At 39.7% G+C, this 57,671-nt stretch carries 57 protein-coding genes (1 of these 57 only partly in view); 34 read left to right on the top strand and 23 right to left on the bottom strand.

What is annotated here, in order from left to right:
- Positions 1-332 precede the first annotated feature (332 nt).
- Both BuS5_RS09335 and BuS5_RS09330 read left to right on the top strand, forming a co-directional pair.
- Positions 333-3,086 carry a nitric oxide reductase activation protein NorD gene (locus BuS5_RS09335; RefSeq protein WP_027353537.1) on the top strand — a complete coding sequence of 918 codons (2,754 nt, stop codon included), beginning with the start codon at positions 333-335 and terminating at the stop codon, positions 3,084-3,086.
- A gap of 158 nt (positions 3,087-3,244) precedes the next feature.
- The gene (locus BuS5_RS09330) at positions 3,245-5,104 is read left to right on the top strand and encodes an acyl-CoA dehydrogenase (RefSeq protein WP_027353536.1); all 1,860 of its coding nucleotides are present in this window, start codon (positions 3,245-3,247) and stop codon (positions 5,102-5,104) included.
- A 74-nt stretch (positions 5,105-5,178) separates the two neighbouring features.
- Here the strand turns inward: BuS5_RS09330 and BuS5_RS09325 are convergent, their stop codons facing one another.
- A complete protein-coding gene (locus BuS5_RS09325) occupies positions 5,179-5,631 on the bottom strand; it encodes an FKBP-type peptidyl-prolyl cis-trans isomerase (RefSeq protein ID WP_027353535.1) in 453 nt (150 codons plus the stop codon).
- A gap of 198 nt (positions 5,632-5,829) precedes the next feature.
- Between BuS5_RS09325 and BuS5_RS09320 the strand changes: the two genes are divergently transcribed.
- Positions 5,830-6,423, top strand: coding sequence for a DUF4125 family protein (locus BuS5_RS09320; RefSeq protein WP_027353534.1), 594 nt, complete (start codon positions 5,830-5,832; stop codon positions 6,421-6,423).
- 241 nt (positions 6,424-6,664) lie between these two features.
- Here the strand turns inward: BuS5_RS09320 and BuS5_RS09315 are convergent, their stop codons facing one another.
- The 3 genes from BuS5_RS09315 to BuS5_RS09305 form a co-directional block, all read right to left on the bottom strand.
- The gene (locus tag BuS5_RS09315) at positions 6,665-7,012 is read right to left on the bottom strand and encodes a GIY-YIG nuclease family protein (RefSeq protein ID WP_051374677.1); all 348 of its coding nucleotides are present in this window, start codon (positions 7,010-7,012) and stop codon (positions 6,665-6,667) included.
- Positions 7,013-7,128: 116 nt separating this feature from the next.
- Complete coding sequence (locus BuS5_RS09310; protein ID WP_027353533.1) at positions 7,129-7,989, bottom strand: MBL fold metallo-hydrolase; 861 nt, start codon at positions 7,987-7,989, stop codon at positions 7,129-7,131.
- A 33-nt stretch (positions 7,990-8,022) separates the two neighbouring features.
- Positions 8,023-8,205, bottom strand: a complete 183-nt coding sequence (locus tag BuS5_RS09305; RefSeq protein ID WP_157487350.1) for a hypothetical protein — start codon at positions 8,203-8,205, stop codon at positions 8,023-8,025.
- Between the two features lie 231 nt (positions 8,206-8,436).
- On the opposite strand from BuS5_RS09305, the gene BuS5_RS09300 reads away from it, so the two are divergent.
- From BuS5_RS09300 to BuS5_RS09275, 6 genes are all read left to right on the top strand, one after another.
- On the top strand, positions 8,437-10,122 hold the full coding sequence (locus tag BuS5_RS09300; RefSeq protein ID WP_027353531.1) for a DUF262 domain-containing protein: 1,686 nt from the start codon (positions 8,437-8,439) through the stop codon (positions 10,120-10,122).
- Positions 10,123-10,320: 198 nt separating this feature from the next.
- Positions 10,321-11,109: a BglII/BstYI family type II restriction endonuclease gene (locus BuS5_RS09295; RefSeq protein WP_051374676.1), complete on the top strand. Its 789-nt coding sequence runs from the start codon at positions 10,321-10,323 to the stop codon at positions 11,107-11,109.
- 14 nt (positions 11,110-11,123) lie between these two features.
- Entirely contained in the window at positions 11,124-11,774 is a 651-nt protein-coding gene (locus BuS5_RS09290) for an MT-A70 family methyltransferase (protein ID WP_027353529.1), read from the top strand.
- Between the two features lie 68 nt (positions 11,775-11,842).
- Positions 11,843-12,733 (top strand): DNA-methyltransferase, encoded by an 891-nt coding sequence (locus BuS5_RS09285; RefSeq protein ID WP_198012215.1) that lies wholly within the window; start codon positions 11,843-11,845, stop codon positions 12,731-12,733.
- 675 nt (positions 12,734-13,408) lie between these two features.
- Complete coding sequence (locus BuS5_RS09280; protein ID WP_027354950.1) at positions 13,409-13,807, top strand: type II toxin-antitoxin system VapC family toxin; 399 nt, start codon at positions 13,409-13,411, stop codon at positions 13,805-13,807.
- On the top strand, positions 13,804-14,025 hold the full coding sequence (locus BuS5_RS09275; protein ID WP_027354951.1) for a hypothetical protein: 222 nt from the start codon (positions 13,804-13,806) through the stop codon (positions 14,023-14,025). Before BuS5_RS09280 ends, BuS5_RS09275 begins: the two co-directional genes overlap by 4 nt.
- 808 nt (positions 14,026-14,833) lie before the next feature.
- Here the strand turns inward: BuS5_RS09275 and BuS5_RS09270 are convergent.
- Positions 14,834-15,109 (bottom strand): MoaD/ThiS family protein, encoded by a 276-nt coding sequence (locus tag BuS5_RS09270; protein ID WP_027354953.1) that lies wholly within the window; start codon positions 15,107-15,109, stop codon positions 14,834-14,836.
- Positions 15,110-15,495: 386 nt separating this feature from the next.
- Between BuS5_RS09270 and BuS5_RS09265 the strand changes: the two genes are divergently transcribed.
- The 7 genes from BuS5_RS09265 to BuS5_RS09235 all read left to right on the top strand — a co-directional run bounded on the left by BuS5_RS09265 (position 15,496) and on the right by BuS5_RS09235 (position 20,920).
- Positions 15,496-16,122, top strand: coding sequence for a DUF1007 family protein (locus tag BuS5_RS09265; protein ID WP_027354954.1), 627 nt, complete (start codon positions 15,496-15,498; stop codon positions 16,120-16,122).
- Positions 16,119-16,664: a HoxN/HupN/NixA family nickel/cobalt transporter gene (locus BuS5_RS09260; protein WP_027354955.1), complete on the top strand. Its 546-nt coding sequence runs from the start codon at positions 16,119-16,121 to the stop codon at positions 16,662-16,664. The genes BuS5_RS09265 and BuS5_RS09260 overlap by 4 nt, the downstream gene beginning before the upstream one ends.
- Before the next feature lie 299 nt (positions 16,665-16,963).
- On the top strand, positions 16,964-17,203 hold the full coding sequence (locus BuS5_RS09255) for a hypothetical protein (RefSeq protein ID WP_232223117.1): 240 nt from the start codon (positions 16,964-16,966) through the stop codon (positions 17,201-17,203).
- Positions 17,204-17,221: 18 nt separating this feature from the next.
- On the top strand, positions 17,222-18,136 hold the full coding sequence (era, locus tag BuS5_RS09250) for a GTPase Era (RefSeq protein ID WP_027354956.1): 915 nt from the start codon (positions 17,222-17,224) through the stop codon (positions 18,134-18,136).
- Positions 18,136-18,990, top strand: coding sequence for an ATP-grasp domain-containing protein (locus BuS5_RS09245; RefSeq protein ID WP_027354957.1), 855 nt, complete (start codon positions 18,136-18,138; stop codon positions 18,988-18,990). The genes era and BuS5_RS09245 overlap by 1 nt, the downstream gene beginning before the upstream one ends.
- 110 nt (positions 18,991-19,100) lie before the next feature.
- Positions 19,101-20,417: a transposase gene (locus BuS5_RS09240; RefSeq protein ID WP_274427662.1), complete on the top strand. Its 1,317-nt coding sequence runs from the start codon at positions 19,101-19,103 to the stop codon at positions 20,415-20,417.
- A 221-nt stretch (positions 20,418-20,638) separates the two neighbouring features.
- Positions 20,639-20,920, top strand: coding sequence for an HNH endonuclease (locus tag BuS5_RS09235; RefSeq protein ID WP_274428158.1), 282 nt, complete (start codon positions 20,639-20,641; stop codon positions 20,918-20,920).
- Positions 20,921-21,694: 774 nt separating this feature from the next.
- On the opposite strand, the gene BuS5_RS09230 is transcribed toward BuS5_RS09235, so the two are convergent.
- Positions 21,695-22,924, bottom strand: coding sequence for a molybdopterin molybdotransferase MoeA (locus BuS5_RS09230; protein ID WP_027354996.1), 1,230 nt, complete (start codon positions 22,922-22,924; stop codon positions 21,695-21,697).
- Positions 22,924-23,892 (bottom strand): RDD family protein, encoded by a 969-nt coding sequence (locus BuS5_RS09225; RefSeq protein ID WP_051375171.1) that lies wholly within the window; start codon positions 23,890-23,892, stop codon positions 22,924-22,926. The genes BuS5_RS09230 and BuS5_RS09225 overlap by 1 nt, the downstream gene beginning before the upstream one ends.
- Positions 23,893-24,329: 437 nt before the next feature.
- Between BuS5_RS09225 and BuS5_RS09220 the strand changes: the two genes are divergently transcribed.
- On the top strand, positions 24,330-24,521 hold the full coding sequence (locus BuS5_RS09220; protein WP_027354997.1) for a hypothetical protein: 192 nt from the start codon (positions 24,330-24,332) through the stop codon (positions 24,519-24,521).
- A 226-nt stretch (positions 24,522-24,747) separates the two neighbouring features.
- Here the strand turns inward: BuS5_RS09220 and BuS5_RS09215 are convergent, their stop codons facing one another.
- Complete coding sequence (locus BuS5_RS09215) at positions 24,748-24,954, bottom strand: hypothetical protein (protein ID WP_157487483.1); 207 nt, start codon at positions 24,952-24,954, stop codon at positions 24,748-24,750.
- On the bottom strand, positions 24,926-25,405 hold the full coding sequence (locus BuS5_RS09210) for a hypothetical protein (RefSeq protein ID WP_027354999.1): 480 nt from the start codon (positions 25,403-25,405) through the stop codon (positions 24,926-24,928). The genes BuS5_RS09215 and BuS5_RS09210 overlap by 29 nt, the downstream gene beginning before the upstream one ends.
- 69 nt (positions 25,406-25,474) lie before the next feature.
- On the opposite strand from BuS5_RS09210, the gene BuS5_RS09205 reads away from it, so the two are divergent.
- The 5 genes from BuS5_RS09205 to mltA all read left to right on the top strand — a co-directional run bounded on the left by BuS5_RS09205 (position 25,475) and on the right by mltA (position 30,600).
- Positions 25,475-25,861 carry a hypothetical protein gene (locus tag BuS5_RS09205; RefSeq protein ID WP_274427635.1) on the top strand — a complete coding sequence of 129 codons (387 nt, stop codon included), beginning with the start codon at positions 25,475-25,477 and terminating at the stop codon, positions 25,859-25,861.
- Positions 25,858-26,235, top strand: a complete 378-nt coding sequence (gene tnpB, locus BuS5_RS09200; RefSeq protein WP_274428157.1) for an IS66 family insertion sequence element accessory protein TnpB — start codon at positions 25,858-25,860, stop codon at positions 26,233-26,235. The genes BuS5_RS09205 and tnpB overlap by 4 nt, the downstream gene beginning before the upstream one ends.
- 120 nt (positions 26,236-26,355) lie before the next feature.
- Entirely contained in the window at positions 26,356-27,672 is a 1,317-nt protein-coding gene (locus tag BuS5_RS09195; protein ID WP_274427662.1) for a transposase, read from the top strand.
- 668 nt (positions 27,673-28,340) lie between these two features.
- The gene (gene pdxA, locus BuS5_RS09190; protein WP_274428156.1) at positions 28,341-29,360 is read left to right on the top strand and encodes a 4-hydroxythreonine-4-phosphate dehydrogenase PdxA; all 1,020 of its coding nucleotides are present in this window, start codon (positions 28,341-28,343) and stop codon (positions 29,358-29,360) included.
- On the top strand, positions 29,347-30,600 hold the full coding sequence (gene mltA, locus BuS5_RS09185; RefSeq protein WP_051375118.1) for a murein transglycosylase A: 1,254 nt from the start codon (positions 29,347-29,349) through the stop codon (positions 30,598-30,600). Before pdxA ends, mltA begins: the two co-directional genes overlap by 14 nt.
- 70 nt (positions 30,601-30,670) lie before the next feature.
- Here the strand turns inward: mltA and BuS5_RS09180 are convergent, their stop codons facing one another.
- A complete protein-coding gene (locus BuS5_RS09180; protein ID WP_027354834.1) occupies positions 30,671-31,033 on the bottom strand; it encodes a putative quinol monooxygenase in 363 nt (120 codons plus the stop codon).
- Positions 31,034-31,455: 422 nt separating this feature from the next.
- Here BuS5_RS09180 and BuS5_RS09175 point away from each other — a divergent pair, with 422 nt between their 5' ends.
- The 6 genes from BuS5_RS09175 (at position 31,456) to dsrP (ending at position 37,194) form a co-directional block, all read left to right on the top strand.
- On the top strand, positions 31,456-31,965 hold the full coding sequence (locus BuS5_RS09175) for an RsbRD N-terminal domain-containing protein (RefSeq protein WP_051375116.1): 510 nt from the start codon (positions 31,456-31,458) through the stop codon (positions 31,963-31,965).
- A 193-nt stretch (positions 31,966-32,158) separates the two neighbouring features.
- Positions 32,159-33,190 carry a sulfate reduction electron transfer complex DsrMKJOP subunit DsrM gene (dsrM, locus tag BuS5_RS09170; protein WP_027354833.1) on the top strand — a complete coding sequence of 344 codons (1,032 nt, stop codon included), beginning with the start codon at positions 32,159-32,161 and terminating at the stop codon, positions 33,188-33,190.
- Complete coding sequence (dsrK, locus tag BuS5_RS09165; RefSeq protein WP_027354832.1) at positions 33,187-34,815, top strand: sulfate reduction electron transfer complex DsrMKJOP subunit DsrK; 1,629 nt, start codon at positions 33,187-33,189, stop codon at positions 34,813-34,815. Before dsrM ends, dsrK begins: the two co-directional genes overlap by 4 nt.
- Positions 34,808-35,206, top strand: a complete 399-nt coding sequence (gene dsrJ, locus BuS5_RS09160; protein WP_027354831.1) for a sulfate reduction electron transfer complex DsrMKJOP subunit DsrJ — start codon at positions 34,808-34,810, stop codon at positions 35,204-35,206. The genes dsrK and dsrJ overlap by 8 nt, the downstream gene beginning before the upstream one ends.
- Positions 35,206-35,994: a sulfate reduction electron transfer complex DsrMKJOP subunit DsrO gene (gene dsrO, locus BuS5_RS09155; protein ID WP_027354830.1), complete on the top strand. Its 789-nt coding sequence runs from the start codon at positions 35,206-35,208 to the stop codon at positions 35,992-35,994. The genes dsrJ and dsrO overlap by 1 nt, the downstream gene beginning before the upstream one ends.
- Before the next feature lie 42 nt (positions 35,995-36,036).
- The gene (dsrP, locus tag BuS5_RS09150) at positions 36,037-37,194 is read left to right on the top strand and encodes a sulfate reduction electron transfer complex DsrMKJOP subunit DsrP (RefSeq protein WP_027354829.1); all 1,158 of its coding nucleotides are present in this window, start codon (positions 36,037-36,039) and stop codon (positions 37,192-37,194) included.
- 312 nt (positions 37,195-37,506) lie between these two features.
- Here dsrP and BuS5_RS09145 read toward each other — a convergent pair whose 3' ends face one another.
- Positions 37,507-38,361, bottom strand: a complete 855-nt coding sequence (locus BuS5_RS09145; RefSeq protein ID WP_274428155.1) for an IS1 family transposase — start codon at positions 38,359-38,361, stop codon at positions 37,507-37,509.
- A 134-nt stretch (positions 38,362-38,495) separates the two neighbouring features.
- Positions 38,496-38,801 carry a hypothetical protein gene (locus tag BuS5_RS09140; RefSeq protein ID WP_274427754.1) on the bottom strand — a complete coding sequence of 102 codons (306 nt, stop codon included), beginning with the start codon at positions 38,799-38,801 and terminating at the stop codon, positions 38,496-38,498.
- A gap of 100 nt (positions 38,802-38,901) precedes the next feature.
- Here BuS5_RS09140 and BuS5_RS09135 point away from each other — a divergent pair, with 100 nt between their 5' ends.
- From BuS5_RS09135 to BuS5_RS09120, 4 genes are all read left to right on the top strand, one after another.
- Positions 38,902-39,309 (top strand): transposase, encoded by a 408-nt coding sequence (locus tag BuS5_RS09135; RefSeq protein ID WP_274428154.1) that lies wholly within the window; start codon positions 38,902-38,904, stop codon positions 39,307-39,309.
- 52 nt (positions 39,310-39,361) lie between these two features.
- The gene (locus BuS5_RS09130) at positions 39,362-40,678 is read left to right on the top strand and encodes a transposase (RefSeq protein WP_274427662.1); all 1,317 of its coding nucleotides are present in this window, start codon (positions 39,362-39,364) and stop codon (positions 40,676-40,678) included.
- 180 nt (positions 40,679-40,858) lie between these two features.
- Positions 40,859-41,557, top strand: a complete 699-nt coding sequence (locus tag BuS5_RS09125) for a transposase (RefSeq protein ID WP_274428153.1) — start codon at positions 40,859-40,861, stop codon at positions 41,555-41,557.
- Positions 41,558-41,672: 115 nt separating this feature from the next.
- Positions 41,673-42,305: a metal-dependent hydrolase gene (locus tag BuS5_RS09120; RefSeq protein ID WP_027354786.1), complete on the top strand. Its 633-nt coding sequence runs from the start codon at positions 41,673-41,675 to the stop codon at positions 42,303-42,305.
- A 469-nt stretch (positions 42,306-42,774) separates the two neighbouring features.
- On the opposite strand, the gene BuS5_RS09115 is transcribed toward BuS5_RS09120, so the two are convergent.
- The 3 genes from BuS5_RS09115 to BuS5_RS09105 form a co-directional block, all read right to left on the bottom strand.
- On the bottom strand, positions 42,775-43,368 hold the full coding sequence (locus BuS5_RS09115) for a type I restriction enzyme HsdR N-terminal domain-containing protein (protein WP_084446230.1): 594 nt from the start codon (positions 43,366-43,368) through the stop codon (positions 42,775-42,777).
- Positions 43,369-43,531: 163 nt separating this feature from the next.
- Positions 43,532-44,839: an NAD-binding protein gene (locus BuS5_RS09110; RefSeq protein WP_027354784.1), complete on the bottom strand. Its 1,308-nt coding sequence runs from the start codon at positions 44,837-44,839 to the stop codon at positions 43,532-43,534.
- A gap of 196 nt (positions 44,840-45,035) precedes the next feature.
- A complete protein-coding gene (locus tag BuS5_RS09105) occupies positions 45,036-45,617 on the bottom strand; it encodes a Uma2 family endonuclease (RefSeq protein ID WP_027354783.1) in 582 nt (193 codons plus the stop codon).
- Positions 45,618-46,223: 606 nt separating this feature from the next.
- Here BuS5_RS09105 and BuS5_RS09100 point away from each other — a divergent pair.
- Both BuS5_RS09100 and BuS5_RS09095 read left to right on the top strand, forming a co-directional pair.
- Positions 46,224-47,321, top strand: a complete 1,098-nt coding sequence (locus BuS5_RS09100; protein ID WP_027354782.1) for an AAA family ATPase — start codon at positions 46,224-46,226, stop codon at positions 47,319-47,321.
- Positions 47,314-48,018: a DUF4276 family protein gene (locus tag BuS5_RS09095; RefSeq protein WP_035266197.1), complete on the top strand. Its 705-nt coding sequence runs from the start codon at positions 47,314-47,316 to the stop codon at positions 48,016-48,018. Before BuS5_RS09100 ends, BuS5_RS09095 begins: the two co-directional genes overlap by 8 nt.
- A 61-nt stretch (positions 48,019-48,079) precedes the next feature.
- Here the strand turns inward: BuS5_RS09095 and glyS are convergent, their stop codons facing one another.
- From glyS to BuS5_RS09055, 8 genes are all read right to left on the bottom strand, one after another.
- Positions 48,080-50,170 carry a glycine--tRNA ligase subunit beta gene (gene glyS, locus BuS5_RS09090; protein ID WP_027354780.1) on the bottom strand — a complete coding sequence of 697 codons (2,091 nt, stop codon included), beginning with the start codon at positions 50,168-50,170 and terminating at the stop codon, positions 48,080-48,082.
- Positions 50,163-51,029, bottom strand: a complete 867-nt coding sequence (locus BuS5_RS09085) for a glycine--tRNA ligase subunit alpha (RefSeq protein WP_027354779.1) — start codon at positions 51,027-51,029, stop codon at positions 50,163-50,165. The genes glyS and BuS5_RS09085 overlap by 8 nt, the downstream gene beginning before the upstream one ends.
- 11 nt (positions 51,030-51,040) lie before the next feature.
- A complete protein-coding gene (locus BuS5_RS09080) occupies positions 51,041-52,099 on the bottom strand; it encodes a GHMP family kinase ATP-binding protein (protein WP_027354778.1) in 1,059 nt (352 codons plus the stop codon).
- A 368-nt stretch (positions 52,100-52,467) separates the two neighbouring features.
- Positions 52,468-53,784 carry a transposase gene (locus BuS5_RS09075; RefSeq protein WP_274427662.1) on the bottom strand — a complete coding sequence of 439 codons (1,317 nt, stop codon included), beginning with the start codon at positions 53,782-53,784 and terminating at the stop codon, positions 52,468-52,470.
- A gap of 244 nt (positions 53,785-54,028) precedes the next feature.
- Positions 54,029-54,778, bottom strand: a complete 750-nt coding sequence (recO, locus tag BuS5_RS09070; protein WP_051374781.1) for a DNA repair protein RecO — start codon at positions 54,776-54,778, stop codon at positions 54,029-54,031.
- 16 nt (positions 54,779-54,794) lie between these two features.
- On the bottom strand, positions 54,795-56,147 hold the full coding sequence (mgtE, locus tag BuS5_RS09065) for a magnesium transporter (RefSeq protein WP_027353963.1): 1,353 nt from the start codon (positions 56,145-56,147) through the stop codon (positions 54,795-54,797).
- Positions 56,148-56,241: 94 nt separating this feature from the next.
- Complete coding sequence (locus BuS5_RS09060; protein WP_027353962.1) at positions 56,242-57,024, bottom strand: helix-turn-helix domain-containing protein; 783 nt, start codon at positions 57,022-57,024, stop codon at positions 56,242-56,244.
- A 140-nt stretch (positions 57,025-57,164) separates the two neighbouring features.
- On the bottom strand, positions 57,165-57,671 hold the end of the coding sequence (locus tag BuS5_RS09055; protein ID WP_027353961.1) for a SurA N-terminal domain-containing protein. It continues 513 nt past the right edge of the window; the window shows 507 of its 1,020 coding nt (coding positions 514-1,020); its start codon lies beyond the right edge, outside the window — the gene reads right to left on this strand; the stop codon is at positions 57,165-57,167.

Below are 57,671 nucleotides of genomic sequence, written 5' to 3'. Positions count from 1 at the left end.
CATCTATAGCCTTGTTATGAAAAACCTTGAAATATCGCTATTCCATGAACCTGCACACAGGAACCATTTCTCCTTTATGATATACAAGTAAATCTGACTTTTTGATGCAATCGCCCTGGGCCGGGCTTGGACTTGCCTTGACTTCCATAATTGAAAAGTATAGGCTCACTATTAATAACATGTGCCGTGTACGTCACACAACAAAGCAATTTCACTGCAATTTCACTCAAACGTTCCGCGCCACTGTATTGTGACCTTATTTCCTGTAACGATTTGAAAGAAATAACATATCAACTAAATCACTATTCCTGCATAAACAGGAATCAGATAATATGAAAAATGCGATTAAACAGCTTGCTTTGGTGGACCCGGAACTTGCCGATAATGTTTTGGCGCGCCTTGAAGGGAAAGAGAAGCCAGTATCTTCTGATTCAGCAGGAATACTGGTGGATGAGACTCTATGGGGGCTTTCCCGGGAGATTTATTTTGGCTATGCTGTTGCGGAAGGTTATCTAAAGCTTATAGGCGAGGTCGACCCGGGGGATATTTACCTGTACCGGGGCATGGTACGGGATGCGGGCTTGCGCGGACCTACTTTCGGCAAGATAATGGCAACATATCTTGCCCAGGTGCTATTGCGAGGCAATCGAATTATTCTGGAAAAATTTTTATGCGCCGTCAAGGTTATGCGTAACAAGGGAGAACATATATTAAACAGCCCCCTTGAATCTTTGTATAATTTGCTTGAATGCCGCGACCTTGAGGCGGCCGCTGTTTATTCTGATTTACTTTGTGATATTTTTGCCCAGGACCTTACTTATAATAGGTGCCGCCATTTTTCAGATGCCATACCAAAAGCAGTACTCTCCTTCCCTGCGCCAAGGAGGCACTGGCAGATAAAAGAACTGGGGCGGGTTGTCAGGCAAAATCCCCATTTGGCCGATAACTTCCTGGAGGGGATGGAAAGGGGCCTTTATCTTTTATCTCAAGAGGCGCTCGATAGTTTTGTATCCATAGGTCTGAAAAAAAATAGAAATAATTGGAGGCTTGGGGAAAAATTTTTATCTTTAGAATCCAGGGCAGGAATAGATGCCTGTGTTGAATTGCAGATCACCGTCTCTCTTGAAACCATAAGACATAAGTTAAACAGGTATCTAAAGGCCAGAACAGGGCTTTCTATATCCGTACATTCCATATCCGGTCTGCCTGCCCCGCTTCTGAAGGCTTCGGAAAAAGAGATTATGGTCTGTTCAGACGGGAGGTTAATTTATCTTTCGGAAGAAATTGATTTTTTTCCGAGCAGGGATGAAAACCTCAACTTATATAAAGCCTTAACAAAACTTGAAGCCGGATACTATGAATTCGACACATTCGATTTTGATCCGGACAGGTTAAGGGATCTATGCGGAATCTCTATACCTGCTTCAAAAGACGGCCATGAGAATATTTCAGAGCTTGAATTATTTTTTTCATCATTCCCTGTCAAAGACTTGGCCGCAGACCTCTTTACAATAATGGAGCATGGCCGTTTAAATGCGCTTTTAAAAAACCGTTATCCGGGTTTGATTAAACGCACTATGCCACTGATACAGGCTGAAGCAACGCGAATATTCAGAAAAGATGATCCCTTTGCTCCTGTATTTCTGCTTTATGCTTTAATAGCGCTGGATATGCCCTGCGAGCGGTTTATAAGTTCGAAAACCGTGTTAACCGGTTTTGTGACACGGGTTGCCGGGTTTTGGGGAGAGGAGTTCAATGAAAGCGATGGTGTGGAAAAATCTGCGGGGTTTGCGGCAAAGATATATGCTGAAATGGAAAATTTTTTAAAAGCCGGGCTGCCTCCAGGCAGGTTGGAGGATTTTTACAAGCCGATACAAATACCTTTTGGCCGCGGCATAAGGCCTGATCTTTTTTTTTCCAAACACCTGGATTTTGAAAAAACCGCTGCAAAGGTCAAACTTTTACTTAAGGAAAACGGATTCAATGTTTATAAATCCGAAATACGCAAACGTCTTGTCAATAATAATGGCGCTTTGTCCCCGGATGATATAGAGGATATAATCATATCATCTGATCCCGATATATTGTCGGACATAAAGCATGACCGAGTCCCTGTAGACCTTTCCGGGATAGATATTGAGGGGCTTTTAGGGAAATCAGCTATTAATCCTGTTAATGCGGATGAATTCGCCGGCCCCGTTTCAAGGTATGCGGAGTGGGATTACAGCCTGGGTGATTATCTCAAGGATCATGTCATGGTGCGCCACAAAACCGTACCCTGGGAAGAGAGTACTTTTTACGATAATATTCTAAAGCAGCATGAAGGGCTTGTAAAGATGATCCGTTATTCATTCGAACTCCTTAAGCCTGAAAGCCTAAAAATATTAAGACAGTGGATCGAGGGGGATGAATTCGATTACAGAGCGCTGCTTGATTTTGCAATTGATAAAAAAGCGGGTCTGACTCCGGACGACCGCCTTTATATAAAACGTATAAAACAGGATAGAGATGTGGCGGTTCTGCTTCTTGTCGATCTGTCGCGCTCCACCGCCAATAGGGTTGCAGGATCAAAAAAACGGGTTCTGGATGTTGAGAAAGAGGCCATTGTGCTATTTTGTGAGGCTCTTGATGTTGTTGGTGATTCATTTGCCATAGCCGGTTTTTCAGGTACGGGAAGGTTTGGTGTGGATTATTTTAATGTTAAGGGTTTTGATGAATGCATGGGACCGGAAATCAAGAATAGAATCAATGCCATGGCACCCCAGCGAAGCACCCGTATGGGAGCAGCAATCCGGCATGCTGTCAGCAGGTTGGAACAAATTTCTTCAAAAATTCGTTTGCTGCTGATTATTGGAGATGGTTTCCCGAATGATGTTGGTTACAAACAGAAATATGCAATAGCGGATACGCGCAAGGCTATGCAGGAAGCACGCTCGAAAAATATTTATGCCAAGGCGATAACCGTTAACATCCCGGGCGACCCCATGCTGGATGACCTGTACGGTGATACGCACCATAATGTTATTTCAAATGTTAATGAACTTCCGGATAAACTTTTGCGCATATACAGTTCGCTAACCATATAGGGCTACCTATAACGCAGTAAAATTATTTATATGAACATCTATATTTTATCAAAAAATTAATTGCCGCTTGATTTCAATAATTATCTATGTTAACGAAGGGTTAACAAAATTGAATGCTTTTTATAATTTGAAAAATTGGTGAAAGGAGCAATAATAACATGGCACAATTACTGAATGATCGAAGAGATGTCCAATTTGTCCTCCACGATCAGTTGAACATCGAATCATTGACCAAAGATCCCAGGTTCGCAGATCTTAACAAAAAAACCTTTGATATGGTTATTTCCGAGGCCAGGACCCTGGCTGTCAAAGAGCTGGTTCCAAGCTCCATTGAAGGCGATCAGGAGGGATGTACTTTTGAAGCCGGTGAAGTCAAGGTTCCCGAGTCATATCACCATGCTTATAAACTGATAAAAGAAGGCGAATGGATAGCCCTTGCAGACGATCTCGATGTCGGAGGCCAAGGTATGCCCCAGGTCGTTAAAATGGCTGTTGATGAACTTTTTCAGGGCGCCAACACCTGTTTGGCCCTTGCCATGGGCCTTACCCATGGAGCAGGTAAACTCATAGAAGTTTTCGGTACTGATGAACAAAAAAAATTATACCTGGGAAAAATCTATTCAGGCGAATGGGCCGGAACAATGGCCCTGACAGAGCCGGATGCCGGATCTGAGGTAGGTGCAATTACCACTACGGCTGTAAAGAATGACGACGGCACATATTATTTAACCGGCAACAAGGTATTCATCAGCCAGGCCGAGGGTAATCTCACAGAGAATATAATTAACCCGGTTCTGGCGAGAATTGAAGGCGCTGCCGAGGGCACCAGGGGTATATCAGTTTTTATAGTACCTAAATTTCTGGTTAATGAGGATGGTTCTCTGGGTGAAAGAAATGATTACGTTTGCACCGGCATTGAAGAAAAAATCGGGATTCACGGAAGTTCTACCTGCAGCCTGACCTTCGGAAGCAAAGGGAAGTGTGTCGGATTTCTGCTTGGCAAGGAACATGACGGGATCAGAACCATGTTCCATATGATGAATGAAGCACGGCTTTTTGTTGCCATCCAGGCTCTGGGCCTTTCCAGCACTTCGTTTCTTTATGCACTGAACTATGCCCGTGAAAGAGTACAGGGTAGACGCATAACTGAGCTTCGCAACCCGGATGCCAATCAGGTTGCAATTGTTGAACATCCTGACGTGAGAAGGATGCTCATGTGGATGAAAGCCAATGTTGAAGGCCTCAGAAGCCTTAATTATTATGTCGGATTGTGCATGGATCAGGTGGGAAATCCGGATATCAGCGAAGAAGAAAAAACGCGTTTGGGATATATAATCGCAATGCTCATCCCGGTATGTAAAGCCCATACAACCGAGCGCGGGTGTGAAATGTGCACAATGGGTATTCAGGTTTACGGCGGCGCAGGCGCCTGCCGCGAATATCCGGTAGAGCAGCTTCTGCGGGATGTCCAGATCGCCACTATCTATGAAGGTACAACCGGTATACAAGGCCTTGATTTTCTCGGCAGAAAACTTGGGATGAAAAAAGGAGCCGCCTTCAAGAGCTTGCTTGATGAAATCAACAAGACCATAGCAGTTGCCAAGGATATTCCGGAGATTAACGGTCTGGCAGTCAAGGTTGAAGAAGCCCTTGGCAAGTATCAGAATACCGTAATGGAGCTTGTCAAGGCTACCGCCTCTGAGAAAGTCCTTAACGCTTTTGCGCAGGCATGTCCTATTCTGGAAATAACCGGCGATCTCTGTATTGCCTGGATGTTGCTCTGGAGAGCCTCTATTGCAGCGCCAAAACTGGCCAAAATCCTCAAGAATCTGGATGAGGATAAGAAAAAAGAAAAAGTGGCAAAACACAAGGATGCACCCTTTTATCATGGTCAGGTCAAGACAGCCTCTTATTTTATAAATGACATTCTTCCGGTTGCCTGCGGTAAGATGGATGCGGTTAATACGCTTGATTCGGCTATAGCGGATATGACGGATTCAGCCTTTGGCGGGAAGTAAGCTGTTCGATATTTTGTAATTAAATAATGCGAAAAAGTTTAAAGGGTAGGCGATGGAATAGTGCCTGCCCTTTTTTATGTAACTCTTATGTTCAAATCCCCGTTATCTATGACGGATAAAATGGTTACATGATAGTGGAGTTCATAGCCTGCCCAAGGATGGTTCCCGTCAAGAAAAACCCAATCATCAAGAAATCCGTTGATTTTAAAAGGGATTTTATCGCCATTGGAGGATTCTCTCCATAATGTGCCCCCCACCTTTATATCTACTTCAGGAAGTTCACTCCGGTGAACTTTCAATACAAGATTTTCATTTACCATACCGTAACCCTTCTCAGGACCGATAATAATAGTTTTTTTATCTCCGGCTTTAAGGCCGATCAGCTCATCCTCAAAACCAGGCATAAAGAGGCCTGTGCCGCATACAAACTGGGCAGGCGGGCCGTTGTGGGTTGTTTCGAGCAATTTACCTTCACTATTTGACAGGGAATAATGTAGTATTACGATGGATTTTTTTTTAATCTTCATTGAACCACCTTATTTGTTTGATTATATAACTACTGATAATTATACCAAATTATAAAAAAACAACAAGAATTATACTTTATTTTTTAAAGTATAAACTTGATTATTATAAAGTTCAAGTTTATATTGGCTTTGAATGTAATAATAATAATATGACATTTAGCGGCTGTTTTATATGATTTTATCCTAAAGGAGGAAAGCATGGATGAGAACGAGACCTTAATCAACAGAATATTAAAGAGAGAACTTGATATGTTCCTCACAGTTCCCACTCTGCAGAAAGCATCATGCCAGGAAGACCCGGAAATGTTCAGGATTGTCAGATCTTCACAGTTTGTTTCATGGTCCATGGAGACACTGGAAAGCTACCTGCAAGATCTTAAATCTGCCGAAAAGAACAAGATCAATCTCATGACAAAAAAATACGCAAGAATGGACAATCTCATAAATAAAATAAAAGAAAATCCTGCAATGGATGAAATTGTAGACATTGAAATTGAATGGCAAAAAGAAATGTTTGAAAAATTTCCCTGCCTCATGAGCAGTGCTCGTGCTTTGAGAAGTTCTGAGGATACACCTTCGGCGACCTCATTTGAAACATACCTGAGAGGTGAGTTGGAAACTTATTCCGACACGACGCTCACGTTTCTTCTTAAAGATGTTAAAAATTATTTTGAGAAAAATGAAAATATGATGATGAAAAATTATCTGGATATGGTAAAGCAGCTTGGATATACTTCTATTGAAGATGCGGAAGAGACGAAACGTAAAGAGATGAGTGCAGCGGTGTCATGAGAAGTAGGGGTTCAAGATTTTGGCCCCCTCCCCCCTCTGGTCTTGCGCCAAATTTTAAAATCGGGTAAGGGAACTGGAAGGAAATAATCTACGTATATCGTGCAGAATTTTTGTTCGTCTTCAAGGCGTAGTAACAGTTGCATAGTGAACTATACAACTGTTACCGCAACGTAGAAGACGGACAAAAGGGCAAGCAGGATGCGTAGATTATTTTCTGTAAGTTCCCTAATTATCTGACAATTTATGCATTATTAAATGCCGTTAAAACATGCTTGAGAATTATCTTTTTTTTAGGGGAAAAAAAAAGATGGCTGCTGCATTTACAGTCACTGCACCCAAACCCCTTAATGCAATCAAGATTCTTTATCAGGATCCGGGCAATACGGCACTGATATTTTGATCCGTCGTTATTTTCGCCTGTAATAATATCAATGATGGATGAATATTTTAATAAATAATCAATATGCCAGTGGAATTTTTTTTCTTTTCGCAAATGACGGTTAATCCTGGCTGTTAACCCGCCCATTGCCGATCCTACATAAGCATAAAAACCATTGCTGAAAAAAAAAAGATCCCAGCCGGCCGACACTAATTTTCTGTTTGTTCTTTAACTCAGAAACAATTACATAACTCCCTCTTCCAAGAGGGGGCAGGTCTTCATTCTTGACAGATAAATTAATTTTATGTGTAAAATTCATAATTCCTTCAAGAATGAAGATCTGCCCCCTTCTCTTGATACAATATGTTACCTGTATTGTTAAAGAAAAATTTTTCCTTAAATTCATGCGCGAACCTAGATGATGCCTCCAGTCCCGTGCAATGGGAAACGCCGATTTTTTCAATTTCCATCTCTTTAAAAGCTTCAATGGTTCTTTCGCGCTGTTCTATTGAAGCACGAAAAAGATGAATCCCGCCTATTACAGCATAAATCCGCTCTTCCCCTGTAAGTTCACGAGCATATTGCAAAGTGTTTATTATCCCGCGATGAGCGCATCCGGCAATAACCAGCAAACCTTTTGTGGTCTTTAAGATAATAGATCTGTCATCAAGAAGTTGATCAGGCAAAAACTGATCGCCATGCTTAACAAACAAGCCCTGATCGATCTGCTCATATTCTGTTCTCATAGGGACTTCACCTGTAATAAGAATATGGTCGGTAAGCCAAACAGGTTCCTTGCTTAAAATAAAATCTGCGCCTAAACTTTCCAGTTTTTCCTTTTTGTAAGGTATGCCGATATACCTGGGGATACCCATTGCAGGGAAAAGAGCGTATTTAGGACTCCAGGCATCGGGATGAGCTAACACCTGTATCTTTTTGCCGATTTTTTTCAAAACATCAAGGAGCCCGCCGGTATGATCAAAATGACCATGGCTCAGCACAATTTTATCCGTTAAAGAAAGGTCAATCCCCAGTGCATCCGTGTTATATGCCGCTGAAATAGACTGCCCTGTGTCAAAGAGTATATTCAGGTTTTTTGTTTCAATCAGTATACTCAAACCCCATTCACTTAGCAGGCCTCCTGCCATTGCTGTGTTTTCACTGATCGTAGTTATGCGGAGCTCCATTCAATTACCTCATGATATTAAATGAATAATGAATTATGTATAGACTAATGTAGTGGGCAAGACTTTTTTTGACAGAAGACTCATGATTATATTTATGGCAAAAATCCAGATAATACCGTAACCATTTTTTATAATAAGGGCATATTTTTTGGGGATTGCTTTTTGATTTAGCTGCGTTTCATAGAGCGCATTTATCTGAGTTGGGATCTGTTTCATAATTATACTGCTTTCTGCGTAATCTTTATAATACATGTTTATGCAGTTAGATTAATCCTAATTTATATGATTTTTATTGTCAATTTTTATTTTTTGTGTGAGCTTATATATAAACCATACAACAACTTGTTCCAGGCGGCTGCGCCGCCTGGAATCGCGGTGCCGGTCAGCACCGCGATTGTGCGTAACAATAACGTTGTGATTCTATAATCAAGCTACAAGGACTTTATAATGCCAAGACTAAACATAACTGGAGCAGAATTTCCAATCGGTAAAGTATTCAGTGATGATTTTGCCTTCATGATACCTCATTATCAGCGCCCTTATGCTTGGGAAACTGAGCAGGCACAAGAGCTGCTTGACGATTTGATTGATTTTATGGGCGATGGAGACGAGGCAATAAATGAAATAAATCCTTATTTTTTGGGAAGCGTGGTCCTCATTAAAGGCGATAATCCTGACTCCCAAATTGTTGATGGTCAACAACGTTTAACGACTTTTTCTATTTTGTTAGCAGCAATCCGTTCTTTAACGTCCAAGAGTTTTTCGGCAGATTTGAATACATTTATTTATGAAAAAGGAAATGCTGTTAAAGGTACACCGGATCGTTATCGTCTTATCCTGCGAGAACGAGATAAAGATTTTTTTCAGAAATACATTCAAACGGAAGGGGGAATAGAACAGTTACGAGAGATCCAACAACAAAAGTTGCCAGATGCAAAGAAAAATATACGAGATAACGCACTCCTTTACTTACAACGGTTAAGTGCACTGCCGAAAGAAAGGCTGCAACGCCTTGCTCAATTTATCATTAATCGTTGTTACCTGATAATCGTTTCAACACCAGATCTTGATTCTGCTTATCGTATTTTTTCAGTATTGAATGATCGAGGTATGGATCTTTCTCATACCGATATTCTTAAAGCTGAAATTGTTGGTAAAATTCCGGAAAATGAGCAGGAAAAATACACAAAAGATTGGGAAGATATTGAAGATATGCTCGGGCGAGATGCTTTTCAAGATTTATTTGCTCATATTCGCATGATTTATAGAAAATCAAAACCACGAGAGAGCCTGTTAAAAGGATTTCGGGAATATGTAAATCCTACAGCCAATCCCAAGCATTTCATTGACGAGATATTATACCCACTAGCAGACGCTTATTATGACATCATTAATGCCTCTTATCAAACTACACGTGATGCTGAAGAATTAAATATTCTTTTCCGTTGGCTTAATCGTATCGATAATTTTGACTGGCTTCCTCCTGCTATTCTATTTTATTCAATTCACAACGCCAATCATGATGATCTCGTGAAATATTTTACAAAACTCGAACGTCTTGCTGCGGGTATGATGATTTATCGGGCTAATATTAATCAACGTTTGGAGCGTTATGGCCGCTTATTAACTGCTATAGAAAATGGAGATAATATATTTTCTTCTGATTCTCCTTTAGAACTTACAAAAGAAGAAAAACAAAGCATTATTAATCAGCTTAATGGTAATATTTATCAAATCCGTTACGTTCCACGCTATGTGCTACTGCGATTAGACTCCAATTTATCCGAAGGTACGTCTTATTATGATTACTCAGTTATATCGGTTGAGCATGTTCTGCCTCAAACGCCAAGAAACAACAGCATTTGGGTAAAATGGTTCCCAACCCCAGATGAAAGGGAGAAATATACGCATCGTATAGGTAATTTGGTCTTACTGTCTCATCGAAAAAATAGTCAGGCTCGTAACTACGACTTTGATAAAAAGAAAGAAAAGTATTTCAAGTCAAGAGATGGAATTTCCAATTTTGCGTTAACCACACAAGTACTCCAAGAAAAAGAATGGACAGAAGATATTATTGAAAAGAGGCAGCAAGATGCCATGCAAAGATTAACCAACTTATGGGGGCTTAAATAGGTTGAAATAACAGCAATAATCGCACAACAATCGGCTTCAAGGGACGGCAAACAGCGCGGCGGATTTTCAAAGTCAATGCCCCGCATGAAATCCGGTGGTAATCTTCAGTTGGTTGCTCCGCATGTTTGCCGCCCCTGAGCCGTGCCGTTATATGTAATAAAGTAAGCAAATATTTTAAATAAAAGGACAGCAAAGAAAATGAGATCAAAAGCAGGCAAAGAGGAGGTTGAGCTTAAACCCAATCACAATGCAGATAACATCAAAGAGGTTTCTAAAAATATAAGTTCCAAAATTTTAGAAATGTATGATGTTTATAGCTATAGGCATGCTGCCGCTATTTTAAAAAATTCATTTCCGAATGAACTGAAGGAAATTGAACAAGCTTTAACAAAATTTAGAATAACATTAAAAGATATAGCTTCTCCTGGTGGGAATGAATCTGTCATACCAAAACAATTTTCTGAATATTTACGCCCTTACAATTGGTTTGAGACTCGCATTCAAGGCGATCTGATTATTCAGGTTTCAGAACAAAGTGAAGAGGTTTTACCTTCTGGGAAACTTAAAAAACATAAATTACCTGAAAAGCCTGCTATTGTATTGAAAAACTATATTGATGGCCATAAAATTGATTATGTCAAAGATAGAGTTGCTCTTGACATGGAATGGAATAGTAAAGATCAGACATATGATCGCGATTTATATGCTTTTCGAATGTTTCATGAATGTGGTGTTATTAGCGTAGCTGTTTTAATAACTCGCAGTGAAAAGCTTAATGAAATATTTGATATTACTCCATTGTTAAAAAAGAATGGCAGTATTGACTACGATAAAGATGGAAATGAAAAATTATGTAAACAAAAATATGGAGCAAGTACTACATGGATGGGGAAATTGTTATATCGCTTAAACGCTGGTCGTAATGGAGGTTGTCCTGTTTTGGTATTTGGAATTAATCCAACTGTTGTTACAGATTGGAAGAAATAAAAGGAGATAGAAAAATGAATGCATCAGATGATTTATTAAACTTCATTGGTAAAAGAAAATTTTCAACAATACTTGCCGATCCACCGTGGCAGTTTCAAAATCGTACAGGTAAAATGGCGCCAGAGCATAAGAGATTGTCCCGTTACCCAACATTGAAATTACAAGAAATCAAAGATTTGCCTGTTGAGGCTATTGCAGAAGATAGAGCACACCTTTATCTGTGGGTTCCAAATGCACTTTTAGCAGAGGGTATGCAAGTTATGGAACATTGGGGATTCAAATATAAAACAAATCTTATTTGGTATAAGATCAGAAAAGATGGTGGCCCTGATAGAAGAGGAGTTGGTTTTTATTTTAGAAACGTGACTGAAATGATTCTCTTTGGTGTTCGTGGTAAAAATATCAGAACATTGCAACCGGGGAGAAGTCAAGAAAATATTATCTCTTCACGTAAAAGAGAGCACAGTAGAAAACCAGATGAACAATACGACTTAATAGAGTCTTGTAGTTGGGGTCCTTTTTTAGAGCTTTTTGGTAGAGGAACAAGAGAAGGGTGGACAACATGGGGTAATCAAGCAGAAGAATATTCACCTGATTGGGAAACCTATTCAAACCATTCTCAAGTAGCAAAAGTTGTTCCGTTTACGAAAGTTAAAACGGGGTGAAATCCACACAAATTTCATTATGGACAACCATACATTCGCTTTACCCATATAGATTATGGTAATATCTTATGAGATACTATATATCTGATAATATAATTGATTTTGAGCAACAAAATATGGTTGCGGAGAGTTCAGTTTCACCATTTTACTATGATGTAACAAACAAAATAAAGCTCTATAACTTAGACACATTCTCATTCTTTAATAACATACCTGATAATTGTGTGGATCTAATTTTTGCTGACCCCCCATACTTTTTATCTTCAGGCGGTATAACTTGTCATAGTGGAAAAATGCAAAATGTAAATAAAGGAGAATGGGATAAATCAAAAAAAATTAATGAAATTCATGCGTATAACAAAAAATGGTTATCCGAGTGTCAACGTATCTTGAAAAAGAATGCCACAATTTGGGTTTGTGGAACATTTCATAATATTTTTTCTGTTGGATTTGCTTTGCAAGAGTTGGGTTTTAAAATATTAAATAACATAGTTTGGGAAAAGAAAAATCCTCCGCCTAATTTAAGTAAAAAATATTTTGTTCATGCTTCTGAACATCTTATTTGGGCATCAAAAACAAAATCCTCTAAACATATATTTAATCATGATATGCTTAAAATGATTTCAAATAGAGAGCCAATGAAATCAGTATGGAGAGATATATGGAAATTGCCAGCAGTAGATCGTTCTGAAAAAGTATTCGGTAAACACCCGACACAAAAACCAGAAGAAATTATTAAGAGAGCTGTAGTTGCATCAAGTAATATTGGTGATTTGGTTTTTGATCCGTTTTGCGGCAGTGGTACAACAGGAGTTGTGTGTAAAAAATTAAGTAGAAGTTTTGTTGGTATTGATAATAATGCAGAATATTTGGATATAGCCCAGAAAAGATTATTGGCTGTAACTTGCAGAAGGAAAACAAAAAAAGTCACATATAGGGATAGGGACGCCCATTACTAAGCGCCCCTCCCACAGCACCGTACATACGGATCGCGTATACGGCGGTTCGGCTGGTAAAGATAAAATCGGGTGTGAGAAATCCCACCGATTTTACCGGGTTTTCAGAATTCGTACGTTATTGGCATTTCAGCTCCTGCTGCAGTATGCAAATAAGTAATTCATCCATACTCTCACCACAACCATTTACCCGTACCATTCGGTGCGGGCACCGTTCAGGCCTTCGCCGGGGTGAGTCCTTCGTGGTATCCACGGCTCGTTTCTCCTACGGCTACTATGCCCTCTGCTGACTTCTCACATGCGGTCAGAGCAGGTTGCCCTGTTCTCAGCCAAAATTCCGTCGCACGCGACTTCTCAAAAGGCATATGGAAGACCTCCCGGGGTAAACACATGTCTTTCAATACGTGGGCGCCGAGTATACGGACAGAGCTTATAATGGATAGAGGACTTTGCCTTGTGTTGCAGGCTCGTCCCACTCATGCACGCCTGACTCGATTTCTGTTCGTCACCCCGTACTTTCGCGGTACCCTGCCTCAGCAGGGCTACTGCCTTCCGAAGCACCGTCACCGATACCCCGTTGTAATACCGCTATACCCTTCGCCTCCATCCGGCTGGGTCTAAGACTTGTCAAACGATTTACTGCATGATACGTTTGACTCACTTTTAAGAACATGTGCCGTGCCCGGCACACAACCAAGGATAGCTGTTGAGGCTGAAGCAGTACTCGTTATTCTCGCATTGTGTGAGTCAAATCATTTGCAGTTCATCTCGTCCGACGCGTTGCTATTCGAAATTAATCGCATTCCTGATCAGGAGCGTAAGGACGATGCTTTGGCAATTATGAAAATAGCAATGGAAACTGTTGGGTTGACAACAAAAATAGAATCTCTGGCCAGACGGTTTGGCGCTTTAGGCCTGAAACCGCTGGACGCTTTGCATTTGGTATCTGCATCCGCTTCAAAAGTTGATTATTTCTGTACGTGTGATGATAAATTTTTGAAAAAAGCTAAGAGCTTCGATGGATTAAATACCAAGGTGGTATCCCCCACCGAATTAGTGATGGAGTTAGAGATATGAATACGGAAACAAGACCGATATCTGAAATTAGTCGTCAGGCTACTCATATTCTATTCAAAGAAATGGGCATAGTTGACACCATTCGGTTTCTGAATCAGTTTTCGGTAGGCCGAGGTGATTATACAAAAGAGCGTGAGAATTGGCTGGGTGGTATAACCCTTGATAATGCCATCGCTCAAATTAAAGCTGAAAAAAATAAAGCCCAACCAGGCACTTGAGAGGGACTGGGCAAAGCCGTGCCGTTTTGAAAGGCTGTTTTTAATCGACACTTTATGCATTTATCAAGTTTTTCGCTTATCGTTGCCCAGCCCCTCAGCTTTACGTTCACGGCGGCTCCGCCGCCGTGAATCGCGGTGCTGAATACGAATGAAGGAAGATATGAAAATCAAAATTTATCTTGAACCAAGCGAAGAAGGTGGATACACGGCTATCGTTCCATCTTTGCCGGGTTGCATCTCATAAGGTGAAACTAAAGAAGAAGCAATCAGAAATATCCGAGAGGCAATTGAGCTTTATTTGGAGCCTATAGAAGATGATGTACTTACGATCAACCGAAAAAAATGGGGTCATTATGTTTGACCCTTGATGATAAAAGATACACGAGTATAATAGCATCTATCTTAGTCATAATTTTTGTTCAGCCCATACTTAGCTATCTGGGTCAATTTTTTGTTTGGGTAGGTGAAATCTTATATCAAGGCTTATCAAACAGCTTCTACGAGGAAGCTGCGCGCGGTCATAGGGAAAAATATTCATTTTCGCTATTGTTGCTGTCCATCGGCATGATAACCGGATTAGCTACGATGTTCACGGTTCGACTTTTCTCGAAAGAACGTGAAGTCGAAAAAAGAAAACGGCGGATGAGATCTAAAATAGTCTTGTTCATCATGGCCATCTTTTTGCTTGTCGATTCTCTCTACCGCTCTTGGCGAGATAGTATGCGGATTATCGATCAGAATTACTCTCACTGAAGGATAATCCTTGGTATTTCGCATGGAAACTTAAGCGGTCCTACCTAATGTCCAGCTAACCCCCTGCTGCAAATGGTATTACGCTGATATCGTCTCCATCTACAATAGAGGTAGCCGGCCCTTCTAGATTCATAATATTGGTTCCGTTTTTAAATACAAGTACCTCATCTCTTAGATTACCGTTTTCATCTACAATATTTTTTTTAAACCCGTTAAACTTGTTTTCCAGAAACTCAACACACTCAAGCACCGTAGCGCCCTCGCACTCGGCTTCGGAATTATTCCCCATCCACTTTTTTAAAGAGCCGGGGAGTACCATCGTAATGCTCATTATCATTTTCCTCCTGTAAGATATTTATGAAAATTTTTTTTCAAGTTCATGGAAAGCGTGTATTTTCACCGGTTATCCCTTGCAGGTTCATCACGGCAGAGCCTTCCCCCGTTCCACCGGATATATTTTAATACCTAGTTGTAAACTTTATGTCAATTCACTTTAAACAAGGAATGACAATTTCAAATGTAATCCTTGGGTGCGAATTGGGTTGAAATAATTTTAAAAAGAACGTCCCGTACACTTTTATTGCTTTTATTAATAATTTTCTATAAAGATTATATCAGATGCCCCTCTCTTATCCAAATCATGTTACCCAGTAAAACCGTGTAAGATTTTAAGTGAAATTTTAAGGCAATGTAAATGATAAGAACTACTCTCAAACAATGAACAGCATTGTGCCAAAAAAAACAAACCTTATAATTATTTCCGTTATAAGCCTTACTATTCTATCAATATTCTGCGGTGTTTCCAGATCTCACCCGCATGTATTTATTGTTAATCGGATAAAAATTGTTTTTGATGATAAAGGGCTTGCAGGCTTTAATATTCATTGGAAATTTGATGAGATGTTTGCCGGTATGATCGCTGGTGATTATGATAAAAATCAAAATGGATTTTTAGAAAAAAATGAGATTGTGCTAATAGAAAAAGAGGCTTTTTCATATCTTGCCAACTACAACTACTTTACTTTTATAAAAATTGGCGAAAAACCTTTTAAGGTCAAATTTATTCAAAATTTTTCAGCTATTTTAAATAATAACAAGTTGAGTTACAAGTTTTTTGTGCCTTGCCATGTAACTGCCACAAATAATTTTAAAAATATTACTGTTGCCGTTTATGATCCATCTTATTATAGTGCTATTTTCTTTGCAGAAAAAAATCCGGCGGCATTAGATAATTCTGAAGCATTTGAAGTAAGAACTGCTATTAAAGAAGACGAATCAACATCAATATACTATGATATGATTAATCCTTGGGCCTTGTTTTTAAATTTTCGCATAAAGCAATGAAAAAATCTATCACCATTCTGGTTTTATTACTGCTTCCGATTGCATTACTCCCCTTTCCACCGATTCCTTTGGCAAGCGCCTCCAACCCGTTTACCGTACAACCGGAAAAACAGCATACCGCGCCCGGGCCTGCTTTTAAAAATAAACTTTTCGTCAAAATCATTACATGGCAATATCAGTTGAAAGAAAAAATAACATATCTAATTCGGCAAGCCAAAGTTACTGATAGTATCCGGCCATTATTTTTTCTTATTATGGCTGCATTTATTTATGGAGTAATCCATTCAGCCGGTCCAGGGCATGGCAAAGCCATAACCTTGTCATATGTATTATCTCAACAACCATCATATAAACATGGTATACTGTTCGGTAATTTCATAGCGCTGTTTTATGGCGTTTCAGGCATTGTTTTTGTACTTTTGATACGAGTTGTTCTAAACGCGAGTATCATAAATAATCTTGAACATGTTACACTCATAACCCAAATCATCAGTTACAGCATTATATCTTGTTTAGGTTTAGGAATTTTTATTAACACCTAAACTAAGCGGTTAGCCTTTAGCTGTTAGCTCTTAGCTTAATAATTACAAGATGTTTTGCGATTACGCATTTTCACTCATTGGATGTTATTTTTTACTGATGTAATACCTTGATTTTTCAAGGCTAACAGCTAATTACTAACAGCTAATCGCTCAACTTAGGTAACAGTCTTTACAAACTAATAAAAAATGATGGAAAAAACCAACGCAATTTTGATAATAGACAAAACAGACAGTATGTTAACCCTATCTTATCTGCTTTTGTAGTCGGATGCATCCCGTGTCCGGGCGTAGTGATGGTCATGTTATTTGCCTTATCACTCGATTTAATCGCTTTAGGGATAATACTAGGGATAATGATTTCTATGGGCATGGCTCTTACCATGTCAATTGTTGTTTTAATCGCTATATCAGGCAAACTTGCCTCATTTAACATAGCCCAAAAAAACAAGACGGCAATTCTTGTGGAGCACTCTATTGAAACATTTGCAGGAGCAGCATTGGCAACAATAGGATTGCTTCTTTTATTCGCCAACATTTAATGTGTGATTCGTAAAAATATGACAGATAAACTTGACAATTTTAAACATAAGGGTTTCAGATCCGGTTTTGCGGCAATTATCGGAGCGCCCAACGTGGGCAAATCGACTTTATTGAACAGGATACTTGGTGAAAAAATTTCCATTACTTCCAAAAAACCGCAAACAACCCGTAATCGAATTTTGGGAATTCATCACAGGTCGTCATCACAAATAATTTTTGTAGATACTCCCGGTATGCACAAGGCAAAGGGAAAACTCAACGAGATAATTGTAGAGACCGCGGTCTCGACAATTGCTGATGTTGATATTATATTGATTGTTGTGGATCTTTCCAGGCATGACAAGGAATCAGAAGAATTTGCTGTAGAGAAGCTTAAAAAAGAGAACCGGCCAGTAGTTCTAGCTCTGAACAAGACGGATCTTGTAAAAGGAGAAAAGGTCCTCAGACTTATTGATAATTGGTCAAGGGTATATCCTTTTAAATCTATACTCCCTGTTTCAGCAAAACACGGAAACCAGGTAGAGGAACTGATTGCAGTTATGGAACAACTGCTGCCGGAAGGCCCGCCTTTATTTCCTGAAGACTCTCTTACTGATCAGCCTGAACGATTTATTGTGGCTGAAATGATACGTGAGAAGGTTTTCCGTTTAACCGGCCAGGAGATACCCTATTCAACGGCAGTTACCATAGACACTTTTTCTGAAGAAAAAAAAGGCAGCCTGGTTAAAATTGAGGCTGTTATTCATGTTGAACGTAATTCCCAGAAAGGCATGATTATTGGAAAAAAAGGAAGCAAACTCAAACAGATCGGACAGGATGCCAGGAAAGAGATCGAACGTATGCTTCAAGCAAAAGTTTTTCTTAAACTCTTTGTAAGAGTCCAGAAAAACTGGAGTAGTGACACAAAAGCCTTAAGGAAATTAGGTTACTGATGATTTTGTCATTTCATCCCTGTTTTGTCGGAGATAAAAACATCATCTGCGCCGGCCGGGAACCGGACGCGGAAGATCTTAACGCCATAAAAAAGGCCGATGCCGTTATTCTGCCCCAGGGGTGCAAAGAATCCCTTTACAAAATAATCAGCGATAACACGTCGAATATATTTCCTGACTATGACGCAAGATTCAAATACCCAGGCAAAATTGGACAGATTAAACTATTCAAAAAAGCAAAAATAAAATATCCGCAAACAGAAAGTTTTAACAAAGTAAAAAACTTTACGGACAAATTCAGCCGCGCTTTTCCAAAGCTTCCGATACAACCGCCTTTTGTCTTTAAATTCGACTGGGGTGGAGATGGTGACAATGTTTTTCTTGTGAAGACAATGGAACAGCTTGATTCTATGCTGAAAAAAGCTGTTGAATATGAAAAAACCGGCCAGACGGGATTTATGATTCAGGAATTTATACCTTCTCTAAACAGGTCATTGCGTGTCGTTATTATAGGACAGAAAATCATCTCTTACTGGCGTATACAGAACAATGACGATCTGTTTTGCACATCCATTAAAAAAGGGGCTCAGATAGACCATTCCTCAGATTCTGATCTGCAGCATGCCGCGTGCACGGCGGCAAAACTTTTTTGCAAAGATACATGTATAAACCTTGCCGGTTTCGATTTCCTCTTCTCTTCAAAAAATATAAGAGACATCCCTTTTTTCCTGGAAATAAATTATTTCTTTGGGAGAAAAGGTTTGGGAGGATCAGGGAACTATTATAACATACTGGTTAAAGAGATAAAAAAATGGCTCAACAGCATCGGGCTGAAAGTAAATAGTATCTGCTGAATTTCTTTTTTATGAAAGAAATGCTTTGCTATCCATAGCAGTATATGCCATTTTTTAAATTGCAGCTAAATGGTATTTTAAGCACTCTAAAAAGGATAGGAGGTATTCTGATGATAAAAAATACTTTTGAAGAAGTTCTTTCTGATGAATGGGTGAAAGCAAATATAACCAATCCAGTTCAGGAATTGGTTATTATCCGTGGGATAATTCCATGGCAAAAAATGATTACAAAGTTGTGTAAATTTTATAACACCAGTCAGGGTGCTTTTGGAAAATCTCTCAGGATGATGACAGCGATTTTGATTTGTATAAAATACTATCAATTAAGTGATAGGCAAATGGTTAAGCATATAAAAGAAAACCACTATATTCAATATTTTTGTAACATCACAAATGAGGAATTGCAAACATGCCTGGATCCGAGTTCTATATGTGTATTTCGAAAACGTATAGGTGAAGAAGGTGTTGAAATTATAGAAAAAGAAGTTTTTGAGGTTCTACGCAAAGCTGGGATAATACAGGGTGATAATGCTATGATAGATTCAAGCGTATTGAAAAATAACGTTATCTATCCAAATGATGTACATTTAATTTTTAAAGCTTTTGACAAAATGAAACAATTTGCCGTTTTGCATCAAATCTCCTTGTGGTGGGACAATAATGAAGTAAAAAAATTATGGCGAGAATTTTTTTTGAACAAAAAACAAAACCGTTTGGAATGGTTACTCAAATTTAATATATTATTTATTCCTGCTCTAAAAATATTTGATAAAAAAGTTGAATCATTAAAGACCACAAAGAAAAAACAAATAAAAGCTGACAATATGTTTGCTATTCTTACTATTCTTGAAGCACAAACCTTAGAAAAACTCGAAGGTAAAAAACAGATAAAAAACCGGATTGTATCCATTGATGAACCGGATGCCCGCCCGATTGTAAAAGGAAAAGAGCATCCGAAGTGTGAATTCGGCACAACAATGGAAATGACTTTCAATAGGGAAGGATTCATGATTACCATTGAAAATTTTATCGGTAATCCAAATGATAAAACGCTTTTTGCTGGAACACTCGAACAGTTCAAAAAACGGATGAAAGGCGAACCGGAAAATATTATTACCGACCTTGGTTACAGAAGCAATGGTAATTTTAAAATTGCAGACAATATCAGTAACGTTTTTTTGGGGCGTAAAAAAGATGTATCCGAAGAAAAACAGAGTTTTTGCTGTAAAGCCCGTTCAGCAACAGAAGGTTTCATAGCTATTGCAAAAAATATTAGAGGTTTTGGATGCAGTCTTTATAGAGGATTTGAAGGAGACCGTATATGGTCATTGCTTTGTCAAACCGCTTATAATCTTAAAAAGTTTATTCAGCTTCTAATGGGAGAAAAGATTGAAGAAAAAAAACTGATGAAACTCGGGCTGGCATAAGCCGAACAAGGATTTTATCAAAAATAGTTGATTTTAAAAAATATGCGGATAGGAGAGGTGCGTCTATAGGTGTTAACAATTTGCCGTTTTTTACCAAAATTCAATTAAAATACCACAAATGAGCTTAAAATTTTAGATTAAAATTCTCTATGATTAATATATGAACAATGCTGATATACTATGTTATTATCGAAATTCAGCGGATACTAAATAAAAAATAAATGGATCCCTACGCACAATTTCTTGATGAAGCTGATATTAAAAGAGAGAAACGCAAAGCGCGTGAACTCAGGGCAACGCAATGGTGGAAACGACGAATTGCCAAGGGACTATGCCATTACTGCGGACGTAATACTCCGGTTAAAGAGCTGACCATGGATCATATTGTACCCCTGGCCCGTGGAGGTAAAAGCACCAAGGGCAATCTGGTCACGGCCTGCAAGGAGTGCAATAATAATAAAAAAAACCTCCTCCCCATGGAATGGGATGAGTATATAAAATAAGATCATTTTGGCATCACTCAAATTTATTTTACAATTTAGAGCTTTTCTAAATTCTGCTTTACAAATACGTTTCACTGATCGAAGAGCATCCTTAATAAATGAAATTGGCAAAAATAACATCTGGAAATTCCTCCTTGTTAGGATTTTTTCCATTGTTAACTATTGAAAATAATTGACTTTATCTACTTTTTTTTTAATTTTTTCATATATTTTTCCACACTATTCCGCAATGAACCAAAAACGAAAGAGGATTTTATCAGTGCAAATTCAAAGAAGTCTGTACAGAGTGCCGGGACAAAGCAAAAGAATTGAAATATCAGTTTGTGGACATCAATCTTGCACTTGAATTCATATCAGACCTGCCTCCCCAGTAACCCATAAACCACCCGAACAGCCTCATGTCGACCATCTTTGCCGATTCACCGGCAGATGGTCGATTCGCGTGATACCATCGCAAACCGATTATCCATCTTTGTTTTCATGATGCCGTTATAGCGTTGAAAAAGCCCTAATATTTTTCAATTTGCTATCATTCTGGAGAAATTTTGATTGCGTTACACTATTTTGAAAACTGTTCTTTTCTCCAAAATATATGTAACCTTCTATATTTATACATAAAAACTATTAATAAAATCAGAGCAAGTCAGTATATTCTCTTGCGGATCTGATTGTTCAAAATTTCTTTCCACATCTTGATGGGATGTTTTGGTGGCAGTGAATCACCCTATGTGGCTCTGACGACCTGTAACACACCCAAAATCTTTCGGTTAATGCCTATAAAATAATTACCGAAACTTCGGAACCTTTATCAAGGCCCTCGGCATTCAGTCCCAGCTCTATCAAGGCATCTGCTTTTACCATGGTATTTATAAGGGTAGATTTGCCAAGAAGCGGTTCTGCCCATAGCGCACCATCCTCCTCCACTAATCGGGCGCGGACAAATTCCGTGCGTCCCTGGGATGATGATATATTTCTCCTGAGTATTGCCGGAAGTCTCCAAGAGCGTCTGTATTCGGGTGCAAGTCCACCGATATGTTCCACAAAAGGCTTTGCAACAATGGCAAATACGATCATTGCTGAAACCACATGGCCAGGCATACCCCAAAAAGCTTTGTTTCCAATTTTTGCAAGGATCGTCGGTTTACCTGGGCTGATGGAAATACCGTGCGCAAGTATGCTGGAATCCGGCATGGAAGATAATACCTCTATGGTTAAATCCCGTACACCGACTGAACTGCCACCTGAAATCAGAACCATATCCGACCCTGCAAGGGCTTTTGTGCATACAGCAAGCAAAGAATCAAAGTCATCCTTAACAATTCCAAAAACCCGGGGAATGCCTCCGGCCTTTTCAACCATTGCAGATAAAGTATAGCTATTGATATCACGAATCTTTCCGGGCTTTGGAGTTCTGCCTGCAGGACAGAGTTCATCACCCGTAGATATTATACCGACAATCGGTTTTTTATAAACAGCGACTGCTTCATTACCGAAGGCAGCCAGCAGGCCGGCCTCCTGGGGCCTTATCTTCTGTCCGCGGCTAAGGATAATGGAGCCCCTGGCTACATCCTCTCCGGTTTCGACCATGTTGCCGCCCGGCGCTACGCTTTTGTATACCTCTATGGTAGTTTCATCAATCTGTTCGGTATACTCAACCATAATGACGCTGTCTGCACCGTCAGGCAGCATACCGCCGGTGGCAATAAGGGCTGCTTCGTCGGGTTCGATCGAAAAATCCGGACTTTCACCCATTACAACAGAACCTTTGATAGTTAAATAAGCAGGATTTCCCCCGGAAGCGCCAAAGGTAGAAGCTGCGTTTACTGCATATCCATCCATTGTAGACCTTTCGAAACCGGGCAGATCAACACCTGAAATGATATCAGCAGCAACTATTCGGTCTGTTGTGTCCGGAAGTGAAATGATTTCGGAGTCGACAACAGTAAAATCAGGTATATATTCAAAAATCCGATCAAGGTCGGTAACTTTAAAAAAATCTTTCATTACATATTCTTATGATTCAATATCTCAATCCATTCTTCAGGCGTATGCCGCACATGATGACTGGTCCAGGCTCTCGAAATCCCAATGTCATATCCATATGAGACTGTAATTATTAAAAAATCTTTTTTCATTATATCCCGGTATTTCGATAATACAATAAAGGCTACTTCTGCTGCCTCAGCATCAGGATCATCCAACCTGTTTTTCCATATTGCATGGGCCTGAAAAAAAGTATTTTCCCCGTTACCGGTAATCCGTTTTTTTCCTACAATTGTTGTAGCCGCATGAACCTGGCCGGTGGATTGGATATGTTTCTGAACTTCAAGCATTTCAAGAAATAAACCTTGATTGCTAAGTATGGGTGATAATATTGAAAAACAGATTACAAGAACTGACCATATTCCTATAACTTTTAAATGACCTCTCCATATAGACGTAAACCCAACAGGCGCCGCATTAGGAGCTTTAACGACAAAAGTACCCACTACCAGGTCATGAAGCGACTGCCTTGTCTTTCGATTAAAAATATAAAGATAAATAATGGCTCCGCCTATTCCAAAAATTATAAAACAGACAGGATATCCCATAGGCGTCAAAGCTGCAGATTGCGGTATAACAGCCTGGTTGAAGAAAAATGGCGCTCCAAGAATTACATATCTAACAAACGATCTGCCTATGGAAGTTTCCTTACCATATCTGTCGATCACCTTAATTTTAACAATCCGCTTACCGATTGTTTGGCCCTTGCCCAAGCAACTGTTCAACAACCCAAAATATAACAGGGCTATACAGAAACCTAACAGGCATCCCCAACCTCCCAGTCTCGCAAGCAAATCGAATGCTGATTTACCCAGAATCAGACCTACGAACGAAAGAATGACGCCATCAATAAGAAAGGCAAGTATTCTATTCCAGAATCCGCTTATGATCGCATATTTTTCATCACTATTAATAACTCCGCTATTCATTTTTCCTTTTTTAAAACAATTCGTTCCCCAAATCTATAGACCCAGACTTTAGACCCAGACTTTAGATCCAGACTTTAGATCCAGACTTTTCCAGGGTAATATCGACACCAAAAAGATAGGGTCGTTTCAGTATCACTTTCAGATTTTATAATGATCTTTTATTGCAAGACGAACCCCGATATCACCAAACCACGATGCTTTGTTTAATCCAGCTTTTTTTCCATTTTTCCATCTATCTTTATAGAATAACGATCACCACACAAAAAAGTCAATAGCAAATATCCAGGGTCATTAGGAAATTTCTATTCACGGCAACAAAGGACAAATTGAAAAAATAGCCATTCGTGCATCGATCTGTATACATAATCATACAACTTTTTTCATGCAAAAATGTAAAACATCTGTAGCAAAGGGCTCTTCAGTTCCTGGCAGTATTCTTGCTAATAAGAGGAAATGAAATTAGGGGAAATGAAATTAGGGGAAATGAAATTATCGGCAGGATGCCAAAAGAAAGGGGGTATTTTTGGGGATCAAGAAAACTCTATAAAAGAAAAATTAAAACTTTTAAAGGTGCTGAGTTTAAAATGGATAAATCAATATTGATATTCAATGAGGTAACGCTATGGTAAAGAACAATCCTATTCTATTTTTTTGTATTCTAAACATTTTTATTGCATTTAATAGCCAATGTGTATTTGGGCAGGATATGCTGTCCTGGGAATCTAACGCAGAAAATATTTCCGGATTCAAAATTTATTACGGTGAAAGCATAAATAATTTTACCAACAGTCTGAATGTAGGCAATGTGAACCAATACCCGCTGAGCAATCTTAATTTAAGGGAAAAGGCCACCAGTTATTTGGCTGTTACCGCATATAATAAAGAAGTAGAATCTTCCTTTTCAAATCCTGTTTCCTGGCAAGCACCGGACAAAACACCGCCTTGTCCACCGCAAAGTTTTAAAATAGAATAATTATGCAAAAAGAGCCCACCATGACACCTTTGCAATAAACCTGTTGCAAAGGTATCATGGTTAAATTGATTCATTTTCCACTTTTTCAAAAAGCTTGGTAAATTTATAAAATTTTTTAGGTGAATTCAGCTCTGATTCTTTCTGCTCGTTCGGTTGTTCTTCCTTTAAATAATCGCCAAATTTTATTTGTGCGTCGAATCGGTCTTCCATACTCTTTTTTAGCATTTTAAAGAGTTCAACAACGACAATGTCCCGGTCCTCCTTTTTTTCAGTTAAGCTTAACAGCCTTTTGTCTAAATTAACCAGCAAATTGTCAATATTATGAATTTTTTCTTCCATCAATCTCATTTTATCTGAGTAATGGCTTTCGGAGGAACTTTTCTTTATAGTTGCACAACTTTCTTTTTTCTCATCTTTAGCAAGTGCAGAAAAAATACCACCTTCAGCTCTTGACTTTATAACATCCTGAATGGTTTTTTTGCCAATAATTTTCAGTTCATCGGCGAAGCCATAAACCGTGTCCTTTCGGCAAGCGTGCATGAAAAACAAATTCAAATAAGGTAGTATCGGTCATTCAAATCACGTAATATTATATAAGGAGGATGACCGATGAATCTTATGCAGCCTTCAGGCGAGTACAGTCTGGATGAAGTACGGGAAAAATTTAAACAATGGCGTAACAGCCGGGATAGAGGTAAAGCCATTCCGGAAGCATTATGGGAAGCCGCTGCCTCGTTATACCCTGCCTATTCTCTGCACCGTATATCAAAAGCCTTGAGCCTCAACCATACCAAGCTAAAGCATTACGTCCAGAATATATCACCAAATCCGTCCGTGCCGACGGCATCTTTCATCGAACTTGATGTAGCCCAAGCCCCTTTGCCTTTCAAGGGCATTATCGAGATGCAACATCAGAACGGTGCCAGGATGACAATGCAAATTGCGGACAGTTCTGACTTGATCAATATAACCCAACAGTTTTGGAGTCAGCCATGATTCAGATAACTCCGCAAATGCGTATCCTGCTGGCCATAGACCCGGTGGATTTCAGAAAAGGTATCGACGGTCTAAATGCTGTTTGTCGGCAGGTGCTGCGCTCCGATCCATTTTCAGGGTATGTTTTTATTTTTCGTAATAAAAAGGCAACTGCCATAAAGATCATTATGTATGATGGCCAAGGATTCTGGATGTGTCAGAAAAGGCTGTCTAAGGGACGTTTCAACTGGTGGCCAAACAAATCCGGTGAGGCGGTCAGGCCTCTGGCCGTTCATGAACTGCAGCTTCTGATCTGGAACGGTAATCCTGTAAAGGCTCATGTTGCACCATTGTGGCGGCCAATTCCTGTAAAAAAAATAGAAAAAAATATTTAGTATCTGCTGAATTTCTTTTTTATGAAAGAAATGCTTTGCTATCCATAGCAGTATATGCCATTTTTTAAATTGCAGCTAAATGGTATTTTAAGCACTCTAAAAAGGATAGGAGGTATTCTGATGATAAAAAATACTTTTGAAGAAGTTCTTTCTGATGAATGGGTGAAAGCAAATATAACCAATCCAGTTCAGGAATTGGTTATTATCCGTGGGATAATTCCATGGCAAAAAATGATTACAAAGTTGTGTAAATTTTATAACACCAGTCAGGGTGCTTTTGGAAAATCTCTCAGGATGATGACAGCGATTTTGATTTGTATAAAATACTATCAATTAAGTGATAGGCAAATGGTTAAGCATATAAAAGAAAACCACTATATTCAATATTTTTGTAACATCACAAATGAGGAATTGCAAACATGCCTGGATCCGAGTTCTATATGTGTATTTCGAAAACGTATAGGTGAAGAAGGTGTTGAAATTATAGAAAAAGAAGTTTTTGAGGTTCTACGCAAAGCTGGGATAATACAGGGTGATAATGCTATGATAGATTCAAGCGTATTGAAAAATAACGTTATCTATCCAAATGATGTACATTTAATTTTTAAAGCTTTTGACAAAATGAAACAATTTGCCGTTTTGCATCAAATCTCCTTGTGGTGGGACAATAATGAAGTAAAAAAATTATGGCGAGAATTTTTTTTGAACAAAAAACAAAACCGTTTGGAATGGTTACTCAAATTTAATATATTATTTATTCCTGCTCTAAAAATATTTGATAAAAAAGTTGAATCATTAAAGACCACAAAGAAAAAACAAATAAAAGCTGACAATATGTTTGCTATTCTTACTATTCTTGAAGCACAAACCTTAGAAAAACTCGAAGGTAAAAAACAGATAAAAAACCGGATTGTATCCATTGATGAACCGGATGCCCGCCCGATTGTAAAAGGAAAAGAGCATCCGAAGTGTGAATTCGGCACAACAATGGAAATGACTTTCAATAGGGAAGGATTCATGATTACCATTGAAAATTTTATCGGTAATCCAAATGATAAAACGCTTTTTGCTGGAACACTCGAACAGTTCAAAAAACGGATGAAAGGCGAACCGGAAAATATTATTACCGACCTTGGTTACAGAAGCAATGGTAATTTTAAAATTGCAGACAATATCAGTAACGTTTTTTTGGGGCGTAAAAAAGATGTATCCGAAGAAAAACAGAGTTTTTGCTGTAAAGCCCGTTCAGCAACAGAAGGTTTCATAGCTATTGCAAAAAATATTAGAGGTTTTGGATGCAGTCTTTATAGAGGATTTGAAGGAGACCGTATATGGTCATTGCTTTGTCAAACCGCTTATAATCTTAAAAAGTTTATTCAGCTTCTAATGGGAGAAAAGATTGAAGAAAAAAAACTGATGAAACTCGGGCTGGCATAAGCCGAACAAGGATTTTATCAAAAATAGTTGATTTTAAAAAATATGCGGATAGGAGAGGTGCGTCTATAGGTGTTAACAATTTGCCGTTTTTTACCAAAATTCAATTAAAATACCACAAATGAGCTTAAAATTTTAGATTAAAATTCTCTATGATTAATATATGAACAATGCTGATATACTATGTTATTATCGAAATTCAGCGGATACTATATAGTCCACGAAAAAAAGCATTTCCAACTCAGGTCCCTTTTTTTTTATCAACACAAGATTATTATTGACTATTTGAATATAACTGTCTATCTTTTTTTTCGTAACAGTTCACGGGTTCAAAGGTTCAGTGTTCAAGATTTCATTTTCCTGCGGGCAGGCACAAGGCCTGCCCATACTATTGTTTTCACCGTGCATTTGGTTTTTCGTAGGGGCAATCCCTTGTGGTTGCCCTGAAATTATAGACCACTATGCGGTATATGTTTTTTAATCAATCTTTTTGCTTGGTTCTGTCCAATAAATCATTGTGTAATGGCCGAACGACTTGAACAGTAAGGCTTTTTGCATTTTTATTAAACCTATGATTTCCGAGGTCTGTAATCAGGACCTATATCCATCAAAAAGTCTGAAACTTGAGAAAATTATAAATGAATAAACAACGTCCTATAATAGGTATTACAATGGGAGATCCTGCAGGCATTGGACCTGAGATCATCCATTTATCGTTATGCAAGCCTTCGATTTACGAAATTTGCAGGCCGGTTGTATTTGGTGATGCAAAAATCCTTCATGCTGCAAAAGAATTTACAAATAGTAATCTGGATATTTCTGTTATTGAGGAACCTGATGCCGGGCTATTTAAATGCGGGAGAATCGATGTTATAAATTTATCCGGACTTGATCCTGCAAAAACAGCTTTAGGCAGGCCCTCTGCAGAAACAGGCCGGGCTTTGATATTCTATATTAATGAAGCCACAGATATGGCTATGCAAAAGAGGATATCTGCAATTGTAACATGTCCTGTAAATAAAACGGCAATGCAGCTATCAGGGTCAAAGTTTCACGGGCATACGGAACTTCTTGCCGAACGGACTAATTCCTTAGATTATGCGATGATGCTTGCCGGTGACAGGCTGCGTGTTGTACTTGTAACCATTCATACTCCCCTTAAGAGTGTCCCGTTAATTTTATCACCTGGGAATATACTCAAAACCATTAGAATAACATGGCAATCGCTGCAGCAAAATTTTGGAATCGATAATCCCCGTATAGCAGTAGCCGGCTTAAATCCCCATGCCGGAGAAGGGGGGATGTTTGGTGATGAGGAAAAAAACATTATCCTGCCTGCCGTTGAAGCGGCCTTAAATGAGGGGTTTAATGCAGCAGGACCTTTTCCGCCGGATACAATTTTTTATCATGCAGCAAAAGGCGATTATCATGCAGTCGTATGCATGTATCATGATCAGGGACTTATTCCATTTAAACTTATGCATTTTAACGACGGGGTTAATACGACCCTCGGTCTTCCTATTATAAGGACATCTGTTGATCACGGTACTGCGTACGACATAGCCGGAACGGGCAAGGCAGACCCGGGGAGCCTTATAGCGGCAATACAAATGGCTGTGCGGCAGGCTGAATGCCTGTCCGGACTATCGAAGAAACAGGCGGAGAAACAGGAAAAAAATGTTATTCAATAAAAAACGAAAAAAATTATTAAAAGCAGCGATTTTTTTTGGGTTTACCATGATTGTATCCTTGGTTATTTCAGGGGTTATTTCAGGATGCAGGTCCGTGGACAGGGAAAAGGATATTTCAAGAAAACCTTTCCTGCAAAAGCTTTCTTTATCAAATTACCCTGATTTTACTGATGATCTGGATTATGCGGGTTTGGAAAGCGGGATTGAACAGAGCCTGTCATATCTCAGAAGGATACCTCCGGACAGGAATTTTAGATTAGGAAACGAAAAATTCAACGCCGCCCATATGATCAAATCTTTTCAAGATTTCCTTTCATTTATAAAAACAAAACCATCTGAAAATAAACTCAGGGAGTTTATTAAGCGGCATTATTCCGTTTATAAATCCTCAGGATCTGCAGCAGAAGGAAAAATTCTGGTTACAGGCTACTATGAACCGATTTTGGATGGAAGCCTTAAGAAGAGCCGGGAATATAGATTCCCGATCTACTCCAGACCCGATGATCTTGTAACAATTAACCTCTCCCTCTTTTCTTCTAAATTTAGAGGGAAAAAAATTGTAGGCCGGTTTGCGGATGACACTGTCTTACCTTATTATAACCGTAAGAAAATAGATGGGGGAAATATGATGGAAAAAAAGGCAAAAATCATAGCCTGGGTTAATGACCGAGTCGATCTTTTTTTTCTGCATATTCAAGGTTCCGGAAAAATTCATCTTGATAACGGAGATACAATTAATGTGCATTACCATACCACTAACGGCAGACCTTATAGGAGCATAGGCAAATTACTTATCGAAAAAGGTAAAATTCCTAAATCCGAGATGTCTATGCAGAAAATCCGTGAATACCTGCATCAGCACCCGGAAGAACTCGATGAGGTTTTAACCTATAACCCTAATTATGTATTTTTTAAAACTGAAGAAACGGCTCCTATCGGCTATCTGGGAGTTAAACTGATTCCGGGCAGGTCGATTGCATCGGACCGGAACATATTTCCTTTGGGGGCTATGGCCTTTATTGAAACCGAAAAACCGTTAATAGACGATTCAGGTAAAATTCATGCCTGGGCGGATTGCAAACGATTTGTCTTAAATCATGATACCGGGGGAGCGATAAAAGGACCGGCGCGAATTGATATGTTTTGGGGGAACGGGACATATGCGGAAATTGCAGCAGGCCATATGCAGCAAGGTGGAAAACTGTTTTTTTTGGTTTTAAACAAAAACGAGACGCGCTAATTATTGCCGGTACGACAACCATGAAGTAAAATCGGAGCGCCAATTCTGCGAATTTAATTTTAAGCGGGGCCTAACGACGAAACCCATACTCCATCGTAAAAAACTGCGGCTTCAAGTCAGCCAGGGGTTCGCGGAGCTTGGCCAGTTCTTCTTCCGTGCTGTGAATTTCCAGACGGGTAATGTCGGCAATTTTAAGAACTTCTTCCAACAGAGAGCCCACATTTTCGAGATGAGTCAGCAGTCCTTCCGCATCAGCATAGCCTTCACGGCAATGAGCCTCGTATCCGTCAAAACTAAATCCATAATAAAGGCATTCAGGTTCCTTAAAGGTTTTTTGAATTAACTTTTCGCACAACTCCTTAAAAGCCTCAAGTTTGCCGTTCTGAATCTTGAAGTAGGGTACGATCGTACAGCATTTGTCTTGAGTTTCCATAGATTCCTCCTTGTTTACTCTATAGATTTCCACATAAATAATTTCACTGCGTTATCGGTCGTCGAAGTATTACAATACGCCTTCCTCCCTCCAGCCTTGTGCAATTAATTATCTAAAATCCATATAAACCGGAAACAGTCAGTCCCGGATACAATCTATCATCCTCAAACAAAAAAAACTATAAATGTCAAGCTATTTGTGCAGTAAGGGACGTTAGCAAAAACGCTGCCGTTTTTCATTTCTCCTTGACATAATTTCGCTTATTGCATATAAAAATAAATTAAATTTATTGTGCAATATTCAATTTTTATCCCCTTCCATCTCTATGGTATACAGGGGTATATAGGTTTCAAACAATTGATATAGATTGTCACATAAATAATTCCACTCAATCTATAGCTTAAGGAGTTGCTGATAAAACTATGTTAACTAATCTTTTGGAGCAGCACAAAGCTACAATTGTCGCCAAGTGGATTCAGATTGTAAAAGATTCATATTCATCCGAAACCGCTCGATTTCTTAAAGCACAAAATGATCCGTTTTCAAACCCGGTCGGCAATACCATTTCAACCGGTTTGGCCGCTTTGTTTGAACTTCTCCTCAAAGGAGCAGAACCGGATTCGGCAAGGTCACTTCTTGACCCGGTTCTGCGGATCAGAGCGATTCAAAGTTTTACACCCTCCCAGGCGACAAATTTTTTATTCTCCCTGAAAACAATTATAAAAGAGGTTTTAGGAAACGAAATTGTTAAAGATAAACAAAGCATGGATGATTGGTTCATATTAGAAACAAAAATTGATCAACTTATTCGGTTAGGCTTTGATATCTACATGGAATGTATAACAAAGCTGTATGAGATTAAAGCTACGGAAATGAAAAAAAGAACATTCAGCGCATTTGAAAGAGCTGGATTGGTGAAAGATAATACATAAAAAAGCCGGGTCCCCAATATAATTTAGATATAATTTTAGGTATAATTATTAATCGGGCTTTAAGGCACAAGATTTTTTTTACAATATTAAGTTATCCCGGCATCTTATGACAGGTCCTGAGTATGATTAGGTACTGAGGGCATTAAAAAAAATTCTTGATACTTTAAAAGCGCAGAAAGCGAGGTGTTGTTAAATGAACGGTAAATACTGGTTCTCCCTCATTGCAGTTGTCATTTTAATGCTGCTTGCATATGTGGGCGCCGAGGCCGGCGGGTTAGCGATATTTTTCGGAATCGTAATACCCTACCTGGCCGCAATAATTTTTATTGTTGGATTTATCCGGCGTATTTTGGGCTGGGCGAGCTCCGCCGTCCCTTTCCGCATTCCCACAACATGCGGTCAGCAAAAATCGCTTCCCTGGATAAAACAGAATAAAATAGACAACCCGAGTTCAACCCTGGGTGTTATTCTGCGAATGTTTTTTGAAATCTGCTGCTTTCGTTCATTATTCAGGAATACCAAAAATGAACTTTATAACGGATCAAAACTGACTTATTCTTGGGAAATATGGCTGTGGGTTGCAGCACTGGCATTTCATTATTCCTTCCTGGTTGTTATTATGAGGCATCTAAGATTTTTTCTTGACCCGGTTCCGGGCTGCGTTAAACTTATTGAATTTTTTGACGGATTTCTGCGCCTGGAATTTGTGGACACCTTTATACAGATCGGTTTGCCGGCAATAATGATCTCCGGTATAGTTCTCCTGGCAGCGGTTGTTTTCCTTTTTTTAAGACGTATTTTTATACCCCAGGTAAACTATATTTCCCTTGCCGCTGATTATTTTCCTCTTTTCCTGATTATGGGAATTGCCTGCAGCGGTATTTTTATGCGTTATTTTACCAAAGTCGATGTAATTGGAATCAAGGGATTCACAATGGGTTTAGTAAAATTTCACCCGGTAATTCCTGAAAGTGTCGGAGGTGTATTTTATATTCACCTGTTCCTGGTAAGTATTCTCCTGGCATATTTTCCCTTCAGCAAACTCATGCATGCCGGAGGAATATTCCTTAGCCCGACCAGAAACCTGGTAAATAATACCCGCGCCGTAAGACATGTAAACCCCTGGAACTATGATGTGCCCTTACACACATACGAAGAGTATGAGGATGAATTCAGGGAAAAAATGATAGAAGCCGGGCTCCCGGTAGAAAAGGAGTTAAAATGACAGATCTGAAACCTGATGAACTATTAGCAAAAATAGATCGAAATCCACCTGCTTCAGGATGGATGGATACACCGATTAATATCAAAAAGGGTATATACTGCTACGCTTCCAACCCTAAAAGTGTTGAATACGTCGGTCTTCCGAATGTCAGAAAATGGAATCCTCTCGAAGAAGACTGGAAACTGCCTGAAAATTGGCAGGAAATACTGCACAAGGGTTTTAGGGAGAGACTGGAAAGATTCCGCACATTTAAAATCTTTATGGATATATGTGTCAGGTGCGGAGCATGTGCTGATAAATGCCATTTTTTTATCGGAACCGGGGACCCAAAGAATATGCCGGTTCTGCGCGCAGAACTGCTTCGTTCCGTTTACAGGAATGACTTCACAACCTTTGGAAAGATTCTCGGCAAATTTGGAGGAGCCAGGAAGCTGACCCTGGATGTGCTGAAAGAGTGGTGGTACTATTTTTTCCAGTGTACTGAATGCCGGCGCTGCTCTGTTTTTTGTCCTTACGGCATAGACACTGCCGAAATTACTATTATGGGCCGGGAACTCCTGAACCTGATCGGCCTGAACATAGACTGGGTTGCAACTCCGGTTGCGAACTGTTACAGAACAGGCAACCATCTTGGAATTCAGCCACATGCGCTTAAGGGTATGTTCGATTTTTTTGTCGAAGATATCGAAGAGGTTACCGGTGTCCTGGTGGAGCCCCAGTTTAACAAAAAAGGGGCGGACATCCTCTTTATAACTCCCTCCGGAGATTACTTTGCCGATCCCGGAACCTATACATGTATGGGTTATATAATGCTCTTTCATTATCTGAAAGAAAAATACGGACTCGACGTTACCTGGAGCACCTATGCCTCAGAAGGCGGAAATTTCGGTTTTTTCACATCCCATGAAACCATGAAAAGACTCAACTCCAAAATGTATGCCGAAGCCAGGAGGCTGGGCGTTAAATGGATTCTTGGCGGCGAATGCGGGCATATGTGGCGGGTAGTTCATCAATATATGGACACCATGAACGGACCGGCAGACTTCATGGAAGAACCCGTTTCTCCTATTACGGGCACAAAATTCGAAAACGCAAAATCGACAAAAATGGTTCATATTGCCGAGTTTACGGCTGATTTGATCAAACACAACAAGCTCGAACTTGATAAAAACAGAAATGACCACCTGAAAGTTACTTTTCATGATTCCTGCAATCCAGCCAGGGGAATGGGGCTGCTGGATGAGCCCAGGTATGTTATTAATAATGTCTGCAATAATTTTTATGAAATGCCCCCAGGCACTATCAGGGAACAGACCTTCTGCTGCGGAAGCGGGGCAGGTCTTAATGCCGGAGAAAATATTGAATTAAGAATGGCAGGCGGTTTGCCAAGGGCTAACGCAGTTAAACATGTTCACGAAAAACATGGTGTAAACATGCTGGCCTGTATTTGTGCAATCGACAGGGCTGCATTTCCGGCGCTGATGGAGTACTGGGTGCCTGAAGTCGATGTAATCGGACTTCATGAAATGGTCGCCAATGCCTTGATCATGCCTGGAGAATCAAAGAGAACTACTGATTTACGCGGTGAACCGTTACTCGGAATGGAGGATGAAGCTGATGAATGATAAAAGTAAAATCGTCATCGGATTGATTATATTTCTTGCAATTATAACCTTCCCTTTTTGGTATAATATGGGGAAAGCTACTTCTGCGCCGGAACCCAAACTTTCGGATAAGGCCAAAGCCGCCAAAGTATGTGTGGAACCGAAGGAATATATGAAAGCCGAACATATGCATATTCTGGATAACTGGAGAAACGAAGTTGTGCGAAAAGGGAATAGAACCTACAAGAGCAGTACAGGAAAGGAGTATAATATCAGTCTTTCCAGCGGCGAAGAGTCATGCCTCGGATGCCATACCGACAAGGCTGAATTTTGCGACAAATGTCATGATTATGCTTCGGTTAACCCTTATTGCTGGGATTGTCATATTGATCCTAAGGAGGAGAAGAAGTAATGAAAAACAGCAGAAGAAGCTTCTTGAAGATAGCCGGAGTTTCAGCCTTGGGACTTGTGATTAAGCCGGTTTTTAATACATTCGCATCATCGGAAGAGCATGCTGAGCATCTCAAACCAGATTTTTCAAAAAAGAACAATGCCCTTACGGGAAAAAGATGGGGCATGGTAATAGATACACGTAAATTTCAATCAGAAGAGGATCTTAAACCGATCATAGATGCCTGCAACTCAATCCACAATATTCCTGATCTCAAAGTTAAAAACCATGAGATCAAGTGGATCTGGGAGGATGAATACGAACATGCCTTTACCGACTCGGAAAATGAATATGTTAATGAGAGGGTGAAACACCTCCCATTTCTGGTACTTTGCAACCACTGTGATGACCCTCCCTGTGTAAGGGCCTGCCCCACCAAGGCGACCTTTAAACGCGAGGACGGAATAGTGCTGATGGACTTTCACAGGTGCATAGGCTGCAGGTTCTGTATGGCGGCATGTCCCTACGGATCACGGAGCTTTAATTTTAGAGATCCACGACCCGGCATAGAACATCAAAACCCTGATTACCCAACCAGGACGAAAGGTGTTGTAGAAAAGTGTAATTTCTGTGCCGAGAGGCTGGCTGTGGGAAAAATGCCCAAGTGTGTGGAAGTATCAAACGGCGCCATTGCTTTCGGCGATCTTGATGATCCGGACTCAACCGTCAGAAAATTATTAAAAGAAAATTATACGATAAGACGCAAGCCCAGCTTGGGCACACATCCGTCTGTATTTTATATTGTATAGGATAATTAATTTAAATTTATAACTAAAGCTAAAGAGGTGGTTATGCTTGAAAATGCTTTAAAAGGAAACAAGGGGTACTGGACATTAATAATAGTGCTGCTTGTCATAATGGGCGTAGCGGGACTCTGTTATCTTAAACAGTTCACCTTCGGCCTTGGAATAACAGGCATGAGCCGTGATGTTTCATGGGGATTTTATATTGCCCAGTTTACCTTTCTCGTTGGAGTCGCAGCCGGAGGAGTTATGGTTGCTCTTCCCTATTATCTTCATAATTATAAAGCTTTCGGAAAAATTACTATTTTAGGTGAGTTTTTGGCTATTGCGTCGGTTTCCATGTGTCTTCTGTTTATTCTTGCCGATCTCGGGCAAGTTCAGAGAGCACTGAATGTTCTCCTGCACCCTACTCCCCACTCTGTTCTATTCTGGGACATGATAGTCTTAAATGGATACCTGTTTTTAAATATAATTGTGGGGTGGAACGTCCTTGAGGCTGAAAGGAATTCAGTTCCGCCCCCACAATGGATAAAACCCTTTATATACATATCCATTCCCTGGGCTTTTGGAATCCATACGGTAACGGCATATCTTTTCTGTGGTCTGCCTGGCAGGCACTATTGGTTAACCGCTATACTGGCGCCGAGATTTCTGGCCTCCGCGTTTGCAGCAGGCCCGTCGCTGCTGCTCCTATTATGCTTCATAATAAGAAAGGTAACAAATTTTGATCCTGGCAAACAGGCGATTCAAGCACTTGCCAAGATTATCACATACGCGATCATCGCCAATGTCTTCTTTTTTCTTTGCGAAGTCTTTGTTGCTTTTTACAGTAACATACCCGGCCATACCGTCCATCTGAAATATCTTTTTGTCGGTCTGCACGGACACGGAGTCCTTGTGCCATGGATGTGGGCATCGGTTATCTTCATGACTGTGGCAATTATCCTTCTTGTAAATCCTGTTACCCGCCAGAATGAGTCTATTCTGATGGTATCCTGCATCTTGATCTTTATCGGCACCTGGATTGACAAGGGACTCGGAATGATTTCCGGCGGATTTGTTCCGTCACCGTTGCATCATGTAAATGAATATGTTCCCACGATTCTTGAGATAATAATCTCCTTGGGCGTATGGGCGACGGGTTTCTTTATATTAACTATTCTTTTCAAAATCGCAATTTCCGTAGAACAGGAAGTTGAAGCCTGAGCCTGAAACCTGAACAAAAAAAAAGGATTCATCCTTTTCCGGATGAATCCTTTTATTTTGGGCTACAAACTTAAAGCGAAGGAAATTCAGGTAGTCCCTACAAAACAATGCAGGTTCGAAAAATCAGCTACTTAAAAGGTGTTGGGACTGTAATGAGATATCTCCAGTTTAGTGGAGAATTCGTAAGTCCCATCTGCATTGCCGGTGTATTATGGTTATACTTTTTTATAAATTTCTCGTTTTCATTGTTAATTCGTATTCGTAAGCTCTTATGAAATTGTATGTAATTATAGTTGAATAAGTTAATCCACATTACATTACATTACTAAAATTCAGCTTGTTCTTGCAATACCCCAGGGTTTTTCTCTGAAGATAGGAGATATGTTGCCTTAGGGTAAGGTTCAGTCTCTCAATAAATGAGGTGTTTTGGCTTTTTCCGGGGAAATCTTTTACAGTACCTTTCACAAAATATTTTTTAACTGTTACAAGCCGACGCTTTATTCGGCGCTTAACAATTTGCAGGTAAGCATAAGGAATCTCAGGCATAATGTTTTCGAGCGCATTTTTGTAAGCCGCTAATTTATCTGTAGCGACCTTTAATATATTATCTTTTCCCCATTTGCCCAACTTTTTAACGCCCTTTACTAAACGGTTTGCAGTGTAAGTTGTTCTTGAACCCAACTCGAAACCGATCCAGAATTTTGTTGTTGATTCAAGAGCGATAAAAACCCATAATTGTTGACTTTTATTTTTAAGGTAAGACCATAGTTCATCCATTTGGAGAAATACAATGGTAAGTCCGATAGTAAAACAAAGAAATAGGTGAAATTGCTGGCCTTTTTGTCCAATAGCTTTTTGCCATTGTTCAATTGTCCTTCGATCTTTTTGAAGTACATCGGCAATTGCATCAGTGCCAAGGCCGTAAGAGTTTAGCTTTGCCGTTTGATCATACTCTTTAAAGCTGCCATGCTTTCCAAAAAGATCGGAATATCCTGTTTCTGAGAATCTATGTTTGCCACCATTGCAGTAAAACATTTGTCTTGGCTCAAAATCGGATTTTGTTATGTAAACTCCATCCTTGGTGATTTTGTTCTCGGTTGATTGATAACATTTGCAGCTTTTCCTGGGACAAAAAAGTGTTAGGGCTGTATTTGCTGTATTTTGCATGATTGCGATCCTTTGAATAGAGTTTTAACCGTGCTCTACAAAATATATTGCTTTTAGTCTATAGCTGGGGTGTCCAAAAACTCAGTTTTGTGGCTACTTTTTTTGCTCAACTTTTGGCCCTATCATGAGTGCGATTAATATCTTGGCACATTGTTGGGGTCATGAAATGCAGCATTAAAATTATCTTCCCCAACCAAATCCCGGCATTCTTTGCACTCCTGCCATATCCCTGAATGGCTGTTATTGTAATGAAAATGACAGAGACTCTCGTGCTCGTGATGATATTGGCAATAATCTCCACCTTTTATAGATGCAAAAGAAGTGTCACAGCAAATCCATTGATCACAACATTTTGTTTTTATTAAAGAAACAGAATCGTTTCCACAAAAGCTACAATGTTTGCCAGGGATTATTTTTGCTTGCAATCTATCATATGTCATTCAGGCACCTTCAATATTTTCAGTAAAATTTGGGGACAAGTATAGGGACGTCTATGATATTATGCTTTACTTAGAAATAATTATATAATACATCTTAAACATGGCACGAAAAGCGAGAATAGATGCACCTGGAGCACTGCATCATATAATTGTCAGGGGGATAGAACGTAAGAAAATTTTCAGATCAGATTATGATCGGAGAAACTTTTTAAATCGGCTCAATAATTTGATTCCTGAAACACAAACCGAGTGTTTTGCATGGGTATTGATTCCAAACCACGTCCACTTATTATTAAAAACCGGATTGATTCCGGTTTCTGTGTTAATGAGTCGTTTGCTCACCGGATACGCGGTATGGTTCAATAAGAAATACTCTCGCCACGGTCAACTTTTTCAAAACAGGTACAAGTCGATTTTATGCCAGGAAGATATATATCTAGTATCTGCTGAATTTCTTTTTTATGAAAGAAATGCTTTGCTATCCATAGCAGTATATGCCATTTTTTAAATTGCAGCTAAATGGTATTTTAAGCACTCTAAAAAGGATAGGAGGTATTCTGATGATAAAAAATACTTTTGAAGAAGTTCTTTCTGATGAATGGGTGAAAGCAAATATAACCAATCCAGTTCAGGAATTGGTTATTATCCGTGGGATAATTCCATGGCAAAAAATGATTACAAAGTTGTGTAAATTTTATAACACCAGTCAGGGTGCTTTTGGAAAATCTCTCAGGATGATGACAGCGATTTTGATTTGTATAAAATACTATCAATTAAGTGATAGGCAAATGGTTAAGCATATAAAAGAAAACCACTATATTCAATATTTTTGTAACATCACAAATGAGGAATTGCAAACATGCCTGGATCCGAGTTCTATATGTGTATTTCGAAAACGTATAGGTGAAGAAGGTGTTGAAATTATAGAAAAAGAAGTTTTTGAGGTTCTACGCAAAGCTGGGATAATACAGGGTGATAATGCTATGATAGATTCAAGCGTATTGAAAAATAACGTTATCTATCCAAATGATGTACATTTAATTTTTAAAGCTTTTGACAAAATGAAACAATTTGCCGTTTTGCATCAAATCTCCTTGTGGTGGGACAATAATGAAGTAAAAAAATTATGGCGAGAATTTTTTTTGAACAAAAAACAAAACCGTTTGGAATGGTTACTCAAATTTAATATATTATTTATTCCTGCTCTAAAAATATTTGATAAAAAAGTTGAATCATTAAAGACCACAAAGAAAAAACAAATAAAAGCTGACAATATGTTTGCTATTCTTACTATTCTTGAAGCACAAACCTTAGAAAAACTCGAAGGTAAAAAACAGATAAAAAACCGGATTGTATCCATTGATGAACCGGATGCCCGCCCGATTGTAAAAGGAAAAGAGCATCCGAAGTGTGAATTCGGCACAACAATGGAAATGACTTTCAATAGGGAAGGATTCATGATTACCATTGAAAATTTTATCGGTAATCCAAATGATAAAACGCTTTTTGCTGGAACACTCGAACAGTTCAAAAAACGGATGAAAGGCGAACCGGAAAATATTATTACCGACCTTGGTTACAGAAGCAATGGTAATTTTAAAATTGCAGACAATATCAGTAACGTTTTTTTGGGGCGTAAAAAAGATGTATCCGAAGAAAAACAGAGTTTTTGCTGTAAAGCCCGTTCAGCAACAGAAGGTTTCATAGCTATTGCAAAAAATATTAGAGGTTTTGGATGCAGTCTTTATAGAGGATTTGAAGGAGACCGTATATGGTCATTGCTTTGTCAAACCGCTTATAATCTTAAAAAGTTTATTCAGCTTCTAATGGGAGAAAAGATTGAAGAAAAAAAACTGATGAAACTCGGGCTGGCATAAGCCGAACAAGGATTTTATCAAAAATAGTTGATTTTAAAAAATATGCGGATAGGAGAGGTGCGTCTATAGGTGTTAACAATTTGCCGTTTTTTACCAAAATTCAATTAAAATACCACAAATGAGCTTAAAATTTTAGATTAAAATTCTCTATGATTAATATATGAACAATGCTGATATACTATGTTATTATCGAAATTCAGCGGATACTATCTAAAGGAATTGGTGCGTTATATCCACTTAAACCCGTTGAGGGCGGGTCTTGTGGAAGATATGAAAAGCCTGGATAAATATAAGTGGTGCGGTCACAGTGTTCTGATGAATAAAGCCAGTGAGGAATGGCAGAATATCGATTATGTTTATAAACTGTTTTCCGGCAAAAAAAGATTGACAAAAAAAGGGTATCGAGCGTTTATTGAAAAAGGTATAAGCGCAGGTAAACGGCAGGATCTTACCGATGGTGGATTATTAAGGAGTATAGGCGGCTGGTCGGTTCTCAAAGATTTTCGCAAAGCAGGCATACGTGTTAAGGGAGATGAACGCATTTTAGGTGACAGTGATTTTGTTGAAAATGTTTTAAAGGCCGCCGAAGAAGAATTTGAGCAGAAATATGAATTAAGAGCCAAAGGTTATGATTTCAATCGGGTAATACAGCGGGTTGCCGAAGTGATGGGCATGGAGATTGAGCAGGTAACGGCTTTCGGGAAATCACCGCCAACAGTTAAAGCGCGAAGTCTTTTATGTTTTTGGGCTCATCGAAAACTCGGCATGACAACCATTGAAATTAGAAAAAAGCTGGATATATGCCAATCAGCGGTAAGTCGTTCATCCATAAGAGGTGAAAAAATTGAAAGAGAAAACAGATTTGAGTTGATAGGGTAAAAACGCATAATATCATAGACGTCCCCATGCCCAGGACAAATCACTTGGCCGTTTACAGGTACCGGAATTAATCGGTAGGGGTGATGTTGTTTTGACAGTATATAGGTAATTGATTATGGCACAGTTCAAGACACATCTTGCAGGCGGGATGGTTGCTGGAGCCGGCGTATCGGTACTTGGTCTTTTCACTTATGGGCTCAACCTGACCCAGGCCTGTGCCGTATTCGTTATAGGCTCTGTGGGGGGGGTATTGCCCGATCTCGACAGTGACTCCGGCAAGCCCCTATCACTGTTGTTCGAACTTATATCCGTTCTAATACCTGCTCTGCTTTTTATGAGTTTCGTACGTCAGGAATGGATTTCGCCTGAATTTTTGGTATGCTACTTCACTTTTTCCTACCTCTTTATTAATTATGTTGCCTGTACCGTAATAAAAAGGCTTACAGTACACCGTGGTATAATGCATAGCGTGCCGTTCGCGCTGTTTTGCGGCGGCATCGGATATCTCCTTTTTGCTTCGTCAGGAAAGGTAATAGCTACTATTGCGGGACTGGCTGTGCTTGCCGGGTGCCTAACACACCTCGTGCTTGACGAGCTAAATTCATTCACCTTGAAGTTTGGCTTCATACCGTGGCTGAAAAGATCCTCGGGCACGGCCCTTAAACTGAAATCCAATTCATTGGCAACAAATTTACTTGTTTATTGTTTAATTATTATCGTGGCCATCGCAATATTTTTTGTTTCTTAGGGCTCTGGAATATGGAATTGGCAGGGGTTTTCATAATAACCTTTATCGTGCTGATGCTGATCGTACTGATAATTAGAGTAACCAAATTTGTACTAAAGGTAGGAGTAGCTGCATCCTTTATTGCCCTGATTCTATTCCTTATATTTAAATTTTTCACTTGAATAATTAAGAGGTGCGCTATAAAAAAATCAGTTTGTTGACTGGCATTCTTCAGCAAGCTCAAAAAGTAGTTTATAGTTTTAGTGTTTCTCGCTTTCTCGTTTACATGTTACAGCATGGAAACCAGGCAAGAACCAAAATCTAAAAAGTGTAAACCAGGGAATCAAGGCTGCCTGTTTACTTTGCTTTTATTGATTGTCCATAGGGGACGTCCATTTGTAATTCAGTAATTATTCAATCATTTGAAGTAGTAAAACAAATATAAAACAGACACGCAATATCAAGTTATTTATTTACAAATGGACGTCCCCTATTCCCCTGTTCCTGGGGGCAGAGGCATACTGCAGGTAAAATCATCACATTCTTTTTGGGTAAGAACGTCAAAAACATAGAGGATTCTCCGCTCCTTATCCAGTCGCTCTTCGGAAATTTTATTAAATTCAGTATTGGAAATTATCTTCCGGGCATCCTCTTTGGACGGTATGACATCAACTCCCCTTGCGATTATACGGCCGGATTTTGTTTCCATTATTTCCGCGTCTTCGCCGTTTGTTATTATGGCAACAGGTACCTCATAATCTTCAACAAGCCTGGCGGCCGCAATGGTTGAACGTTCCCTGCTCACCAGGGAACCTGGGCCGAAAATGATTATGCCAAATACCCTATTAGCGATTTTCAATAAAAAATCGACCCGGGAGATTCCCATCTTACCGTCCACAACCAAATGAATATTCCGCCGGACTTCGATCTCCTCTTTGGCGTAGCCCTTATCCTCTACCAGGATACGTGCAATCTTCTGGCGAATCCGTTCATCAAGTGTATCAGCCAGAGTCTCTTCGGTTATAAAGTCTTCCAACTTCCCTAATATAAGGTGATGCGCTGCCATACCTGCAATCCTTTTCATTAACTATGCATATCTATAGATTTTAACATAAATAATTTCACTGCGTTATCGGTCGTCGAAGTAGAGACGCAAAATTTTGCGTCTCTACAACCTCTGGCCTTGTGCCCAATTTTAAAATCGGGTAATTATCTGAAAATATATACTCGAGTAGAAAGGTTTCAACTTAAACCTCAAGCACTTCTATAACTTTTTCTATAACTTCAGAGGCTTCAGCACTTTTGACAACCACAGCATCTGCCCCTGCTTCAATAGCTCTTTTTCTGGTCATGGAATCTTTGTCAGCAGTAAAAAGAACTATTTTCATATTTTTAAGTTCATCAAACCCACGAATTTTTTTACAAACCTCTATGCCGGAAAAAACAGGGAGCATAACATCTATCACTGCAACTGGTGGTTTTTCTTTAATAATCAGCTCCAGGGCATCACGTCCGTTAACTGCAGTCAGTGGATAAAAACCGGCTTTTTGAAAAAGACGATTATAAAGACTCAGTATCACAGGATTATCATCCACAATAACTATCTTTCTCTGTCCAAGGGGTTGTTGGAACAGATGGTCAACATAATCTTTTTTTCCACTAATTACTAAAATAGAATCTTCAACCTCAATGACGGTTCCATGACCAGGCAGAATAGAATCTTTACCATGCCTGCGAATACCGATAATTTCACTGCACATTTGCTTTGAAACAGCCTCTATTGTCTCGCCAGTCATCTCCGAACCTTCTACAATATCAATCCATTCAAACGAAACATCATTTTGCTTGCACAACTTATCCAATGACTTGAAATTACCTTTAATTTCAAGCATATTATTTGCAATCTGTTTTCCTGCATTTATAAAAGGAGAGATTACGCTATCAGCGCCTGCACGTAAAATTTTTTTCTCAGAAGATGAATCTTCAGCTCGTGCAATGATATGAAGGGTTGGATTAAGTTCGCGTGCACTAAGAGCTATAAAAAGATTGCCTGGATCTGAATTAAGCAAAGCGATAAGGCCTTTTGATGTCTTGATTTTAGCTGCAAGGAGAAACTTTTCCCGCGTAGCATCTCCTTCAATAAACAGATAACCCTGTTGCCTTATCTTTTCACAATGTTCACGGTCTGACTCAATTATAATAAAATCAGTAAGTGCATTTTTAAAAATCTCAGCAGCTGCCGCGCCAACTCTGCCAAAACCACAAATAATAAAATGAGACTTCAATGCCGATATCTTCTTTTTTATTTTATTTTTCTCCAACTTATCACCCCAGACTTTTTCAAGCATGGTTTCTACAAAAGTATGCCCGGCAAATGCAAAGCTTGCAAAACCTGCCAGTATCAAAAAAGAAGTGAATACGCGACCTAAATCTGATAAAGGCTTAATTTCACCATAACCAACAGTCGTAATTGTAATAATAGACATATAAATGCCGTCAAACAGGCTATAATCTTCTATCAACATATAGCCTGCCGTGCCAATGGCAATAATCATCAGGCACAACAACACCGCAATTAAAGATTTCTGTTGTAAAAATATTTTGTCATTTTTAGGCTTTCGCGAAACTGCTCCCTTTCGCCAAATTTAAAATTGCAGGCTCAAATTTTAATAGAAATAAAAAAAAAGGGGGAGGAGTGGGAGACGGGGACGAAACAACTTCCACAAGCAGGCATCATAAACGTCCTGTCCCTCACCTACGCCATACCTCGGATAAATCTATATTCAGCCCATCAAGAATCCTGCTTTCAAGGGTATCATTTTCAGTCAGATATTCCGGCTTCCAATATTTTACTCCCTCAAGGTGGTATATCATGACATACTTTGCATCAGGATTAACAATCCAATATTCTTTGACGCAATGTTTTTCATAAAGCAGCAGTTTTTCGGTCTGATCTTTATATGATGTAGAGGGGGACAATATCTCGACCGTAATATCCGGCGCGCCAAGGCATCCTCGTTTATCAAGCTTGTTTTGGTCACATACGACAATAATATCCGGCTGCACAACGGTTTCTATCTCTTCATCAAGCGCATCTTCAGTCTCTGCAAGTCGCACATCAAAAGGAGCAAAATAAACTTCACATTCCTTGCCGGATAAAAAATTATATATTTTAGCAAAAATAATTGCAGACACTCTTTGATGCTCTCTCGAAGGCGCAGGAGACATACCATAGACCACGCCTTCTATTATTTCCAACCTCTCATCATCAGGCCAGGAAAGATAATCCGCATAACTAAATTTTTCATTTAACTTTTTAGCTAATGGGGCCATTTTTTTACCTCGTTTGTGCGATGTTTCGGCCTGTTACTGCAAGACAGTGTCCCCGAGCGTGCCGTATAGATTGTCACATAAATAATTTCACTGCGTTATCGGTCGTCGGAGTATTACAATACGCCTTCCTCCCTCTGGCCTTGTGAAATTTATTATCTGACAATCTATATCATCCCTGTTGTGTTTTATTCAGATTCATACTTGAAAGTAAGAATGCCTTGTGCCATATTGCTTAGAAACGGAAACGGAATAACTCCTTGATAATAGTCTTTGTTCCCTACAAGTAATTTACCACTCTGATTTTACAAGGTCAACGAGGTTGTTTACTTTTTTTGATGGTTAATCAAGGTCTGCCACGACGTCACAGAAAAAATAATTTTTACAATTGACTAAAAGAACTACTGGGGCCTTTGCAATTTACCTTGACCGGATATTGCCTTCACTTTTCGATAACTGGTGGAAAGATAAGAACACATTAGTGCCTTGGGTTTCAAACTAACGATAGAGCCAATTCCATATCTGCCGGCCCGAATTATATAGTTTTAAATTTTATTTTTTTTATAAGGTGGATCAATTTTAGTTATAAAAAAACAAAACGGTGTGATTATGGGCAAAGCCTTGGATAAATTGACGATAAAAGGATTCAAATCAATCAAGTTTCTTGAAAACTTTGAACTGACGAATCTTAATGTTCTCATCGGCAGTAATGGAGCTGGGAAAAGCAATTTTATAGACTTTTTCCGCATGATTTCCGCCATGATGAAACTTGACGGACTTAAAGAATTCATTGCCGGGAATGCAGATGTATATCTTTTCGCCGGCCCAAAAGAAACGAAAAGAATCACTGTCAAAATGATTTTTAGTCAAAATGGATATAATTTTGAACTAGCTCCAACGGAAGAAGGATTTTTTCTGATTAACAATGAGCAAAGGCATTATTTTCCAGGGAAAACAACCAGAAATTTGGGAAGCGGCAATTTCAATCCGCAACTATTGTTCGATAAAGAGAGTACGGGGTTCAAGTCGCCCCTTAGCGCTTCATGGTATACCTACAAGGCTATATGCTCCTGGAAAATTTATCATTTTCATGACACCACTAAAGAATCGGGAATACGCCGCTACCATGATATGGGACATAAAGAAGCTCTATTCACAGATGCCTCTAATATTGCACCATTCTTATTTCGTCTGAAAAAAGACTATTTTGGAGACTATCAAAGAATCATAGAAACTGTTCAATTGGTTCTTCCTTTTTTTGACGATTTTATACTCGAATTCAATACACAGGAAATGTTACGTCTGGATTGGAGGCAAAAAGGTCTGCAGGACTATCCGATGCGGCCAGGTCAATTATCCGACGGAGCTATACGGTTTATTTGCCTGACAACCGCTTTGTTACAACCTGAGCCGCCATCAACGATCATTATTGATGAGCCGGAATTGGGCTTACACCCTTACGCAATTGAAATCCTGGCGGAGCTTTTACGGGCGGCATCAAAGCGTATGCAGGTAATAGTTTCAACCCAGTCACCGTCACTCGTCGATTGTTTTGATTCTCAGGATGTTGTTGTCGTGAATCGCAGGGATGGAGCGTCTGATTTTGAACGATTGAACCCGGATGCACTTTCTTCATGGCTGAAAGATTATACACTGGGTGACCTCTGGCGAAAAAATATTATTTCCGGAGGCCCTTCTCATGAATAATGTTGAAATTTATATCGTTGTCGAGGGGCAAACGGAGCAGACTTTTGTGCGTCATATCCTTGCACCGGATATGGCAGGTAAAGGTTTTTTTCTTCACGCGGCGTTAATCGGCAAACCAGGGCACAAGGGGGGCAATATCATCTTTGATCGGGCAACAATTGATATTGGTAATTTTTTAAAGGAACGTTCTGATATATATGTATCGACCATGTTTGATTATTTTAGAATCGATGATAATTGGCCGGGACGAGATTTCGTCATACAACAAATTAAAAGCGGGGCTACTCTTTCCGCTGCTGAAAAAGCAAATGCTTTGGAAAACGCGACACTAACCAGGATCAAAAAATTATTCCCGAACTGCAATGCTGAAGGCCGTTTTGTCCCATATATCGAAATGCATGAATTTGAGGCGTTATTATTCAGTAACCCTGATATCCTTGCACAAAAACTTGAGATCGAAGTGGACAAAGTTAACAACATCCTTGCTGAGTATAATGGACCGGAAGAAATCAATGATGATCCCTTAAAGGCGCCATCTAAACGACTTGAAGCACTTAACTCTACCTATCGAAAAGTAGCTATGGGCAAAATAATTGCCGATTCAATCGGGATTAAAAAAATGCGGAATCAATGTCCGCATTTTAATGATTGGCTAACAAGGATGGAAAAGCTGTCGCACGGGGGCGCAAATAGATAAACGAAAATGCTGTGATGCATACTTGTGGAAGTTATTTTGTCCCCGCTCCTTATTACCTGGTTTACGTTGAAATTCTGGAAAAGTCAGCAAAGTTATTAAAGAGTTCGGCAATTTTTCCTAATAACGCGAGTCTGTTGTTGCGAATCTTCAGGTCGTCAGACATTACCAGGACTTCATCAAAAAAAACATCCACAGGAACACGCATTAATGCGATTTCATGCAATGCCTTATCATAAATCCCTTTATTAATATAATCATTAATCCGGCCGGCACTCTGATTCAATGCGTTATAAAGGGATCTCTCGCATTCATCCTGGAACAGAGATTGATCCACATCGCCCAGGCCGGAATCAGCCTCCAATCCGGCCGACTTTTTAATTATATTGACTACCCTTTTGAATGCCGTTGCAATAGGCTCAAAATCGGGTTCTTTTTTAAGATCTTCCAGTGCCCGCACCCTGTCAAGAACATCCGGAACTATATCCGACGATACACTTACTATTGCAGCGACTGTGTCCTTTGAGAATCCTTCTTCAAGAAGAATATTTGTCATACGACTCGTTAAAAATGAAACAATTTTGCCGGATGTTTTTTGAAGCGGCTGTGTGCTTTTATCCTGAAAAAAGGAGAGGCTCTGATTAATAATTTTTTTCAAAGAAAAAGAGAAATTATTCTTAAGCATTATCTGGATAATACCTATTCCCTGGCGTCTCAAGGCATAAGGATCGGAAGCTCCGGTGGGGAGAAGATTGACGCAAAAACATCCACAAATTGAATCTATCTTCTCAGCTATGCCAAGTATCGATCCTGTCAGTGACTCGGGCAGTGGCCCCCCTGAATAGGCAGGCTTGTAATGTTCTTCAATGGCAGCGGCAACGTTTTCATTCTCTCCGGCCTCAAGCGCGTAAACCCGGCCCATAATCCCTTGAAGTTTGGGAAACTCAACCACAATATGGGTGACAAGGTCTGTTTTGCAGAGTTGAGCAGCCCTGGAAACATCATTTTTTGTATCTGCATCCACTTCAAGAAGATCTGCTATGAATTCAGCAACATTTTTAACCCTTTCAACCTTTTCGTATACAGAACCGAGCCTGGCCTGAAAAAGAACCCCCTTTAACTTGTCTATCCATACGTCAAAAGAAGATTCCAGATCTGCCCTGTAAAAAAACATGGCATCTTCAAGGCGGGAACGAAGCACCCTTTCATGTCCTTTCGATACCAGCTCCATATCTTTTGCTTTTGTATTGTTCACTGCAATAAAACATGGCATAAGGTTGTTGTTCTGATCCACAACGCTGAAATATTTCTGATGTTCACGCATGGACGTTATCAGAACTATGTCCGGAAGTTCGAGAAACTTTGTGTCGAATCTTCCTGCGACAACAGCCGGATATTCAACAAGATTTGTGACAATATCCACCAGTTCGGAATCACTGAAAATTGAACCGCCAAGCTCTGCGGCGGTTTCTTTAATCTCTTTTTCTATAATCGCCTTGCGCTCATCAATCTTTGCAAATACCGATGCTGTGCGTAAAGCATTGATATATTCGGCAGAATCATTAATCCTGATTTTGCCGGGATGCATAAAACGGTGTCCGAAAACATATCTGCCGCTTTTAATACCGCCCAAAGTAAAGGAAATCATATTTTCCCCGAACAGAGCCATAATCGATTGTATAGGCCTGGCAAACAGAACATCCAGATCCGCCCATTTCATCGTTTTAGGAAACGTAATCGCAAGAATTGATTCGGGGAGGATGCTTTTGAGAAGAATCCTTGTTTGAAGGCCGCTATTTTTTTTTTCAGCAGATAAGTATTCACCTTTTTTTGTCTTTTTCAGCTTAAGCTGTTCAACAGGAATTCCTGCTTTTTGCGCAAATTTTTCTGCAGCAATTGTCGGTTTGCCATTTTCATCAAAACCTATCCGTGCCGGAGGCCCTGTGATTTCGGTTACCAGTGATTCCTGTTTTTCAGCCACATCGGCTATTTCTATTGCAAGTCTTTTCGGTGTTCCGAATACCCTGACAGTACCAAATTCAATTCTGGATCCGGTTAATTTTTCCGAAAGTATTGTGGAAAGAGACTTAAGGGCAGGCTCAATATATCCGGCCGGAATTTCTTCGGTTCCTATTTCAAGTAATAAACTATTCATCTTGATCCTTTCCCCTGGCTTCCTTCCGGCCGAGATATACTTTTGCGCAGGCCCTGGCAATTTTTCGTATCCTTGCTATATAACCTGTTCTTTCGGTCACGCTGATTGCGCCGCGGGCATCTAGGATATTAAAAGTGTGAGAGCATTTAAGGCAATATTCATAAGCAGGTATAGCCAGCGACTCCTTTATGATTCTTGCAGCTTCAGCTTCATATTTATTGAAAAGTTCGAGGAGCATATTCACATCCGCCTGTTCAAAATTATAGGTGGACTGTTCGACCTCCTGCTGGTGAAACACATCCCTATAGGTTGTTGAGTCGTTCCACTGCAAATCAAAAACATTGTCTATACCCTGGAGATACATGGAAATACGTTCCAGGCCATAAGTAATCTCCACTGATATAGGGCTTAGCTCTATGCTTCCGGCTTGTTGAAAATATGTAAACTGGGTTATTTCCATTCCGTCCAGCCATACTTCCCAGCCCAGACCGGAGGCCCCCAGGGTGGGAGATTCCCAGTCATCTTCAACAAATCTTATATCATGCTCCAGTGAATCTATGCCCAGGGTTTTAAGGCTCTGCAAATATAATTTTTGAACATCCATCGGAGAAGGTTTAAGTATTACCTGGAACTGGTAATAATGCTGCAGCCTGTTCGGATTTTCACCGTATCTGCCGTCAGTCGGGCGTCGTGATGGCTGCACATAGGCCGTTTTCCACGGTTCCGGGCCCAATACCCGTAACAGGGTGGCCGGATGAAAAGTTCCGGCGCCCACCTCTATATCATAAGGCTGCAAAAGTACGCACCCCTTACGTGCCCAAAATTTCTGTAACGATAATATAACATCTTGAAAATACATATTATTCATATTTATCCAATCACTTCTAATCCTTTTGAATCTATTCCGAAATCGAGGAGGCAGGCATCTTTTAGAGTTGTCAGTATACTACTCCAGATACTGCCAAGCCTGTTTATTTTATCCGCTTCGCCCAAGGCCCAGACGCATCCTCCGCCCCCGGCGCCTGTAAATCTTGCTCCGCATCCGTTTTCCATGGCCGCATTAACAAGCCTTTTACCCATGTCATCAAGCACATCGGGTGTCATTCGGGCCCTGATTGCAGTCTCCCTGTTCATCACTTCAGCGGCTTCATTGAATTTTCTGTTTTTAAACAAGGATCCAAACCTGTCCGTACACTCTATTATTTCAGCCCAAAGATCACGATTATTTCCTGATAAAAAACCTTCCACCCACCTGCTGTTAATGTTCTTTGATTCATGCGGCATGCCGCAATAAGCAAGCAGAATATTATTCTTCAAAGATTTATGCTCCACCCCGGGCAATATGGTCTCTTTATTAAAAAGAGGCTCCTTGCATTCCCGCTGCCAGCGCCAGGTATTAATCCCGCCGTAAGCTGCTGCAAGCTGATCCTGAAGCCCGCACGGCACCCCTGCCACACTCTCCTCCAGGGCATGGGCGAGAATCGCTGTTTCATCTTTGGCAAGCGCGTCCCCTCCCCTTTTTGCAAATGCATTTGAAAAAGCCGCAACAAGAGCAACCGCCGCAGAAGATGACCCCCCAAGGGCACTGCGCGGCGGTGATGAGGAATCGATTATAATATGAACATTTTCAGCCCTGAAATATGCCGCAACCGCAAACATCAGTCCCAATGGATGATTAAAAGGCGCTTTGTCAACCGGATATTCAGCGCTTTCAAATCCACGTGAAGATATTCTTACTACATTCTTTTTTAACGGCATAAGCTTTACGCTGGTTCGCAAATTGATTGCAATATTAAATGTACATGGAGACAGGTGCCTGAGAGGGTAATAAAAAGTACTGATATCAAGGGTTCCGCCCAGATCTATCCGGCAGGGAGCCGATGCTTCCATTACCCCGAATTCCAGTATTTCCATCAAACTGCCGGTCATATTATGCCTCTATTACGAACTATTGCAAACCTATAACTGCTCATGGTTAAAATGATTTCGTCACCCTATTCGTGAAAATAATTAGCCACCCGCTCGCTATGCTCGCTCGACCCACACAAACTCACACGGACAAAACACCATATTTGCCGGTGCACTAATTAGTATCCGCTGAATTTCGATAATAACATAGTATATCAGCATTGTTCATATATTAATCATAGAGAATTTTAATCTAAAATTTTAAGCTCATTTGTGGTATTTTAATTGAATTTTGGTAAAAAACGGCAAATTGTTAACACCTATAGACGCACCTCTCCTATCCGCATATTTTTTAAAATCAACTATTTTTGATAAAATCCTTGTTCGGCTTATGCCAGCCCGAGTTTCATCAGTTTTTTTTCTTCAATCTTTTCTCCCATTAGAAGCTGAATAAACTTTTTAAGATTATAAGCGGTTTGACAAAGCAATGACCATATACGGTCTCCTTCAAATCCTCTATAAAGACTGCATCCAAAACCTCTAATATTTTTTGCAATAGCTATGAAACCTTCTGTTGCTGAACGGGCTTTACAGCAAAAACTCTGTTTTTCTTCGGATACATCTTTTTTACGCCCCAAAAAAACGTTACTGATATTGTCTGCAATTTTAAAATTACCATTGCTTCTGTAACCAAGGTCGGTAATAATATTTTCCGGTTCGCCTTTCATCCGTTTTTTGAACTGTTCGAGTGTTCCAGCAAAAAGCGTTTTATCATTTGGATTACCGATAAAATTTTCAATGGTAATCATGAATCCTTCCCTATTGAAAGTCATTTCCATTGTTGTGCCGAATTCACACTTCGGATGCTCTTTTCCTTTTACAATCGGGCGGGCATCCGGTTCATCAATGGATACAATCCGGTTTTTTATCTGTTTTTTACCTTCGAGTTTTTCTAAGGTTTGTGCTTCAAGAATAGTAAGAATAGCAAACATATTGTCAGCTTTTATTTGTTTTTTCTTTGTGGTCTTTAATGATTCAACTTTTTTATCAAATATTTTTAGAGCAGGAATAAATAATATATTAAATTTGAGTAACCATTCCAAACGGTTTTGTTTTTTGTTCAAAAAAAATTCTCGCCATAATTTTTTTACTTCATTATTGTCCCACCACAAGGAGATTTGATGCAAAACGGCAAATTGTTTCATTTTGTCAAAAGCTTTAAAAATTAAATGTACATCATTTGGATAGATAACGTTATTTTTCAATACGCTTGAATCTATCATAGCATTATCACCCTGTATTATCCCAGCTTTGCGTAGAACCTCAAAAACTTCTTTTTCTATAATTTCAACACCTTCTTCACCTATACGTTTTCGAAATACACATATAGAACTCGGATCCAGGCATGTTTGCAATTCCTCATTTGTGATGTTACAAAAATATTGAATATAGTGGTTTTCTTTTATATGCTTAACCATTTGCCTATCACTTAATTGATAGTATTTTATACAAATCAAAATCGCTGTCATCATCCTGAGAGATTTTCCAAAAGCACCCTGACTGGTGTTATAAAATTTACACAACTTTGTAATCATTTTTTGCCATGGAATTATCCCACGGATAATAACCAATTCCTGAACTGGATTGGTTATATTTGCTTTCACCCATTCATCAGAAAGAACTTCTTCAAAAGTATTTTTTATCATCAGAATACCTCCTATCCTTTTTAGAGTGCTTAAAATACCATTTAGCTGCAATTTAAAAAATGGCATATACTGCTATGGATAGCAAAGCATTTCTTTCATAAAAAAGAAATTCAGCAGATACTAATTAACCAATAAATTATCGACGACCTTTGAGCGTACTGCCACATGTCGGCAGAGCAAGATGTTTGTGTGCGTCTGTGGCTAATAGAAGTAGTTGCCTCAGGTCGGTAGCCAATGCGAACCCTCAGCGTATCTGTTTTAGAAAATTCAAACTCTTCAACTCTTTGCCAAGATGATATTGTACAAAGGATTCGAGAAACAGGAGTCCTTCTTTCATGGATCCTGATGCGATTCTGATTCTTGCTGCTGTTGCCAGATCCTTATGTTCCATCCAAAGGAGCTGTTTGATTGTACCCCTGGCAAGCTTTAAGCTTTTGCCTGATGTTTTACCGCATCGACCGCACAGAATGCCGCCACTTGCAAGATCACAAGTAAATTCATCCTCTTTGGTTTGATCTATTCCTGTATTGCAGATACTGCAGCGCGACAAATTCGGCAGCAGCCCTGATATTAACATAAACCTCAACTGAAAAAGAATCGAAAGTGCGGCATCAGGAATAATCCCGGCATCAAGTTCGCACAAAACATACTGGAAAAGGAAAAAGATTTCTTTCTGAACAGCGCCTTCCTCAATCCATTTATTGATCAATTCCGCCCAGTAACTTGCATAAGCCGTCTTTGTTATATCCTTTCTTATTTCACTGAACGGCTTTATAAGTGAGGCTTCCTGCAGAACGGGGAGGCTTTTTTTGCGCCCCCTGCTATAGACTATATCCAGAACAGAAAATAATTCCAGCATACCGCCGAATCTTTTGACGCTTTTTTTTGCTGATTTTGCGATTAAAGAAATCTTACCGCTTTTTAGAGAGAAAAAAGTAATAATAAGATCATAATCGCCAAAATCAATTCGGCGCAGCAAAATAGCTGATGTCATCAAACTCGGCATCCCTTCAAATACCAAGAAGACGGGTTGCGATATAAAGATAAAAAAAAACACTTATGAAATCAATTGAGGATGTTACAAAAGGACCTGTTGCAACGGCAGGATCTATGTTGATCCTTACGAACAACATAGGCATTATGGAACCCATAAGAGAGGCTATGGACATGGAACTTAGGGTTCCCAGTCCAGCGGATAAGGCTACCGCTGCCGTGTTATATCTGAATTGGGCAACAGTGCCTATAAGGACCCCGTAACCTGTACCGAGAATCAATCCTATAACCAATTCCTTGGAAACTACGGCCCAAACATCTCTTACATTGAAACGGCCTGTCGCGAGACCGCGAACCACAATAGTTGATGACTGGATGCCGACGTTGCCTCCCATACCCATGATAACCGGAATAAAAGCCGCAAGATATGCCACCTGGCTTAAACTGGCCTCAAAACTACCGATAACGATGGAGGCTATTACTCCGCCCAGGCAGCTTGCAAAGAGCCACGGCAGTCGTTTGCGGGTGCTTCTGATTACAGATTGTGTCTCTACGAATTCTTCACCTACTCCCGCCATTTTCAGGATATCTTCAGTTGCTTCCTCCCGGAAAATATCAATTACATCATCCACTGTAACGATACCTGCCAGCTTGTTGGTTTCATCCACAACAGGCACCGCCAGAATATCATATCGGGCGACTATTTTTGCAACCTCCTCCTGGTCTGTATCAGTAGTTACAGAGAAAACTTCAGTGGTCATGAATTCCTTTAACGGAGTTTCAGGAGGAACAACAACAAGCTGCCTCAAGGAACAGACACCCATAAGATTCCCGTATTCATCCACAACATAAAGATAAAAAGGCATCTCAACATCCATATGTTCCTTTTGTAATGACCTGATTGCCTTTTCTGCCGTTGTATCATCCTTTAAAGCAATGAAATCGGTAACCATGATACCACCGGCTGTATCATCTTCATAATTCAGCAGCTCTTCGACTTCATCAGAATCCTCGTTTTTCATTTTTTCGAGGAGTATTGCAGCCTGTTCCTCCGGAAGCCGTCCTATCAAGTCCGCAGCATCATCCGACGCCATGCATTCAAGCACTTTAACAAAACTCTCAATCTCCAGGCCTTCGCTCAAAGCAAGAAAATCATTCTCATCGAGCTGGCTTAAAAGAATCCCCTTCTGTTCCGTATCCTCAATTAAATTAAAAATAATATGCTGCTGGTTTACGGAAAGTGAACGAAACAGCATAGAAAGATCCGCGCCATGGGTCTTATTTGCTATCTTGCGCAGATGTATTACGGCATCACGTCTAAGCAGTCTCTTGACGCTCTTCAGCAATATATTGTGTCTATCATTTTTCATAAAAAAACGTACCGTTAACCGTAGGGGCAACCCCCTGTGGTTGCCCGGCACTGCATGGTCAATTTGTAATCGGGCAGGCACAGGGGGCCTGCCACTACGGAATCTGTATATTCACAACCTGGCCGGTCCTGCCGGGCACTTCTATGGGCTTATCATTTAAAAAAAGTTTAACCCCTGTAGCATTGCCGATGAGGATATTATAACCGGAAAAAGCTTCAAATTCCAGACTATCTCCTGGCTTAACAGTGTATTCAGTCGAATCATGGCTATCTATAATCACTTTAAGCCAGGTTTCTTCAACAGATACAATTTTCAAAAGTAATTTTTCAAGCACAACCGCCACCGGCGCTTCCTCCGCTTCAGGCAACTCTTCCGCCTCTGTCACTCTCTGCTCAGGCGGATTCTGTTCATTTAAAAGATCAGCTTGCGGTTCCTCGGCAGCGCCCTGTTCTATAGAAGCTGCCTGAGGCTCTATGTTTCCAATCGGTTCGTCAGCCCCTTTTTTCATCATAAAAACAGTCAAACCGATAATCACCGCCAAAGCTGAAACAGCCAGCAAAAATCTGGGCCAAAATCTTGTACCAGGTTCGGCCCGGGATGCTTCAAGGCGGAGATTCCTGCCGGCATTTTTATTACTACGGAGGTATAACCTTACAATCTCATCTCTATCAGCGCCGACAGCATCCGCATAGGAGCGTAAAAAATTTTTTACAAGCACCGCTGCCGGCAGTCTCTCATGATCTTCCTTTTCAATAAGCTCCAGCATCGTCTTCGATACCCTGGTTATCTCAAAAAGATCGTCCAGGGTCATGTTTTTCTCACGTCTTAATGACCGAAGGAGCCTGCCAAAGGAAAGATTTTCTTGATCGATATTCATATCACCACTCCATGCAGAGCTATAAATTGTCAGATAATAACCTGATTTTAAAAATTGGCACAAGGCCAGAGGGAGGAAGGCGTATTGTAATACTCCGACGACCGATAACGCAGTGAAATTATTTATGTGACAATCTATATTTACTGTATTATTTTGATGTGCGACTTTGCACGCATCCCCTCAACCCACACCTTAAACCTTTGATTTACCCTTTCAGTATAAAGAGTTTCTTCTATTTCCTTTGACGCCTCCTCAAGGGACCTGCCTGGCGTATCTTCAATATCTTCAATATCTTCAATATAAAAAATCTGAAACCCCTGGTCGGTATCAAGGATTCCGGTCCACTCACCCGCTATTAATCCTTTTAAAGCATCCTGTATTTCCGGTGCAAGATCATCAAACTTGCAAAATCCAAGATCGCCGCCTTCTCCGGCAAATGGTGATTGACTGTAAACACGCGCCAAATCTGAAAAAGACTTCCCCTCTTCTAATTTTACCAGGATATCCGCCATCTTGTTCAAAAGATTTTGCCTGGTTTCTTCACCCGAAAAAGAAGAAGGGCGCATTAAAATATTACGAAGATGATATCTCTTTTCGGCGGCGTATTTTTCCTGGTTAGCTTCATAATATGCCATTATATCTTCTTT

It is taken from the genome of Desulfosarcina sp. BuS5 (assembly GCF_028752835.1).
Lineage (GTDB): Bacteria > Desulfobacterota > Desulfobacteria > Desulfobacterales > BuS5 > BuS5.
This window is presented reverse-complemented; position numbering and strand designations above follow the sequence as displayed.

Excerpts from the sequence above, each read along its gene's own strand:
- BuS5_RS09335 (WP_027353537.1), top strand. The coding sequence starts at position 333 with ATGAAAAATGCGATTAAACAGCTTGCTTTGGTGGACCCGGAACTTGCC.
- BuS5_RS09330 (WP_027353536.1), top strand. The coding sequence starts at position 3,245 with ATGGCACAATTACTGAATGATCGAAGAGATGTCCAATTTGTCCTCCAC.
- BuS5_RS09325 (WP_027353535.1), bottom strand. The coding sequence starts at position 5,631 with ATGAAGATTAAAAAAAAATCCATCGTAATACTACATTATTCCCTGTCA.
- BuS5_RS09320 (WP_027353534.1), top strand. The coding sequence starts at position 5,830 with ATGGATGAGAACGAGACCTTAATCAACAGAATATTAAAGAGAGAACTT.
- BuS5_RS09310 (WP_027353533.1), bottom strand. The coding sequence starts at position 7,989 with ATGGAGCTCCGCATAACTACGATCAGTGAAAACACAGCAATGGCAGGA.
- BuS5_RS09305 (WP_157487350.1), bottom strand. The coding sequence starts at position 8,205 with ATGAAACAGATCCCAACTCAGATAAATGCGCTCTATGAAACGCAGCTA.
- BuS5_RS09300 (WP_027353531.1), top strand. The coding sequence starts at position 8,437 with ATGCCAAGACTAAACATAACTGGAGCAGAATTTCCAATCGGTAAAGTA.
- BuS5_RS09295 (WP_051374676.1), top strand. The coding sequence starts at position 10,321 with ATGAGATCAAAAGCAGGCAAAGAGGAGGTTGAGCTTAAACCCAATCAC.
- BuS5_RS09290 (WP_027353529.1), top strand. The coding sequence starts at position 11,124 with ATGAATGCATCAGATGATTTATTAAACTTCATTGGTAAAAGAAAATTT.
- BuS5_RS09285 (WP_198012215.1), top strand. The coding sequence starts at position 11,843 with ATGAGATACTATATATCTGATAATATAATTGATTTTGAGCAACAAAAT.
- BuS5_RS09275 (WP_027354951.1), top strand. The coding sequence starts at position 13,804 with ATGAATACGGAAACAAGACCGATATCTGAAATTAGTCGTCAGGCTACT.
- BuS5_RS09270 (WP_027354953.1), bottom strand. The coding sequence starts at position 15,109 with ATGAGCATTACGATGGTACTCCCCGGCTCTTTAAAAAAGTGGATGGGG.
- BuS5_RS09265 (WP_027354954.1), top strand. The coding sequence starts at position 15,496 with ATGAACAGCATTGTGCCAAAAAAAACAAACCTTATAATTATTTCCGTT.
- BuS5_RS09260 (WP_027354955.1), top strand. The coding sequence starts at position 16,119 with ATGAAAAAATCTATCACCATTCTGGTTTTATTACTGCTTCCGATTGCA.
- BuS5_RS09255 (WP_232223117.1), top strand. The coding sequence starts at position 16,964 with ATGTTATTTGCCTTATCACTCGATTTAATCGCTTTAGGGATAATACTA.
- era (WP_027354956.1), top strand. The coding sequence starts at position 17,222 with ATGACAGATAAACTTGACAATTTTAAACATAAGGGTTTCAGATCCGGT.
- BuS5_RS09245 (WP_027354957.1), top strand. The coding sequence starts at position 18,136 with ATGATTTTGTCATTTCATCCCTGTTTTGTCGGAGATAAAAACATCATC.
- BuS5_RS09240 (WP_274427662.1), top strand. The coding sequence starts at position 19,101 with ATGATAAAAAATACTTTTGAAGAAGTTCTTTCTGATGAATGGGTGAAA.
- BuS5_RS09235 (WP_274428158.1), top strand. The coding sequence starts at position 20,639 with ATGGATCCCTACGCACAATTTCTTGATGAAGCTGATATTAAAAGAGAG.
- BuS5_RS09230 (WP_027354996.1), bottom strand. The coding sequence starts at position 22,924 with ATGAAAGATTTTTTTAAAGTTACCGACCTTGATCGGATTTTTGAATAT.
- BuS5_RS09225 (WP_051375171.1), bottom strand. The coding sequence starts at position 23,892 with ATGAATAGCGGAGTTATTAATAGTGATGAAAAATATGCGATCATAAGC.
- BuS5_RS09210 (WP_027354999.1), bottom strand. The coding sequence starts at position 25,405 with ATGCACGCTTGCCGAAAGGACACGGTTTATGGCTTCGCCGATGAACTG.
- BuS5_RS09205 (WP_274427635.1), top strand. The coding sequence starts at position 25,475 with ATGAATCTTATGCAGCCTTCAGGCGAGTACAGTCTGGATGAAGTACGG.
- tnpB (WP_274428157.1), top strand. The coding sequence starts at position 25,858 with ATGATTCAGATAACTCCGCAAATGCGTATCCTGCTGGCCATAGACCCG.
- BuS5_RS09195 (WP_274427662.1), top strand. The coding sequence starts at position 26,356 with ATGATAAAAAATACTTTTGAAGAAGTTCTTTCTGATGAATGGGTGAAA.
- pdxA (WP_274428156.1), top strand. The coding sequence starts at position 28,341 with ATGGGAGATCCTGCAGGCATTGGACCTGAGATCATCCATTTATCGTTA.
- mltA (WP_051375118.1), top strand. The coding sequence starts at position 29,347 with ATGTTATTCAATAAAAAACGAAAAAAATTATTAAAAGCAGCGATTTTT.
- BuS5_RS09180 (WP_027354834.1), bottom strand. The coding sequence starts at position 31,033 with ATGGAAACTCAAGACAAATGCTGTACGATCGTACCCTACTTCAAGATT.
- BuS5_RS09175 (WP_051375116.1), top strand. The coding sequence starts at position 31,456 with ATGTTAACTAATCTTTTGGAGCAGCACAAAGCTACAATTGTCGCCAAG.
- dsrM (WP_027354833.1), top strand. The coding sequence starts at position 32,159 with ATGAACGGTAAATACTGGTTCTCCCTCATTGCAGTTGTCATTTTAATG.
- dsrK (WP_027354832.1), top strand. The coding sequence starts at position 33,187 with ATGACAGATCTGAAACCTGATGAACTATTAGCAAAAATAGATCGAAAT.
- dsrJ (WP_027354831.1), top strand. The coding sequence starts at position 34,808 with ATGAATGATAAAAGTAAAATCGTCATCGGATTGATTATATTTCTTGCA.
- dsrO (WP_027354830.1), top strand. The coding sequence starts at position 35,206 with ATGAAAAACAGCAGAAGAAGCTTCTTGAAGATAGCCGGAGTTTCAGCC.
- dsrP (WP_027354829.1), top strand. The coding sequence starts at position 36,037 with ATGCTTGAAAATGCTTTAAAAGGAAACAAGGGGTACTGGACATTAATA.
- BuS5_RS09145 (WP_274428155.1), bottom strand. The coding sequence starts at position 38,361 with ATGCAAAATACAGCAAATACAGCCCTAACACTTTTTTGTCCCAGGAAA.
- BuS5_RS09140 (WP_274427754.1), bottom strand. The coding sequence starts at position 38,801 with ATGACATATGATAGATTGCAAGCAAAAATAATCCCTGGCAAACATTGT.
- BuS5_RS09135 (WP_274428154.1), top strand. The coding sequence starts at position 38,902 with ATGGCACGAAAAGCGAGAATAGATGCACCTGGAGCACTGCATCATATA.
- BuS5_RS09130 (WP_274427662.1), top strand. The coding sequence starts at position 39,362 with ATGATAAAAAATACTTTTGAAGAAGTTCTTTCTGATGAATGGGTGAAA.
- BuS5_RS09125 (WP_274428153.1), top strand. The coding sequence starts at position 40,859 with ATGTTATTATCGAAATTCAGCGGATACTATCTAAAGGAATTGGTGCGT.
- BuS5_RS09120 (WP_027354786.1), top strand. The coding sequence starts at position 41,673 with ATGGCACAGTTCAAGACACATCTTGCAGGCGGGATGGTTGCTGGAGCC.
- BuS5_RS09115 (WP_084446230.1), bottom strand. The coding sequence starts at position 43,368 with ATGAAAAGGATTGCAGGTATGGCAGCGCATCACCTTATATTAGGGAAG.
- BuS5_RS09110 (WP_027354784.1), bottom strand. The coding sequence starts at position 44,839 with ATGATTATTGCCATTGGCACGGCAGGCTATATGTTGATAGAAGATTAT.
- BuS5_RS09105 (WP_027354783.1), bottom strand. The coding sequence starts at position 45,617 with ATGGCCCCATTAGCTAAAAAGTTAAATGAAAAATTTAGTTATGCGGAT.
- BuS5_RS09100 (WP_027354782.1), top strand. The coding sequence starts at position 46,224 with ATGGGCAAAGCCTTGGATAAATTGACGATAAAAGGATTCAAATCAATC.
- BuS5_RS09095 (WP_035266197.1), top strand. The coding sequence starts at position 47,314 with ATGAATAATGTTGAAATTTATATCGTTGTCGAGGGGCAAACGGAGCAG.
- glyS (WP_027354780.1), bottom strand. The coding sequence starts at position 50,170 with ATGAATAGTTTATTACTTGAAATAGGAACCGAAGAAATTCCGGCCGGA.
- BuS5_RS09085 (WP_027354779.1), bottom strand. The coding sequence starts at position 51,029 with ATGTATTTTCAAGATGTTATATTATCGTTACAGAAATTTTGGGCACGT.
- BuS5_RS09080 (WP_027354778.1), bottom strand. The coding sequence starts at position 52,099 with ATGACCGGCAGTTTGATGGAAATACTGGAATTCGGGGTAATGGAAGCA.
- BuS5_RS09075 (WP_274427662.1), bottom strand. The coding sequence starts at position 53,784 with ATGATAAAAAATACTTTTGAAGAAGTTCTTTCTGATGAATGGGTGAAA.
- recO (WP_051374781.1), bottom strand. The coding sequence starts at position 54,778 with ATGACATCAGCTATTTTGCTGCGCCGAATTGATTTTGGCGATTATGAT.
- mgtE (WP_027353963.1), bottom strand. The coding sequence starts at position 56,147 with ATGAAAAATGATAGACACAATATATTGCTGAAGAGCGTCAAGAGACTG.
- BuS5_RS09060 (WP_027353962.1), bottom strand. The coding sequence starts at position 57,024 with ATGAATATCGATCAAGAAAATCTTTCCTTTGGCAGGCTCCTTCGGTCA.